The organism is Bacillus sp. AFS040349 (assembly GCF_002577655.1).
In the GTDB taxonomy this organism is placed as follows: domain Bacteria; phylum Bacillota; class Bacilli; order Bacillales; family Bacillaceae; genus Metabacillus.
In genome coordinates this window covers 1-46,366 of record NZ_NUMC01000083.1, presented here as the reverse complement: position 1 = coordinate 46,366, position 46,366 = coordinate 1, and the positions used below count along the sequence as shown (strand labels likewise).

The following is a 46,366-nucleotide window of genomic DNA, read 5'->3' as shown; positions in this document are numbered from 1 at the left end:
CCCACTTTCTCTACAAGCTGGGAATGGGAAGACCCATTCCTTTTACATATCATGCCCTTGATTATTCTTTTGACGAGTATGGTTTGCATTTTTTACCTTTTTAGAACCGTCTAATGGTTCAGGTTGGCCTGGATTGTTACCTTTTGGAGCATTTTTGCGAATATCTTTTCCTGTATTTTTGTTCGTCATCAATATCCCTCCTCTTGATATATATCATGAGTCAAATGTTGCAAAAAAATGCTGAACAAATATGAATAAATTCCAGTTAATATCACATCCTAATATATGGTTTAAATATGATAACTGAAAGGAATGTGAAATTATGCCATATAATAAGGATAAGCAACAATCGTTTCAAGCCGCGCAACAGGGAGCTGAGGAAGCTTTTGATGTTTATGATAATCTTGTAAAAGACGGTGCTGACTACGGACATCAATTGAAGCATTTAGCAGAAGAAGTAAACGAGGCTTATCAGCAAATAAATAATGCACTGGAAAATGCTTCGGAAACACAAAGAAATAGACTAGAACAATATCAGCGAGATCTTCAACAAATTGTTCAAGAAGTAAATCAAACAGAACATTAAAAAACGACGGTGATTCCGTCGTTTTTTGTTGTCGTATAAGAAAAATTATTGATTTTTCTTTCTCTTCTTATTGTTCTGTCTTTGTGCAGCAGTTAAAGGCTCATTTTGAAGTTCTTCATTGTATCCAGTGCCAACTCCTTGAGCGCTTGCATCATTCATACCCATTCTAACATGATTTGCTTTACGTTTAGCCATTACTTCCTTCACCTCCCGATAAAATTAGCTTGTCACATTTGATAAAATTGCATGCAAGGTCAGTGACAGGTAAAAAAATTACAGAAAAAATATTTAAAAAAATTTAAAGTTACTATACTATTTCCCTCAAAATTTGATATAGTAAAAAAGTAAAACTAGTACGCTTTCATAAGATTAACTTATACATATCAATAACATCATTGTTATTTACTTATGTTACTAGTTGTATTAATATTAAATTGTGAAAATTATTAAAAATGGGGTAACATCCTTCGACAAGAGTCGATCCTTGATCTTACTAAGGGGGAGAATTAATGACTTATCAAGTGACTACAAAAAACGATGTTTTCCAATCACGTAAAAATTTTACGGTTGATGGAAAGACCTACAACTACTATTCTTTACAAGCATTAGAAGATGCTGGAATTGGTAACGTTTCACGATTACCATATTCGGTTAAAGTTCTTTTAGAATCTGTGCTACGTCAAGTAGATGGAAGAGTGATTACAAAAGAACATGTTGAAAACTTAGCGAAGTGGGGAACAAGCGAACTTAAAGATATCGATGTTCCATTCAAGCCGTCTCGTGTTATCCTTCAAGATTTCACTGGTGTACCAGCAGTTGTTGACTTAGCTTCATTACGAAAAGCTATGGCTGATATGGGTGGAGATCCTGATAAGATTAATCCAGAGATTCCAGTAGACTTAGTAATTGACCACTCTGTACAGGTTGACCGCGCTGGAACTCCTGATGCACTTCAATTCAACATGGATCTTGAATTTGAACGTAATGCTGAGCGTTATAAGTTCTTAAGCTGGGCAAAAAAATCATTTGACAACTACCGTGCTGTACCTCCTGCTACAGGTATCGTACACCAAGTTAACTTAGAGTACTTAGCGAATGTTGTTCATGCTGTACAAAATGAAGATGGTGAATTTGAATCTTTCCCAGATTCATTAGTTGGTACTGACTCTCATACAACAATGATCAATGGTATCGGGGTTCTTGGATGGGGTGTTGGTGGTATCGAAGCGGAAGCTGGTATGCTAGGACAACCATCATATTTCCCAGTGCCTGAAGTAATTGGTGTTAAACTAACTGGTGAACTTCCAAACGGTACAACTGCTACTGACTTAGCGTTAAAAGTAACTCAAGTTTTACGTCAACAAGGTGTTGTTGGTAAATTCGTTGAGTTCTTTGGTCCTGGTGTAGCACAATTACCACTTGCAGATCGTGCAACAATTGCAAACATGGCCCCTGAATATGGCGCTACTTGTGGTTTCTTCCCAGTTGATGAGGAAGCTCTAAACTACATGCGTTTAACTGGTCGTGATGAAGAGCAGATTAAAGTAGTTGGCGAATACTGTAAAGCGAATGGATTATTCTTTACACCTGAAAATGAAGATCCAATCTTCACTAAGGTTGTTGAAATTGACCTTACTGAAATCGAAGCCAATCTTTCTGGTCCTAAGCGTCCACAAGATTTAATTCCACTTTCAGCGATGAAAGAAAAATTCCACGAGCATTTAGTAGCTCCAGCTGGAAACCAAGGATTCGGATTAGAAAAATCTGAACTTGACAAAGAAATCACTGTGAAATTCAAAAATGGTGATGAAACAAGCATGAAAACTGGTGCCATTGCAATTGCTGCGATCACTAGTTGTACAAATACATCAAACCCTTACGTACTAGTAGCTGCAGGTCTTGTTGCGAAAAAAGCAACAGAATTAGGCTTAGAAGTTCCTAAATATGTAAAAACATCATTAGCTCCAGGTTCTAAAGTTGTTACAGGTTACCTGGAAAATTCTGGATTACTTCCACACCTAGAGCAACTTGGTTTTAACACAGTTGGTTATGGTTGTACAACATGTATCGGTAACTCAGGTCCACTTGCTGATGAAATCGAAGAAGCTGTAGCTGCTAACGATTTATTAGTAACATCTGTACTATCTGGTAACCGTAACTTTGAAGGTCGTATTCACCCGCTAGTAAAAGGAAACTACCTTGCATCACCACCATTAGTTGTGGCTTATGCATTAGCAGGTACTGTTGATATCGATCTACAAAACGATTCACTAGGTAAAGACAAAGACGGTAAAGATGTATACTTTAACGACATCTGGCCAACTACAAATGAAATTAATGAAGTTGTTAATAAGACTGTAACTCCTGAACTATTTAGAAAAGAATATGATCAAGTATTCGATGATAACGAACGTTGGAATGCAATCGAAACAACTGACGAAGCTTTATATGTATGGGATGATTCATCAACATACATCCAAAACCCTCCATTCTTTGAAGGTTTAGAAGCTGAGGCAGGAAAAGTAGAAACGCTAAAAGGTTTACGTGTTGTTGCTAAATTTGGTGATTCTGTAACAACAGATCACATTTCTCCTGCTGGTTCTATCGGTAAAGATACACCTGCTGGTCGTTACCTACAAGAGAATGGTGTAACACCAAGAGAATTTAACTCTTATGGTTCACGTCGTGGTAACCACGAAGTTATGATGAGAGGTACATTTGCAAACATTCGTATTAAAAACCAAATCGCTCCTGGTACTGAAGGTGGATATACGACTTACTGGCCAACTGGCGAAGTTAAATCAATCTATGATGCATGCATGGATTACAAACAAGATGGTACAGGACTTGTTGTTTTAGCTGGTAATGATTACGGAATGGGAAGCTCACGTGACTGGGCAGCTAAAGGTACAAACCTTCTTGGAATTAAAACAGTTATTGCACAAAGCTTCGAGCGTATTCACCGTAGTAACCTAGTGCTAATGGGTGTTCTTCCTCTTCAATTCAAAGAAGGAGAAAGTGCTGAATCATTAGGCTTATCTGGTAAAGAAACAATTGAAGTTGAAATTGATGAAAATGTTAAACCACGTGATTTTGTTAAAGTTACTGCTACTGATGAAGCTGGTAATAAGAAGGAATTTGAAGTATTAGTTCGTTTCGATAGTGAAGTTGAAATTGACTACTATCGTCATGGCGGAATTCTTCAAATGGTATTACGTGATAAGTTGAAAGGCTAATTATGATTAGTAATGAAAAGGGAACGGTTATCCGTTCCCTTTTTGTATGTGCTCCCAAAATGGTGCTTAGACTACAAGCCCACGTTATTCATCGTTATCTTTGTCTAAAATCTGAAACTTGTCGATTATACATTGTCCTATAAGAAAATCCATGCTTAAATAAGAAGGGATATAGTCATTAAGGAGATCTTTATTCATGTATGATGCTTTACAGCTGGGTCCATTTACAATTCAACTTTTTTGGATCATCTCATTTTTTTCTTTTCTAGCTACTTACTTTATATTAGATGGGTTATTAAAGGAATCAACAATAAAGAAATTTATGAAACAATATTTTTGGACTGTAGTATTTATCATATTTATTACATATAAATTTAGTGTTGTCCTATTTCAACCTCATCTATTGTTAACATTTCGATGGTTTTTCCTTACTGGGGGAAAAAGTGGGATATATTTAGGTTTATGTCTATCACTAATATTTTTAGTATGGAATATGGTTAGAGAAAGAATAGTAATCAAACACTTTGTATTTGGACTTATTATACTGACAACGGTCTTTCTAGGGACCTTTTTACTAGTAAAATTAATTGTATTGTCTGTCATGTAGGAGGTTTTATCATCTTGAAAAAGATTTTAGCAGTATCCATTCTGGTTTTTCTTATCGGTTATGCCATATATTTTGCAATTAATCCTAATACGGCTAAAGAAGGTGTAACAGAAGGTAGTGCGGCACCTAACTTTGAATTATCTACCCTTAACGGTGAATCAATGAGCTTAGAGAGTTTAAAGGGAAAGAAAGTTATCCTTAATTTCTGGGCAACGTGGTGTCCTCCTTGTCGTTCAGAAATGCCGGACATGCAAAAAATACAGGATGAACACGATGGGGACGTCGTTGTCGTCGCAGTAAACTTAACTAGCTCAGAAAGCAGTGTCAAGACAGTCGAAGACTTTGTAAATGAATTAGAACTAACTTTTCCAGTTTTACTAGATGAAAAAGGAAAAATTAATAATCAATTTGAAGTTTTATCTTATCCAACATCTTATTTTCTTGATGAAGATGGCGTGATTAGAACAAAATTTGTTGGAGCAATGACGTACGACCAGATGAATGATTTATTAGATGATTTATAAACCGAGAATAGATCTCGGTTTTTTATTTTTCCTAAATTTTAAAATTATCATTATCATCGCACTTTCAAATATTTTCTAAATATTGTGTTAAAAAATCAGAAAATTGGGTAACCTTCTTATATACAATACGGAGGTGATTGGCAACATGAGGAAAAGTAAAAAGAAATCGTTTGAGGAATTAGTAAAAGAAAATAAACAGCAATTGTTAAAAGATCGTGAAGCGCTTGAATTATTAGAAGAACGCTGGGAGCAGAGGATGTTAAAGAAACTTGATTAAGTTATGTACAATAAAAGTGTTTTTTTCGTTCACTTTTAACAAGCTTTTCTAGTCATTAATTGTCACGACAAAGGGTAATCTACTCTTTGAGGAGGCGATAATAATGGGAAAAAATCAACAAGCACATCTTAATCCTTCACATATTGGAATGAAGTCTAGAGGATTTGGTAATAACAAAGGAAAACAAATGCAAGATAAATCCGGAGAACATGCCCAAGTTATCCAAACGAAGGGTGAATAAGAACAAAAACGTGTTTAAAAACTCCTTCAATAAAGCAGACTAACATTGTTTCTTTGCTTCAAGCATTGAATAACAACGATGAAAGGAAGGATACACGATGACAAAACATAACAAACCTAATCCAGATGACCGTTCTGATAACGTAGAGAAATTACAGAGCATGGTGCAAAACACAATTGAAAATATTGAGGAAGCACAAGATTCCATGCAATTTGCAAATCAAGAGGAACGTGAACGCATTGAAGCTAAGAATCATCGTCGTGAAGAAAGCATTAATGCAATGCGTAATGAAATTAAAGATGAAGCACAAGCACGTGAAAATGGATATCGCTACGATCAATAAATAAATCAGGCTTTATGCCTGGTTTATTTTTTACGTTTTTTTCTGTGTTTTGATAGTCTTTATTAGACATACTTTGTTGTTAAAGATATGATAATAATGGAAAACACTAATAAAATGGGCAATGGCGATAGCAAGGAGAGCGGATTAGATGCATGTAACAAAAGCGGAAATAGAAGTTAGATATGCAGAAACAGATCAAATGGGTGTAGTTTACCATGCAAATTATCTTATTTGGATGGAAGTGGGGAGAACAAAGTTAATTCAGGATTTAGGGTTTTCATACGCAGGTATGGAAGATCAAGGAATTATTTCACCAGTCATTGATCTAGACATTTCTTATAAAAAACCATTAAGATATGGTGAAACAGCTACAATACATACATGGATTGAAGAATATAATGGCATAAAAAGTGTATATGGATACGAAATATATACTCCATCAGGGGATCTAGCAGTTCAAGCAAAATCAAGCCATGTGTGTGTACAGAAGGACACCTTTAGACCAGTAAAGTTTCGTAAATTATTCCCAGAATGGCATGAAGCCTACGAAAAGGCAAAAAGATAATGGCTTTTGGTATTTCCCGTTCTGAATTAACGAGATGGAAAGAAGAGGTTGAAAAAGGGGAAATCTCATTTTTAACACACTTCTGGCTTGATGAACGATTTCCTACCATTCATTGCGTAACCAAAGTTGGATGTTCCGACATTAACAAGCTAAAAAATTGGGGAGCTTCTTTTGGATTAAAAAAGGAATGGATTCACTTTTATAAAGAATATCCTCATTTTGATATTATGGGGGAAACCCAATTAAGAATTTTAAAACATTATGGACTAAACGATCATATAGTGCGTTTTAAATTATCGTAAAACAAAGGGTCAAAGTATTTTTGACCCTTTGTCATTTTTTTAGCTATAGTGAAAAACAGGTTCATCAGCTTTTTCATCTAAAACAACATCTAAATCATGATCATCAAAATACCATAAATCTCTATTTTCAACATAAAACGTTATACCTTGACTCTCAACACTTGAACCAATTTCCTCAGGCTCTTGTTTGACGACTCCTAGTGAGAAGCCTTTCTGAACATTGCTACATCCGCCATATCGCACAAAAAAGTGAACTTTATCACCTTTTTGAAGTTGCAATTCATTTATATACCAGCTTACGGCTTTATCTTCTATTGTAATCTTCATCATCAACACTCCTTTTTCACCTACAAAATGCACTTATTATTATAAACTAGAAAAGATAATAGAGCTAATAATCGTGTTTAAGTTTACAAATAATCATGATTAAGTAAGAAAGACCAATCTAATATTAGGATTGGTCTTTCTTACTTTTAAAGCCATTTTACTTTTGGCTCAGTTTTGTTTAAAATCCTTTTAATATTCGCACGGTGACGATATACGACAAAGATCGTTAAAAGTGAAATAACGATAATAAGTGGAATATCCTTCGTGAAAATGCTGTATACGATTCCGTATACACCTGCAAGCATAGAGGAAAGCGACACATACTTAGAAATGTATAAAACAATAAAGAAGAATGCTAGCATCGTGATGAACATAAGTGGTACATAGCATAATAAAACACCACCTGAAGTAGCAACAGCTTTTCCACCTTTAAATTTCGCAAAAATGGGATATGTATGACCGATTACAGCAACTACACCTACTAGAAGTGGATGTAACCCATGTATATTAAATAAGTCTGGTAAAGCTGTAGCAAGCGTTCCCTTAAGGATATCAGCACTTGTCACAATGATTCCTGCTTTAATACCAAGTGTTCGAAATGTATTTGTACCACCGAGGTTTCCACTACCATGTTCACGAATATCAATACCATATCCGAGTTTTCCAACTATAAGACCGGACGGAATGGAACCAAGTAAATAAGCTAAAATAAATATTAGGACTTCAATCATATTTGTACTCCTTTACATAATCTTCTTATATTCTATCATGATAAAAGATAAAATCTCTATGAGAGAATAAAAAAACCAAAAAACTCTCATGTTAAAAATACGTAAATGACTACTATAGTATAAGAAATATGATTTGTTATCATTCAGTATTTATTATACATATCGTTTGTTAGAGGCGAATGAACTTGATATGATTAAGAAAAAAGGAGCTGGAAAAAATGACAATAGAATATCCAACAAGAGATGAGATTGGACAAATTTTAAAAAGTAGTAAAAAGATCGCAGTTGTCGGGTTGTCAGATAACCCAGAACGTACTTCATATATGGTTAGTAAGGCAATGCAGGATGCAGGTTATGAAATAATTCCCGTAAATCCAGCTGTAGATGAAGTTCTTGGACAAAAAGCAGTTGCAAACCTAACGGATATAAAAGAACATATCGATATTGTAAACGTTTTCAGGCGTTCAGAACACCTGCTTGATGTTGCAAAAGAATTTTTGCAAATTGATGCCGATGTTTATTGGGCACAATTAGGTCTTGAAAATGAGGAGGCTTATAATCTTCTAAAAGAAAACGATAAAACAGTTATCATGAATCGTTGTATTAAGGTTGAGCATGCTATGACAAAGTAATAGAAGAGTATTATTTGAAAAATCCTTGTAAAAACAAGGATTTTTTCCTTTATTACACGAATAATGTTTCCTAAAACCAAATTACCATATACAATAAAGCATGGATATAAGGTAATTTGTAGTAATAAACAGCATTAAAAACTTTTACTTGATTTTCTTTTGCTAAGTGGGGGTTGTCGATCTGCAAATTATTGTATAAAATACTAAAACATGCGTTCTAACTAAGAATAGGATTTATTGTGTGTCATTGAAAGGGGTTTAGTCGCTTGGGTAAGAAGCAACAGTTTGATTATAATGATGATGCTATTCAAGTCCTTGAAGGACTAGAGGCCGTTAGGAAACGTCCTGGAATGTACATCGGTAGTACAGATAGCAGAGGTTTGCATCATCTCGTATACGAAATCGTCGATAACTCTGTGGACGAAGCCCTGGCTGGTCACGGAGATCATATAATTGTCAAAATACATAAAGATAATAGTATTTCTGTACAAGATAAAGGTCGAGGTATGCCAATTGGTATGCACAAGCTTGGCAAACCAACTCCGGAGGTTATTTTAACCGTATTACATGCAGGAGGTAAGTTTGGCCAAGGTGGTTATAAAACAAGTGGTGGTTTACATGGTGTAGGTGCATCTGTAGTAAATGCACTTTCTGAATGGTTAGTCGTAACAATTCAGCGTGATGGATTTATTTATGAACAGCGTTTTGAAAATGGCGGCAAACCAGCTACCACCCTTGAAAAGAAAGGGAAAACAAATAAAACTGGAACACGAATTCATTTCAAACCTGATCCGGTAATGTTTAGTACAACTACGTATAACTTTGAGACTTTAAGTGAACGTTTACGTGAGTCGGCTTTCCTTTTGAAAGGGTTTAAAATAGAGTTAATTGATGAGCGCAATGACAACTCAGAGGTATATCATTATGAAACGGGTATTGAAGCGTTTGTCACTTATTTAAATGAGGAAAAAGATGCCCTACATCCAGTTGTCTCATTTGAAGGTGAACAAAACGGTATTGAAGTTGAGTTTGCATTCCAATTTAATGATGGATACTCTGAAAATATTTTGTCCTTCGTTAACAATGTTCGAACAAAAGATGGCGGAACACATGAGGCTGGTTCTAAAACAGCGATGACAAGAGCCTTTAATGAGTATGCGAGAAAAACTGGTCTGTTAAAAGAAAAAGATAAGAATTTAGAAGGATCTGATATCCGTGAAGGATTATCGGCTATCATCTCTGTTAGAATTCCAGAAGAGCTTCTTCAGTTTGAAGGTCAAACAAAAGGAAAGCTTGGTACTAGTGAAGCAAGATCTGCTGTAGATGCCATTGTGTCAGAAAATCTTTCATATTTTTTAGAAGAAAACCCTGATTCCGGTACTTTACTTGTTAAAAAAGCGATCAAAGCCTTTCAAGCAAGAGAGGCAGCTCGAAAGGCACGTGAAGAAGCACGGAGTGGTAAAAAAAGAAAGCGTTCAGAAACAACTCTTAGTGGCAAGCTAACACCCGCCCAATCACGAAATCCACAAAAAAATGAGCTGTACTTAGTTGAGGGTGATTCTGCTGGTGGATCAGCAAAACAAGGAAGAGACCGCCGCTTTCAAGCTGTACTTCCTTTACGTGGTAAGGTAATAAATACAGAAAAAGCAAAGCTTGCAGACATCTTCAAAAATGAAGAAATCAATACAATTATTCACGCAATTGGAGCGGGTGTAGGTGCTGACTTTACAATTGATGATGTGAATTATGATAAAGTTATTATTATGACAGATGCCGACACGGATGGAGCCCATATTCAGGTTCTTCTTTTAACATTCTTTTATCGATATATGAAGCCATTAATTGAGAATGGTAAAGTATTTATCGCATTACCACCTTTATATAAAGTAAGTAAAGGATCGGGCAAAAAAGAAATTGTAGAATATGCTTGGTCAGATGAAGAGTTAGACGGTGCAATGAAGAAAGTCGGAAAAGGATATATGATTCAGAGGTACAAAGGTCTTGGTGAGATGAATGCAGACCAATTGTGGGAAACAACAATGAACCCAGAGTCAAGAACGCTTATTCGAGTGAAAATTGACGATGCAGCACGTGCTGAGCGTCGAGTTACAACTTTAATGGGAGATAAAGTTGAACCTCGTAGAAAATGGATTGAAAGTAACGTGGCCTTTGGTCTTGATGAAGAAACAAATATACTAGAAAATGAGCACTTATCGGTCGCAGAGGAGGTATAGAATTTGGCAGATTCAGTAGAGATTTTTCGTGATTTACCTCTTGAAGATGTGCTTGGTGACCGTTTTGGGCGATATAGTAAGTACATTATTCAAGATCGAGCACTACCTGATGCACGTGATGGCTTAAAACCTGTACAACGAAGAATTTTATATGCTATGCATGTTGATGGGAATACAAATGATAAAAACTACCGTAAATCAGCAAAAACAGTCGGTAACGTAATTGGTAACTATCATCCTCATGGTGACACATCTGTTTATGATGCAATGGTTCGTATGAGTCAAGATTGGAAAGTTCGAAACCTTCTTATCCAGATGCATGGAAACAATGGAAGTATAGATGGTGACCCTCCAGCCGCAATGCGTTATACAGAAGCAAGATTATCAGCAATAGCTTCTGAACTTTTACGTGATATAGAAAAGGAAACTGTTGAGTTTGTTCCAAACTTTGATGACACAAGTAAGGAGCCTTTAGTGCTCCCAGCTATGTTTCCCAATCTTCTAGTTAATGGGTCGACTGGTATATCTGCAGGATACGCAACAGAAATTCCTCCACATCATCTTGGTGAAGTAATTGATGCTGTTATAAAACGAATGGAAAAACCAAATTGTACGGTTGAGGAATTAATGACCTTGATTAAAGGTCCTGATTTTCCAACAGGTGGAATCATTCAAGGTGTAGAAGGTATAAAAAAGGCATATGAAACAGGTAAAGGCAAGATTATTGTTCGTGGGAAGGCCGAAATTGAAGAAATTCGTGGTGGAAAACAGCAAATTTCCATTTCAGAAATTCCTTTCGAGGTTAATAAGGCGAATCTTGTTAAACGTATGGATGAATTTCGTATTGAACGCAAAGTTGAAGGAATTGCAGAAGTACGTGATGAGACAGATCGTACAGGACTTCGTATTGTAATTGAGCTGAAAAAGGATGCTAATGCAGAGGGCGTCTTAAACTATTTATACAAAAATAGTGACCTCCAAATAACGTATAACTTTAATATGGTGGCGATTCACAATCGTCGTCCGACGTTGATGAGTTTGCCTTCCATCTTAGATGCTTATATTGGTCATCAAAAAGAAGTAGTAACAAACCGTTCGAAATATGAACTTCGTAAAGCTCGCGAACGTCAGCATATTGTTGAAGGTTTAATCAAAGCATTATCGATTTTAGATGAAGTAATTGCAACAATTCGTGCTTCGAAAGATAAGCGTGATGCAAAGGATAACTTGATTCAAAAGTATGAATTTACTGAACCTCAAGCAGAAGCGATCGTTTCGTTACAACTTTATCGTTTAACGAATACAGATATAACGGCGTTAAGAAATGAATCAGAAGAATTAGCTTCAAAGATAGAAGAACTATCAAGCATTCTAAATGATGAAAATGTTTTATTAAAAGTGATAAAGACCGATTTGAAAAAAGTGAAAAAAACATATGCAGATGACCGTCGTTCAGTCATTGAAGCTGAAATTGAAGAAATTAAGATAAATCTTGAGGTGATGATTGCCTCTGAAGATGTAATTGTGACGGTTACAAAGGATGGCTATGTGAAGAGAACGAGTCAACGCTCATTTGCAGCATCGAACGGTCAGGATTTTGGAATGAAAGAAACCGACCGATTGCTTTCTAAACTTGACATTAATACAACAGAGGTTGTACTGTTGTTTACTAATAAAGGAAATTATCTGTACTGTCCTGTACATGAACTTCCAGACATCCGTTGGAAAGACCTTGGTCAACATATAGCTAATATCATTCCAATTGAACGGGATGAAGAAATTTTAAAGGCAATACCTGTTAAAAATTTTGATGAACCTCTCTTTGTTACATTCATTACAAAGCATGGTATGGTGAAAAAATCAGAGCTTAGTCAATATAAAGCGCAACGATACTCGAAGCCTTTAGTGGCTGTTAACTTAAAGGGTGATGACGCTGTTGTAAACGTTCATATCACTAGTGGGAAAGATGATTTATTCCTTGTGACTCATTTAGGTTATGGATTGTGGTTTTCTGAAGAAGAAGTGAATATTGTAGGTCCACGTGCTGCAGGAGTTAAGGGAATTAACTTAAAGCCGGAGGACTATGTTGTTAGCGGAAATGTATTAAAACCAGATCAAAAGGCATTTTTAGTCATTGCTACTCAAAGAGGAGCAGTTAAGAAGATGTCTATCAATGATTTTGAGAAGTCATCTCGTGCAAAACGAGGTCTCATTATGCTTCGAGAACTTAAAAACAATCCTCATCGAATAGTTGGGGGAGCAATTGTTTATACTAAAGAAGAGTTCTTTTTGGAATCACAACAGGGTGTAGTTGAAAGTATTAATGTGTCAACGCTACGGGCAAATGACCGTTATAGCAATGGCTCATTTATCTTAGATGAACAAGATGCTGGCTCTGTAACCGAAGTGTGGATTAAAGACGCTGAGGAAAAAGAGAGCTAATAAATAAAGAGGGCTGACCAAATTGGTCAGCCCTCTTTCATTAGGTTATTTTTTATTAAAATAGTCTGTAAAAGCATGTAGAATTTCAATACCTTGATATGTGAACAAACTAAGAGCAGTAATTGAAAACATAACAACAGGAATCATTCTTAACCAAAACATCATTTATAAAACCTCCAATTTTGATTTATGCATACAAGGTTGGTTTATATAAATGATTTTTTGAAAAGTACGAGGATTGGTAATAAACAGCGTATAAGAATGGTCTTAATTGCTGTGTATGTGTTGCCAATTGAGCAAATAAAAACATTGTAAGAGCAGTAACTAAAACAATGTAAGCTGTATCTAGTGAGCGAAATAAGTTAAAATGCTTTTGTTCATCCTCTTCAAATAACAGCACTCCGGAAGTTGCTTCATTCTCAACAGCAATCATTTTTCCTTGATTTGTAGGATGATGATAATTCGTAGACATTGAAACAAGTTGGAAGCCAGAAAGAAAGATTAATAGCAACATAAATAACTTTATCAGCAATAGATGTTTCAATTGTCTCACCCCTTTGCTGTTTGATAGATAATATCTTAAACCTTTTTTATTCACTTGAAAAGAGATATTTTTGTCTCAATAGACCAGATATTGACGATAAATAAATGTAAGGGTTACCAACTAGCTTTAAATAAGTATAAAAAAAAATAACTTTTTGCACATGCTATACCTTTGTTTAACAGACGAAGAGTTATCGAGATTACTTCCGAAGAAAGAAGGCGACAAGTGGTTACAAGAAACGGAAGCGAGGCACTTTTAAATCATTCTAAATGTATAATATTTCCTGAACTTAAAGGATTTTTTCTTTTTCTGTTGAATTAAGGTGTTTAATGCACTTATCAATTAAAAAAGAGGTTTATATAATGAATATGAAAAGCAAGTGGATTCGTATGTCAAAGGTTTTGTTATTATTTTTTTCAATTTTTATAAGGATTTATTGGTTCAAACTAAGAAAAAAAACTGAACAAGAATGGGAATTATTATGGGAAAAGATTGGGGCAGATTTTCGAAAAACACTTTTTGAATTAGAAGGTTTGCTTATTAAAGTTGGTCAGATATTAAGTATACGTGCCGATTTGCTTCCTCATTCCTTTATTAAGCAAATTCAGGATTTAACTGATAAAGTACCTCCTTCAGAATGGAAGGAGATTCAAGCTGTGATTGAAGCTGAATGGGGATGCGAACTTGATCAACACCTACGTTCAATTGAGAAAACCTCAATTGCATCTGCATCAATAGGGGAAGTATATCAAGGTATTTTAAAGAATGGTGCAAAAGTAGCTATAAAAGTACAAAGACCACAGATTCAATCTATTGTTTCAATTGATTTTCGAACGTTAGGAATCGTTATTTGGTTTGCAGATCGTTTTGTTCCGATTCCTAAGGAATTTATTAATTTTAAAGTGTTATACAAGGAATTAAAAAGTGTGATTGAGCAAGAACTCGATTTTCAAAAAGAAATGAAATCATTACTATTTTTTAAAGAAAGATTTAAAGAAGATGATGACGTGAAAATTCCACATGTTTATTCTGATCTTTGCACATCAAAAATTATCGTAATGGAATGGGTTGAAGGAATAAGGTTAACTAACGATAAAGCTCTTGAGTCGTTAGAGTTAAATCGTGAAGAGCTTGCACAACGACTTCTTAAGGTTTTTCTTCCTCAATGGCTCGAGCCTGGAATATTTCACGCCGATCCACATCCGGGAAATATCCTCATTACTAAGGATGGACAAGTAATTTTATTAGATTTTGGAATGGTGGGGGAAATAACTAAAAAAGATGCTTCATATTTTCAAAGTTTAATTGGAAGCTTACTTGCAAAGGATTACTCTAAAGCAGTAGAATGCTTATCACAATTAGGATTTCTACACCCTCAAGCTGACTTTAGAACAATGGAAAAACTACTTGCTGAATTAGTTTCCTTTGATACAGCTGCTTTAAAAGAAACAGATTTAATTCAATTGAAAATGGAAATGAATGATATGATTCAAGCACTACCTATTCAAGTTCCAACAAGGTTTGTTTTTCTCGGTCGATCAGTTGTAACAATTGAAGGAATTCTTCGTCAAGTTGCGCCTGAAGCAGAAATTTTAGAATTAGGAAGACCTGTTTTTATGAGGTGGCTACAAAAGCAAGGTAATTCTAAATGGACGTTTCTCTGGCAATGGGCTCAATCTCAGCCTGTTTTTAAGGTCGTCCATTCTGTAAATGAGTTTTTACGACTACCTCAGAAATTAGAGTCAATAAAGGAAACGGAGCAGAGAAGACATTTCCAGTTTGTTATATTTGAAAATAATAAAAAACGATTTTTTCAACTACTACTAATAGGACTAATCGGATTTTGTATGGGATTATATAGCGGACAATCTGTTCTTTGGCAATTATCTACAGCTATTGGGTTCATATCGATTATTGGGTACTTCATTTGTAGTTTTAAACAGAAAAAATGGATGAAATATATGCAGGAACGAAAATGAATGAAATGGACATGTTTAAAAGTAAGAGTATACATTCGTCTAGAGTGTATACTCTTTTTAATTCAAGGATATTAAAAGGTGTATATAGGATTCCTCTTAATGGTTAAACTGTTTATCTGGATATATCGGTAGCTTTAATTGAGGAGGAAAAGAATGTTTTCTGATTTCAATAAATATTTATCATGTAATCTATGGTCTGGTTTTTTATTTGGAATAGGTTTAGCAGCCTTTATCGATGAAACTGTGTTTCATCAACTTTTGCGTTGGCATCATTTTTATGATCGATCAACAACAGATGTTGGACTAATATCTGATGGACTTTTTCATGCATTTAGTTGGTTTGCTACAATTTGGGGGTTGTTTATACTTGCCGATCTTCGAAGAAAACAAGGATTTTGGTTTAAAAGGTGGTGGGGAGGTATGCTTGTAGGTTCCGGTGGATTTCAACTTTACGATGGGATTATTCAACACAAATTAATGAGAATTCATCAGATTCGCTATGTAGAAAATATCCTTCCTTATGATTTGATTTGGAACATAATAGCCGCAATCATGATTTTAGTTGGCTCTATTCTTTTGTTTCAAACCAAAAATCATGAGAAAAAAAGCAAGGGAATGGATGCTATATATGAACGATAATCATAATCACCATTTAACTGGTACCCTTGATCTATACTTTATAGTAGGATTTTGCTTGCTTCTTTTCATTTATGTGCATGCAGCTGTAATTGCAAATCATAAAAAAAGAAAGTGGCCTCTTTATCGAACAATATTTTGGATATTAGGTATTTTATGTGCTGCTATTTCATTGATCGGACCTATTGCTAATCGGGCACTTTTCGATTTTACATTTCATATGGTTGGTCATTTATTGCTTGGAATGCTTTCCCCGTTATTATTGGTCCTTGCAGCTCCAATATCTTTAATGATGAGGGCATTGAGTGTGACAGCATCCCGACGTTTGTCTCGTGTTTTAAGAAGCTGGCCAATTAGAATGATCAGTGATCCAATCGCTTCTTCTTTGCTTAATATAGGTGGGTTATGGATACTTTATTTAACTGACCTTTACTCACTCATGCATCAGAATGTGTTTTTGCATTTGATCATACATATTCATGTTTTTTTGGCAGGTTATCTGTTTACGTCTTCCATGATATCGTTTGACCCAAACCCTCATAAAGCAAGTTTTACATATCGTGCTTGTGTCTTAATCAGTGCTCTAGCTAGTCATGGTATATTATCAAAATTAATATATGTTTATCCACCAGCTTCTGTTTCAAAAGTTCAGGCAGAGGCTGGAGCAATGTTGATGTACTATGGTGGGGATCTCATAGACCTTGTTCTTATTTATTTTCTTTGTTTAGAATGGTATAAAGTAACTAGACCAAGGGCAATTACAATACCTACGTAATGAGAATTAGCTTTACGTAGGTTTTTTGATAATTTCTACTTTTGGACTGAAAAAAGAAAAATATTTTACAAATCTCTAAATTTAGTAGATTATAGGTTTTATGGAGGTAGTGCAATGTTTACATTACAAAATATTCGTTACAAAGAAATATTAAATATTGAATCACTTCATATACCAGCAAATAAAGTGACTTTTCTTGTCGGAGAAAGTGGTGCAGGAAAATCAACATTATTAAAAATGTTAAATATCATGTTGTCTCCAGACCATGGTCAGATTTTTTATAAGATAGAAAATATAGATGATCTTGATCCTATATATCATAGAAGAAATGTTATCATGCTATCACAACAACCGACGATATTTGAAGGAACAATTAGAGAAAACTTGAACAAAGGTCTTATTTTCGCAGGTGAAAAAGAAAAAGAAGATAAAGAGCTAAAGCAAGCACTAACTATTGTTTATTTAGAGAAAGATCTTGATGAAAAGGCTGATACCCTTTCAGGAGGGGAAAAACAAAGACTTGCGCTTGCACGAATTCTTTTGTTAGATGCGGAAGTTTATTTATTGGATGAACCGACTTCAGCCCTAGATGAGGTAACAGAAGAAATGGTCATGAAGAATTTTATCGAAATGATAAAGAAAAATAATAAAACAGCCATTCTTATTACACATTCTCAAAAGCTTGTTTCCACTTATGCTGAAAATGTTGTTACCTTAAAGAAAAGTGGGGGTGAGAGTTGATGGAGAATGTGATAAGAGATATTGAGCTGTGGAGGCTAGCTGCTGGATATTTATTTATTATATTATTGATTGCATTCGTTAGATGGAGAGGATTAAATAGAGAAATCCGCATTATTGTTTCTACAGCAAGAATGACGATTCAATTAGTGCTCGTTGGGTACATCCTGACGTACATTTTTGAGGATCCAAACCCTTATATCATCACCTTTATCGTGCTGTTTATGCTTACTTTTTCAATTTTTAATACATACAAGCAGGTGGCAAAACCATTATCTAGAAAACTAAAACAAATTATTGCTCTCTCAATGACGGCCGGTTCGCTTCTAACGTTGCTTTACTTTAATTTTGTTGTCATTCATTTTCAACCTTGGTATGAGCCTCATTATCTGATTCCAATAGCAGGAATGATTATAGGAAACTCAATGACAGGGATTACTCTTGGTGTGAAGAATTTAGTAGAAGGTATCGAAAAGGAAAAGCACTTAATTGAGGGTGCACTCATGTTAGGAGCTAAGCCTGAAGCCGCGACCAAGTCTGTTGTCAACTCTGCATTTGATTCAGCAATATTACCAACAATTAATAGTATGGTAGGTATGGGAATTGTTTTCTTACCAGGGATGATGACAGGTCAAATATTAGCCGGAATAAATCCAATCATAGCGATTGAATATCAAATTGCTGTTCTGCTCGGTATTGCTGGAAGTGTAGCTCTAACAGTCATGATATTCACATTATTTGGTTATAAAACTTTCTTTAATGATCGTCAACAGTTTATAAATAAGTAAAAGCTATTTTATGCAGCTTTGAGCACTGCGTAATTAGCTATTTTATTTTATTATTTCATATTTCAGGAATGTTATTGACAAATTTTACCTAAGAGGGTAAAGTATATATGAATATATGTGCATGTATTGCGTATGAGGTGTGGTTACGATGATATATGATGTTTTAATTATTGGTGCAGGTCAAGCGGGTCTTTCAATGGGGTATTTTCTTAAGCAAAGTCATTTATCCTTTTTAATTATAGATAAGGAGCAAGAAATTGGAAGTGTATGGAGGAAACGCTATGATTCTTTGGTTTTATTTACACCTAAAAGATACAGTTCTTTACCAGGTTTGATGATGGAAGGAAATGTAGATGAATTTCCCCCAAAAAACGAGATTGTTGCGTATCTTAAAAAATATGCAACTACCTTTTCTTTACCAATAAAACATGGTACCGAAGTGATTAGAGTAGAAAAAACTAAAAATATTTTTCATGTAGTAACAAATAGAGGAGAATTGTTAGCAAAACAAATAATAGTTGCTACAGGACCTTTTCAAACACCGAAAATACCTGAAATCTCTCAAAATCTAGATCACAGCATTAAACAACTTCACTCATCTCAATATAAAAATAGTACTCAACTACAGGATGGGGCTGTTTTAGTGATTGGGGGAGGAAACTCTGGGACACAAATAGCGGTTGAATTATCGAAATCAAAAGAAGTATATTTATCTATTAGTCAAAAGCTGACATTCTTACCGTTAACTTTTGCCTCTAAAAGTATATTTTGGTGGTTTGATAAATTAGGTATTTTACATGCGAACCGTGACTCTTTTATAGCTAAAAAGCTTCAACAACAAGGCGATCCTATTTTTGGATATGAATTAAAAGAATTAATTCGAAAAGGGAAAGTGATCTTAAAGACTAGAACAAAAAATGTTAAACATACGATCATATACTTTGAAGATGGAGATACATTAAAAGTGAAAAACATCATATGGGCAACAGGATTTTACTCAAATTATCATTGGCTTAAAATAAAAGAAGCTTTTGATAAACATGGAAATCCAAAGCATAAAAGAGGTGTTACTAGTGTTAGTGGATTGTACTTTTTAGGACTTCCATGGCAGCATAGAAGAGGCTCAGCACTATTGCTTGGGGTTGGAAATGATGCAAAATATCTATGTCAACAAATTATTAAAAATTTAAATAGTATGTAGGGAGATGACGTGGAGTGTTGTTAGTTAGCTCTTGTTTGGCCGGTTTGGAAGTAAGATACAATGGAACACACAGTCTACTTAAAGAAATAAGGGACTTAGTAAACGAAAACAAAGCTGTAACCGTTTGTCCTGAATTACTCGGAGGCTTCACCACACCAAGAGAGCCAGCAGAAATTGTTGGAGGAAATGGAGAAGATGTTTTAGATGGACATGCTAGAGTGGTGGAAAAGTCAGGAAAAGATGTAACGGAGCTATACATAAGAGGTGCATATTCAACATTAGAAAAAGCCATAGAGATGAAAGCAAAAGTAGTGATTTTAAAAGATTATAGTCCTTCATGCGGAAGTTCAATGATTTACAATGGTAGTTTTAAGGGGAAAAAAGTAATTGGAAACGGGGTAACAACAGCTTTATTGAAAAGAAATGGGATAATGGTATTTTCTGAAAGCAATCTGCCTGATAAATTGTTAAGATTCTCTTAGATTGGAATATCTCCAAGCGTAAAAAATAATTAAATCCCTCATTATTTGTTCATGAACTGTGATTGGGCCTATTATTGAGGGAGACTCAGATTATGGTACAATTACGTTATGTGAAAGGATGAAAATAATAAAATATTTAGAAAGTAGGAATAGAGATGGCCACTAAAAGTGTGATTTTTTTTGATATAGATGGAACTTTACTTACACATGATAAAGAATTACCATTTTCAACTAAAGAAGCTATTTTTAAACTGAAAGATGAAGGACATGTTGTTGCGATTGCAACAGGTCGAGCTCCTTTTATGTTTGAAGATTTACGTGAAGAATTAAATATAAATACATATGTTAGCTATAATGGTCAATATGTCGTATTAGATGGCGAAGTACTTTTTACAAATCCTTTAAAGATTTCATCACTCGAAAAATTAACAGAAAACGCTCTTCTGAATGAGCATCCTGTTGTCTTTATGGATCATGAAGATATGAAAGCAAATGTTCCCGAACACCACTATATTAACGAAAGCATTCAATCATTAAAAATCAAACATTTTCCTACACATGATCCGTACTACTATAAAGGTCGTGATTTGTATCAAACGCTTTTATTTTGCCCAGAAGGAGAAGAAAAGCAATACGAACAGAATTATCAGGATTTTGACTTTGTAAGGTGGCATCCTTTTTCAGTGGATGTTGTCCCAAGTGGCGGTTCAAAGGCAATTGGAATTAAGAAAATCGTTGAGAAGCTTGGATTTTCGGATGAACATCAATATGCTTTTGGCGATGGTTTAAATGACATTGAAATGCTTTCAACTATAAAGAATAGTGTAGCAATGGGAAATGCAGAAAATCGTGTGAAGGAAGTCGCAAAATACGTAACTAAATCAGTTGAGGAAAATGGTATACTTCATGGACTTCAACAGGTAGGGCTTTTATAATTTTTTTATGGTATAGAAATCAGGCGCTTAATATTCAGAGCGCCTGGTTTCTATTATTTAAATGATTGAGGGGCACCTGTTGAAGTATGTTCATTTACCCACTGAAGAGATACCTTAGAAACAGTTTCCCATCCCGGTATTTCAAGTTGATGTTGTTCAACCCAGCTCATGCAAAACTGTGAGTCAATATTATTTTGTTCACATTGATCAAGGAAATCCTGAATTGTTGTAACGGTACAGTTTTGCCATGAACCGCATGTATCCTGAAAAATATTCTTCATTTTATCCACTATTTCGTTGCTTCTATCCATATTTGAAAACTCCTTTCATTTATTCATCACAGCCCAATACAGTATGTCCCCTGATTGATTATTTATGATATAGTAGTTTTCTTCAATTTCATTTAGTTACAAAATATTCTACATCTTCCTTAAAATAACTTATAATAATAGATGAATAGTTTTTGATAAAGCGTTGAGCCTCACTATATTAGAAATCAGGTGATTAACAATCAAAAATATAAAAAATATAATGTTTGCTATTCTTGGATTTATTTCCCTTGGTGTTGGAGTTGCGGGAATTATTCTCCCTATTTTACCCGGAGGTCCATTTTTTCTCTTAGCATCATTCTGCTTTGCAAAAAGCTCTAAGAAATTTGAAAGATGGTTTCAAAGTACCTCATTCTATAATAAATACGTTGAAGGTTTCCGACAGAAAAAAGGCATGACACTTAAAGAAAAAATTCGTATCAACCTAATTGCAGATACGTTCATCCTTTTTTCGGTCTTTTACATAAACATCCTAGTGATAAAAGTTATTTTAGTGCTACTTGCAATATACAAGCACTATTATTTCTTAAAGAAAATTAAAACGATTAAACCAAAGCAAAAAGAAGCTGATAAAATTTTTTATAGGAAGTGATTATTTAGCGAATGATTAAGGGAAGTGGATAAGATAATACCTTTTGGGGATGATTCAGTTATATCAAATTATGACGGATTTTTATCACTCATTAATAATGTGCACATTTAATAAAAAAATACACAGCATGATTTTTTTATGAAGGACGAGACTACTTACAGTGAAAATACAAAACGTATTGAAGTTTCGATCAGTTCAAATAAAACAATGCTCAAAAGTTTTTTAGCATTATTTCACTAGGATACCTGTTGCTAGCTTGGAAAATCTATAGATATTGAAACATTTACATGAGAGGTTTAGTAATGGAAGGGAGAGAAATTAATGGAATCATTATGGTTAGAGTATGCCTGGGCATTGTTGATTTTAATTGGGTTGGAAGGACTGTTATCTGCTGATAATGCGTTAGTGCTGGCAGTTATAGCTAAACATTTACCTGAGGATCAGAAAAAAAGAGCTATAAATTATGGAATTATCATGGCTTTTGTATTCAGGTTTCTTGCACTTTTTGCTATATCATTTATTGCGAATGTCTGGCAAATTCAGGCGATAGGTGCAGCTTATCTTCTTTACTTAGGATTAAAGCATATTATTCAGGCACGTTTCGGTAAAGAAAATGAAAATATTCGTGAGGAAGAAGAAAAGGAAGCAGCTGGTAAAGGTTTTTGGCCAACTGTAGGTAAGATAGCATTGGCAGACCTTGCTTTTGCGATTGATTCAATTCTTGCAGCAGTAGCACTGGCGCTTGGACTTCCGGATTCACCACTAGGCAATTTCGGTGGTATGGATGGAGGAAAGTTTATAGTAGTTGTTTTAGGAGGTATTGCTGGTCTTATCTTAATCAAGTTTGCAGCAACATGGTTTGTTCAGTTACTTGCAAAACGTCCAGCTCTGGAAACAACAGCATATGCAATTGTTGCTTGGGTAGGTGTTAAACTTGCAGTCATTACTTTGGCTCATGAAGATATCGGTATCTTAGATCATCATTTTCCACACAGCACGGTCTGGACTTTGATCTTTTATGGAGTGTTAGTTGGAATAGCCTTACTTGGATGGTTTGCACCTGCTAACAAGTCTTTAGAAAAAGATTTAACATAAAGTAAGTTTTTTGAATAATTCAAGTGTGAGTTAATGACAAAATTGACTCACACTTGAAATTTCAAAAGAATGATAAAAAGATGACCAGCATTCACTTAGGTCATCTTTTAGCTTTTTAAAGTCAGTTTTTCCCTTTTATTATTCTTCTGTTTTATTTAAATGAAGAGGAGGTGGAATTAGCCAACCTTTTTCTTTATTTAGTCGTAACACTTTGCCACCAAGTGCTGCTTTTTGTGTATGGAATTGACCAAACATCATAGCGATGTCTTCTCTAATTGCTTGACCAATCATTTGACTACATGCTACCAATCCAGCAGCTATGCTTGCGGATAAAGCTGCTGCAATTTCTTGATCCATAAACTTTGCTCCTGCTGGAATATCCTCTAAACGAGCGTTTGGACGTTCAGGTGGTGTAGGAGGAAGAGCGACTCCATTGTCTTTTAAAATTGTCTCAATCTGTTTCATTTCTTGTTGACATTGATCTATTGCTTCCATTAGCAATTTACTAAGGTCCTCATCTCCAGCATGATTAACCTTTGTCTGATATCCGGCAACTGCTGCTTTTGAAGTTAAAAGAAAAGACCAAGCACCAAAAACTTCTCCATAATGTAATGGCTCGTTTTGAGGATTACCACTTAAAATGCCCATTAAAACACTCCCTATTGTTTTTTTCATATCCATATAAAAATTCTCCTAATATTACTTACTGTCTTTTAGACAAAAAATAGTATGTGTTAAAACTTTCTTATTTAATCTTAATAAGAAAAATGGGCTTCTTTTTAGGCTCCTAAATGAATCATTCTTAGGATTAGACGGGCTCCAAATTTCGATATACGTATATACTATATCGTCTAAGTAATTTAAAATCGACAATTGAAAGGAAGATGTTTAAATGTACGGTTACGAAAACAGCCCTCATATGGCTGGTGCAAACATGCCTCATGTTGCTGCAGAAAATGTTCCTCATCAGCCTATGGTAATGCCTTATTATGAAGCTCCTGCTTATGGATATTGTGCTCCTGCTTATAGACCGAATACGTTCGCGCTTATTGTTGTGCTATTCATTTTGTTAATTATTATAGGTGCAACGATCTACGGTAATAAGTGTTAACCACATACACCTTTAAAAAGACACTATTGTAGTGTCTTTTTTATTTTCTACCTAACAGAATAGGATAAAGATGCCAAAATCACAGGTTATTACCACTACACAGAAGTATTTTTCCGTGATATATTATGAATACACGATACGTCATACAAATTATCGTGCTAACTCAGATATTTAACAATCGGTTAAAACCGAATTGTTTTAAACTACTCTAATATGGGATCGTTTTGGTATCGACAGGGATGGTTAAGCTTATATGGCGAGTCGAGTTGACGAGCTCGTAAAAACGTCAAAGCCTACAACTGGCAAACAACAAAACAACTTCGCTTTCGCTGCCTAACAACAGTCGATAGCGGTTCCGCCCTCCATCGTCCATGTGGTAGGGATATGGGACTCAAACGTAGTGGACTACGCCTGATTCCACCGTCTGAGGAAGAAGGAAGAGAAGAAACAGACTAGCCACTTCAATGCCTGTCAGTGGGCTAAAGAAGAGGGCGAAACATAATTTTGCTGACTACACTCGTAGAAATATAAGTGGAAACACCTTTGCACACCGGTTCGAATCCGGTCGATTCCACCAAATTATGCCGATCATGCTCAAATTGGTAGAGTGACTTTTAGTTGAGGTTCGACTCCTCAGGGCGGCACCAAGAGGTATATTATTATTTTGCGATCGTGGCGGAATGGCAGACGCGCTAGGTTGAGGGCCTAGTGGGAGCGATCCCGTGGAGGTTCAAGTCCTCTCGGTTGCATTATTCATCCTGCAATGTTCGTTGCCCCTTCATGTTTTAAACCTTACTATTTATTAGGGATTCCTATATGATTAACCAATGTCACGCCTACCTTAGTAGGATTGCAGCAGGTTAATATGCGGAAACCCACCTGTTGAAAACAGGTTATCAAAACATATGGGGAAACGGCATAGGTGGGAATGATTTAAAAACAACATATATCATTTTCTTATACATACCGTTGATAGTCGGGGAGGTAGCGGTGCCCTGTAACTCGCAACCCGCTCTAGCGAGGATGAATTCCTTTTTAGCGGTATGATAATGGAAGGTTTGCCTTATATAAGCGGTGTTGACTTTCGGAGTCCTCGCAATAGAAACCCATGAATCTGGTCAGGACGGGAACGAAGCAGCCATAAGTGGGACAATCTATGTGTCGAAGGGTAGCTTTGAATGAGCTGGCTGTATAAGTAGCGCTTGTGTTGTCATATCAATAAAAGGTTCAACGGTGCTATATGGGGCCTTAGCTCAGCTGGGAGAGCTCCTGCTTTGCACGCAGGAGGTCAGCGGTTCGATCCCGCTAGGCTCCACCATTAATACGGTATGTGCAATGCGACATGCACAAGTTTAGTCATACATAACAAAAAGCTTTTGTACAAAGAGTACAAAAGCTTTTTCGTAATTATTTATAGTATTTACATATAATCGTAAACTGAATCTTCAAAATAGAGCCAGTGAAAATATTCAATTTGTGGATCTGACATCTCCGCGATTTCCTTTTCATTGAATTTGCGTTTGTCTAATAAATCCTTCACTTTGATTTCTCTTGCTAATTGGCTCATGGTATATCCTCCTTATTAATAAGAAGTAACGTTGTTGTTACAATCTTGTAAGCGTTTACTGTTATTTCTTATTTTCATTATATATCTCAAATCGATATGAAACAAATATCAATTTGAGATAAATATTTGAAAAATGATATAGAATTGTAATCTACAACAGCTACTCCCAAATCTTCTGGATTTTGTTACACATGAAAGTGAACGAGTACGGTGTCTCCCTCTTGAATTGAATGTTTCACCACGAGTGCTTTGTGTGGGATAATAAATTTCCTTAATAAAATCTTTTATATGTATAAAGAAATAAATATTATAAAGATAAGAAGTAGATTCACTGGATTTAGCTTGAAGTGTATAGAATGATAGGAAAAGCAGGATTTTTAACCTTTTATTATTTGAACAAAACAAAATACTTTTTTATTGAATAGAAAGATAAAATGATTTCTATTGATAAAATAATTTTAAGGAGATAATGAGCATGAGTATTCGTTTTGAATCGCAAAAAAATCTAAAAGTATCCAAACAAAAGGCATACACAGCTTTACTTGATCTTGACTCTGCCGAGAATTGGATGCAAGGCTTTGTAGGAATAGAGCGGCTCGATGAAGGACCATTGAAGGTAGGAAGTGAATGGAAGGAAACAAGAAAGATGTTTGGAAAGGAAGCTTCAGAGTACTTTGAAGTTGTGGAACTCAAAGAACCAGATAAAATTGTGCTTCGCTGTGATGGAACAAAAGGAACGACAGGAAAAGGCGAATTTTTGTTTACATACACCCTTTCTTCAATAAATGATCATACAGAGGTTAAATTGAATGGAGAAATAAATGGACTTTCCGGGTTATCGAAAATCTTTGGTAAATTGGTTGTCGGCTCATTTAAAAAAGCATGTGAAAAAGACTTAGATGCATTAAAAAAACATTTAGAGAATGAACAATAAAGGATAAACGAAAAACGATAAAGGAGTATCAATTATTAATTATCTTCAGCTAAGCAATAGAAGACCCGTGAAAAACGCAGAGGAGAAATGGTTGATATTTTATCTCAAGGCTATAAATCAGTTGATTTGTTTCGACAAAAGAAAAAATTATGATTTTGTATAAGGGGAGTTATCTGTTATGACAACATCTAAAAAACTTAAGTTCTGTGAAGAAGGGCACAAATACTTTAAAAGTAGCAATTGCCCAACTTGTCCGATTTGTGAGCAAGAAAGCAAACCAGAAAGGGCTTTCTCTCAAAGCTATCTGCACCAGCTAGACGAGCTTTAGAAAACAATGGAATTTATACATTGCAACAACTTTCTTCATATAGCGAAAAAGAAATTTTACGTTTTCACGGAATGGGACCAGCTTCATTACCAAAGCTTACGTCTGCTTTGAAGGAAGAGGGTTTAGCATTTAGACAGGATAACTTAATATAAGAAAAGAAAGAGCCTCTGATTAGTAATAGAGGCTCTTACTATGTCCCAAAACTAATCTTAGTTAACAGAAACAAATACTTCATCAACATTTTTGTTAGCTGCACGAACTTGATTCTCTATTTTCTGTTTAAGCTGACTTGAAACCTGTGTTGAGTGACCAGTACGAGTATTTCGATTATCAGTATCTACATTAGTAGTAAAATTTGTGTTATTTCCTAAGCCAGGTCTAGTTGTTGAGGGATTATTTGTACCCGGTGTTTCATTTATTCTTTCAGCCATCTCTGTACTATTGTTTCGATCAGCAGTATTTGCTGTTTTTGAATGACGGTTATTGAATCCCACATTATTATATTCATTTGCCATTCCACGTAAATTCGTGTTAGTTCCTGTTGTTCCAGAATTAGTAGCACTGTTATTACCAACAGTAGTTCCATTGTTATTATTCGTGTTTCCATTTTTGTTTAAACGAACCGTAACATAAGCATCGTTGCCTCTCATGATCACTCTTGCTTGAGATACTTCATCTAGACGCTCAACATTTTTTGTTGCACGTGTTTGGACAGTTGCATTTTGATTACTGTTAGTATCATTCTCGTTGTAGTTTACTCTTGTTATTGGAGCCTGATCATTTCTCAATCCCATATTTGTTGCGTTATCTGTTTGATTGCCTGCACAGCCTGTAACACTTAGAATGCAAGCTGCTGATAAGATCGTTACAAGTCCTTTTTTCATCACCATCATCCCCTAAATAGTAAAGTTCATTTTTAGAATATCTAAATAAGTACAAACTATCCGATGTGAACAAATCCATAATATGAAAAATAAGGCTATTGAAAGATGGGAGAGGATGAAGCTAGTCAAATTTGGAACAATAAAGATATAACTCAAGTCAAGGGAGGTTTCAATTATGAACAAACAGAATAAATTAAATCAACATAAGAATTTTAAGGAAAACTCATATGAGATTGAAAAAGAAACGAAAGGAACCATGCATCTAAAAAATGCTCCTACACCACATATTGAGGGACATCAAATTACTGAAGATATGGAGTAGGTAGATATAAAAAAGACAGAGGACTAGCCCCTGTCTTTTCGATTAGTTTTTCTTACTATTGCTCGGTACTTCACAACCATCGTCGGTACAAATAGCACCTTCACCACTGTCAAAGCGTAGCTCCTGAAACTTAGGTTTTGGTTTTTCTTCCTCCCAAAATTGTGTAAGTGCACGTGAAAATGTTTCTTGTGGTTGAGCACCTGATATGGAATACTTCTGATTCACAACAAAGAAAGGTACGCCTGTTACACCGATTTGTTGAGCTGTTCTTTCATCGCCTCTCACTTCATTTGCAAAGGCTGTTTCGTCATTTAACACTTCTAAAGCTTTACTGCGATCTATTCCTGCAGCCTCTGCAAGGTCAGCCAATGTATAGATGTCCCCGACATTTTTTGTATCTGTAAAATAAGCATGCAATAGTTTTTCAGTTAATTCTGTTTCTTTTCCAATTGTTTTGGCGAATTTATTTAAACGGTGAGCATTAAAGGTATTCGTTGGCTTCATATCTTCATAGTTAAATGTTATACCAAGGTCAGAAGCTTGTTGAATAAGACCTTTATTCATTTCTCTAACTTGTTGTTCACTTGCTCCAAATTTAGCTGCTAATGCCTGATAAATACCTTGTTCAGTTTGTATTGGAGCATTAGGGTCCAATTCAAAGCTTTTAAACTCAACCTCTACTTGGTCTTTATGTGGAAATTGATCTAGAGCCATTTCTAAACGGCGTTTACCTATATAACAAAACGGACAGACAAAATCTGACCATACTTCTATTTTCATACCTTACACCTCGTTGATTAATTTTTTACTAATTGTAGCATACGTCCCAGTAAAATCTAAAAATGATGCTTGGGATTAGATTATCGTTTTTAATATCTATAGAATTTATTGAATTTAAGGATTAAAAATGTAATGAGAACTATTACATAATAGTTAGTTTACATGCTGTCTGTCTCTAAGTTCTATCTACAGCTAATAATCATATAAATTAGTGGTTAATCAATTACGGAGGTGGTGATTATTTGGATAAGTCATCAAAGAACAACAAGAAAAATAAAAAGAATGAGCAACTTGATCAGTATCGTATTCAAAATACAGGTAAAAAAATAACAACAAATGAAGGGTTAAAGATTGCTAACAATCATGCAACCTTAAAGGCGGGCGATCGTGGTCCAGTATTAATGCAGGACTTTCATTTTTTTCAAAAACAGATGCATTTTGACCAGGAACGCATACCTGAAAGAGTTGTTCATGCTAGAGGAGCAGGTGCCCATGGTGAATTTGAACTATATAAGTCTATGAAACAATATACTAAAGCAGGCTTCTTACAAGAACCCGGGACCAAGACACCTGTATTTGCTCGGTTTTCAACAGTCCAAGGGGGTAGAGGTTCTAAGGATACTGCTCGAGATATTCGTGGTTTTGCAGTTAAGTTTTATACGGAAGAAGGGAATTATGATTTATTAGGACTTCAATTTCCTATATTCGTACTTCATGATGCCTTTAAGTTTGTGGATTCCCAGCATGCACTTAAACCTGAACCACATAACGAAATGCCAACTGCCTCTGCTGCACATGATAATTTTTGGGATTTTGTTGCGAATAATCAGGAGTCAGCACATTTTGTGATGTGGGCGATGTCAGATCGAGCCATTCCAAGAAGTTGGCGCATGATGGAAGGGTTTGCTATTAATACGTTCCGATTTGTAAATGATCAAGGAAAAGCAACATTCGTGAAGTTTCATTGGAAGCCAGTTCTGGGTGTTCACTCATTACTAATGGAAGAAGCACAAATTATTGGTGGTGTTGATCCAGATTATCATAGGCGGGATTTATATGAATGTATTAAAAAAGGAGCTTATCCGGAATTTGAATTGGGTGTTCAGATGATCCCTGAAGAAGATGAGCACAAGTTTGATTTTGATGTTTTAGATCCAACAAAGGTTTGGCCTGAGGAGATTATACCTGTAGACATTGTTGGTAAAATGACATTAAATAAAAATGTTGATAACTTCTTTGCTGAAACAGAACAAGTTGCATTTGATGTAACAAATCTTGTACCGGGAATTGACTTTACAGACGATCCTATTTTACAAGGAAGAACATTTACTTATAAAATCACTCAGTCACATCGTCTTGGTGGACCCAATTATCAGGAAATCCCCATTAACCAATCTCTTTGCCCATTCCATAATAACCAGCGTGAAGGCTTTAAAAGACATCGAATTGATGTTGATCAAGTAAACTATTATAAAAATTCAATTGCAAACAACACCCCAGGTCCTACAAGTCCCGAAGAAGGTGGATATCATCATTATCCAGAGAAAGTAGAAGGGCGTAAGGTAAAGGCTAGTAGTGATTCTTTCAAAGATTTCTTTTCACACGCAAGATTGTTTTGGAATAGTTTGTCACATGTAGAGAAGCAGCACGTTATTGAAGCTTTTAGCTTTGAACTTGGAAAAGTAGATAACCTGTCCGTTCGACAGCAAGTTGTCGATATGTTTGCAAATGTGGATAAAGAGATGGCAACCATCATTGCAAATCATATTGCAGCAGATCTTCCTAAAGGAAATCATGTTCCAGTTACAGCCTCATCACCAGCACTTAGCCAAGCAAATACAAAACACTACCCACACACATTAACGGTTGGTGTAATTATTGCAAACGGTTTTAATGGGAATGAGGTAAAGGAAACTTTGGATGCTCTTCGTCAACATGGTATTTTTGTTAAAGTAATAAGCGATAAGCTTGGTTATGTAACAGGAGCAAATGGTACAAAGATTAAGGTAGATCAGACATTCCTTACTACTCATAATGCTCTGCTTGACTCTCTCTATGTTGTGGGTGGACATTCTGATAATCAATCTATATTTAACATAAAAATGAGTGAGTTTATAAGTGGAGTATACAAACATTATAAGCCTATTGGTATTGCAACGACAGGTCAGTCTTTTTTTCAACCTTCTGAACTAAACAACATGGCTGGAGTGATTTTTGCAGAAAACAACCAGAACTTTGGGGAAGAATTTGTTTCGGCTATTACAACACAGAGGTTTTGGAATCGAACGTAAATATTAAAATCTGGAACATTTAGATAAAGCCATAATAAAAGAGTGATCAAATCAAGATCACTCTCCTTACATATTTAAATACCCACTTACTTCAAAACAGGATCATTATAATAAATCACTTCAGAAAGAATCTTATTCCCCTCGATATCCTTCAACAATTCTCTTGCTTCTTGCTCTGTGTTAAACTCATACATAAATATTTTTCCTTTTGCATAGCGCGTGATAACCCACATAAGCTATCCTCCATTTAAGGTATTTTTAGCTTTACTGTATTGTTTATGCTTTTATCATCATCTTTTGTAACGGTAGGAGCCTAAACAATCTGCAAAAATTGTTCCTTGTACTGGTAGTATCATGTTTATTAGTTAAATAGGATCATATCTTCACAGAATAACCCCCGATCTTGGTATAATAGATGTCGGGGATTTTTGTTTACAAAAAACAAATAGTTAATTGGATGGAGAAAAGAAAATGAAAAAGAAACTAATCATTACAGGCTCAATTTGTGCATTTTTACTAGTAGCTGCTTATTTCTTTGTAGGAAACTATTTTTACAATTTTGCGTTAAATGTTGATCGAGAGAAAGAATTTTTAGAAGATAATCCAAATTTACAGCAAAGTGATGCTGTTGTTGCATCTGTTGCCGAGGAAGCCGAGCTTGCTGACGATGAGTTTAAGCAAAAGTATAGTCCTTCCAAGCTAAGCGTTGTTTCGTCGGATAAAGAACAATTAAAGTTAAATGCGTATGTTTATGAAAATGAACAAGCTGGTCACAAGTGGGCAATCGTGGTTCATGGTTATAATGGTAAGGCGAAATCAATGACGAGATATATTAGGAATTTTCATGAAAAAGGCTACAATGTTCTTGCTCCTGATCTTCGCGGGCATGGGGAAAGTGAAGGAAATTATATTGGTATGGGCTGGCATGATCGTAAAGATATGTTACTGTGGATTGACCAAATACTAAAAAAAGATCATGAAGCAGAAATTGTTTTATTCGGTGTCTCAATGGGGGGAGCAACAGTCATGATGACATCTGGAGAAGAGTTACCATCAAACTTGAAAGTAATTGTAGAAGATTGTGGTTACTCGTCAGTAAGTGATGTGTTTGTGTATCAGCTTGACGATCTTTTCGGTTTACCTGAATTTCCTGTTATGAATGCAGCGAATACAGTGACGAACGTACGTGCTGGATATGATTTATATGAAGCATCCGCTATTGAGCAAGTTTCCAAAAGTGTAACACCAATGTTATTTATTCATGGTGATGCCGATACCTTTGTACCTTTTGAAATGTTAGATAAAGTCTATGAGGAAGCAAATGTGGAGAAAGAAAAGCTGGTTATCTCAGGCGCTAATCATGGAGATGCGGAGAAGGTGGATCCTGAGGCTTATTGGGGTACTGTATGGCGATTTGTTGATCGTTATATAAACTAATTGCAAATGAGGTGTAAGTTATATAGACTTACACCTTTTAATCATTAAATTATTTAATAACCGAATCATATACATCATCAACCACTTCTTCATCTTGAATATCAAATTCCATTCTCAGGTTATACCGAATGATTTCTTTGTTTACTGATCCTTCAATCACTTCTACTTTACTTGTTTTCAACCAATGGGCAATCAATTGAATTTGATCTTTATAATTTAAAACATTCACACTAAACGCTCCTTCAGGTAATAATCGTATTTATAAAGTTTGCTTATTGCTCCATTTATATACGTTGAACCTGAAAACCGCAAGAATGAAGTTTTTATGGTAAAATTATGTAAAGGACAGGTGATCATTTATGAAAAGCAATGCTACTGTTTTATTTCTCTTTTTATTTATTGCTTCAATAGCGGCCGGCTTAGCTTTAAAAGATGTGTTTCGTTATTCAATGAGCATTGGAGTAGGTTTGGGTATGATCTTCATCATATTAAGCTCTTTGTCACTTAGTAAAAGTAGAAAACACGAGTAAAGTCAATTCCGTGGAGGGTGAGTTAGATTCGGGTGGTCTTTTAACTCATGAATATTCTAGGAAGATAGATTATAATAATAACAGAATGAAAGAACTAGGAGCAAATACAAATGAACAAACATAACAGCAAGTACAGATGGGTCGTTTTTGCCTCCGTCCTATTCACCTATTTTCTCATAGTTAGTCAAAGAACGGCACCGGGCTTAATTACAGCTCAATTAATGAAGGATTTTCATGTAACAGCTGCAACAATTGGCATGATTGCAAGTATTCAGTTTGTCGCATATGCAGGTTTACAGGTTCCGATTGGAATTTTATCAGATCGGTTTGGACCTAATTTTTTCCTCATTGTTGGAACGTTTTTAGCTGGAATTGGAACTTTGATGTATAGTGTTGCACCCAATGAAATTGTGCTTCTTTTGGCAAGGTTAATTGTTGGAACTGGTGATTCAGCTATTTGGGTGAACTTAGTTTTAATTTTAAGTCAATGGTTCAAAGGAAATGAGTTTGTTAAATTAATTGGAATGGCTGGAATGGCGGGAAGTCTTGGCTTTTTTCTAGCATCGGTACCATTTTCTATATTCATAGGATTAACAGGTTGGAGAACTTCCTTTTTATCAATGGGTATCCTTTTATGTTTAAGTGGACTACTTCTTTATATAGTTCTGGTTCATCGTCCAAAAAAAACGATGAAAAATCATCATTCAACTCAACCTTCTGCAAAGAAAACCAGTTCCTCACCTGAAAAAACAATGGCGATATTAAAGCGTATTTTTTCAACTCGTCAAGCATGGGCAGCTTTCTTCTGTCACTTTGGTGCTGTTGGTACATATGTGGGGTTCATTGGTTCTTGGGCTGTACCATATGGAATGAACGTGTTTGATATGTCGCTTTCTAGTGCAAGTCAATTGATTATGTATGGTCTTGTTGGGGCGATCATTGGAGCACCTTTAACAACCTGGATTTCAAGTAGAATTCATTCTATAAAAAAACCTTATATGATTGTTCATTCCATTATTTTTCTTAGCTGGTCGTCATTTCTCTTATTTAGTGGAAAGCCACCATTTTTTATGATCGTTCTCTTGTTTTTCATGATTGGTTATGGAAACGGTGCAAGTACCTTAACCTTTGCCATTGTCCGCCAATCTTTTGATCCGAAAGAGGTAGGAGTTGCAACTGGTTTTGCTAATATGGGTGGTTTTTTAAGTGCTGTTTTATTACCAAGTATTTTTGGTAAAGTATTAGACTTTTTTCAAGTCTCTGAAAGCAATATAGGTTATTTCTATGGATTTATAATTCCTGTGGTTTTTTCGTTAATAGGTTTATTTGGTGGATATCTTATTAAAGAACAACGTCAGGAGGTTATGCAATCAAAGGGGTTAACCTATTGATTAGCATAAAAAGTTAATTAATCACGATTAAAAATCTCCCTAATTAGGAGATTTTTTTATGGTCTTAAATTTAAAGTTGGTCCTTTGGGAAATACAAAATAAAACAAGGAGTATCAAAACTAGTATAGAAGATACATAATGAACTAAGAAAGTACAAAATAGTAGGAGGAACTTATGAGCAGATTAGTTCATTTTGAAATTCATGTAGATAACATGGAGCGAGCTAAAAAATTTTATGGTGAGGTTTTTGGTTGGACATTCCAAGATTGGAGTGAATTTGCTGGGATGCCTTATTTCGGTGCGGTAACAGGTAGTGAGGATGAGCCCGGTATTAATGGCGCTTTAATGCAACGTCAAAGTTCTGCTCCAGAACAAAACCAGCCTCTAAACGGCTACGCATGTACAATGGGAGTAGAAGATTACGATTCCACGGAAGCTAAAATTTTGGAACAAGGTGGCAAGGTAGCGATGACTAAATATGCCCTCCCTGGTATGGCTTGGCAAGGATACTATATAGATACCGAAGGAAATATTTTTGGTTTACACCAACCTGATGTAAATGCAAAATAGAGATAAAAGGTAATTGAACCTGCACCTCTGGTGTAAAGGGCAAACTCCTTTTCCTTGTCCTTATCAAGAAATAAAAAGGAGAAAGATGTAATGATAAATAAAGTTGGAAAAGTAACGGTTTATGTACAAGATCAAGAACAGGCAAAAGAATTCTGGGTTAATAAACTCGGGTTTATCTTAAAGTTGGAACAACCAATGGGACCGAACGCTACATGGATTGAGGTTGGACCTAGTGATGATGAATTTACGACATTGGTTCTTTATTCAAAGTCAGCTATGGAGCAGCAACAACCTTCAAAAGTTGCTCATCCATCAATTCTATTTAGCACAACAGATGTTGAATCAGCGTATGAAGAAATGAAACAAAATGGTGTAAAAGTAGGGGACATGTTAAAAATGCAGTTCGGCACAATGTTTAGTTTCTATGATCAAGATGACAATGAATATTTATTAAGAGAAGATAAATAAAAAAAGGAGTTAACACTCATGAAAGATCCCATCCTATAAATAGACTTTAAGATGGGATATCTTCATGAAAGAGTAGAAAGCAGGGGAAGTTATGAATATTTTATATGTCGAAGACGAGGAAGAGTTAGGAGTATGGGTTTATCAGGATTTAACCAAGAGAGGCTATCAAGTAACATGGTTAAAAAGTGGAGAAGGTGCTCTAGAGCGAGCTGATGACTTAGATCTTGCTATCCTTGATGTTATGCTACCTGGATTAGACGGCTTTTCTATTGGAAAGAGATTAAAAAAGGCTTCACCTAAACTGCCAATCATCATGCTATCAGCGCGTTCACAAGTGGATGATAAGCTAGAAGGATTGCAATTTGCAGATGATTATATGACAAAACCGTTTCATCCAGATGAGCTTGCTGCAAGAATTAGTGTACTGTTACGTCGCTTTGATAAAATTATGCCAACTGTGGTAAAAATACAGCACTTGCAATATTATCCAAAGCAATATCAGTTGTTTGATGATGAACTTCAGGAAGAAATCATTTTAACATCAAAGCAGCTGCAAATTTTTGATTATCTATTAAAACATACCGGTCAAATTATGACTAAAGAACAAATCTATGAATCAATTTGGGGAGCGGACTTTTTTGAAGGTGACAAAACCCTGATGGTCCATATTCGTTATTTAAGAGAAAAAATCGAAAAAGATCCTGCTAAACCAACTATTATTGAAACAATTCGAGGAATTGGCTATAGGTTAAAGCAATGAAGAAATTAAGTCGTAGTTTGCAAACGAAATATTTAGTCTTAATTATTAGTGCTATGTTTATCTTGCCAATTGCCTTTCCTCTTGCATCATTTGTTGTTTACTTACCGGCATTATTAGTGAATTACAATAAAATGGAAGTTTATCAAAGCGACGAAATAGAATCAGAATGGCATGAAAAAGCTATGACTTTACAAAATCTAACTGATTCAGAAATTATTGATAGTTTAAAAGAAACAGTAAATGAACTTGAACACTCCTCTGTTTTTTGGGTGGATAACACTGGAAAAACACGATTTACTTCAAATGAAAAGGCCAGGGTTCCTGAAATTTGGAATGCAAGTGATATTGTGTTGTTTATGAAAGAAAGCTATGGAGGCGATCCGTTTACTGTTGTTTCTTTTATTGGTGAAGAGAAGAATGGCCTTATTGTCCTGCAAATTGATCGAAAGTACATGGATTATCCTATCCAGCAATTGGAGAATTACTTCGAAATCATCTATGCAATAGTTGTAGGACTATTATTGCTACTATTTATCATTCTTTTTTGGTTGTTTTTTCGAACCATTCAAAAAAGAATTGTGAGACTTCAGTCAACTATGGATATAGAAAATCAGAATATTCCTAGTAAGGTAAAAGTTGGAGAAATGGATGAGTTAGGTCAATTAGAAGATTCATTTAATAAAATGATTGAACGCTTAGAGGTTGGAAGATTGCGTGAACAAGAAGAAGAAAAGCTTCGAAAAGAGCTGATTGCGAATTTATCCCACGATCTTCGTACGCCATTAGCAACAATTCGTGCCCATGCATACTCGCTAAAAAATGAGGATATCTCTCCAGAAGGGCAAGAGTCAATCACGATCATAGATAAAAAAATTGATCATTTACATACTTTAATTGAAAATCTTCTTTCCTATACCTTATTAAGTTCAGGAAAATATTCGTATAAACCAAAGGATGTTGACGTAAATCGAGCAATTCGCCTTTCTCTTTCGGCCTGGTATCCAATTTTTGAAAAAGAAGGACTGGAAGTAGACGTTCAGTTGTTTGAAAAAACATTATCTTGGAGAATGGATCCAAATTGGTTTGAAAGAATATTGGATAATCTATTTCAAAACGTCGTAAGACATGCAAAGTCAGGTAAATATATTGGGATTCTTTGCGAGGAAGATAAGATCATTATTAAAGATCGAGGTCCTGGAATGAAAAAAAAATCGGAGCAATCAGGAGTTGGAATCGGATTATCAATCATTGAACTTATGACAAAGGAAATGGGCATGATTTGGACTATTGATTCTTCGAACGAAGGAACAACGATCACGATAACGAAACCTTAGTGAGTACGTTTGATTTTATCAACGTACTCTTTTTATTTTTAAACAAAATTTAACCTTCCTTACAACTCGATTTTAAGATTCATTGTTTATTCTGTATTCAGAGGTGATAAACATGAGTCAATTAATAGTAGAAACGAACAATTTAACAAAATCATTTAAAGGAGCACAAGCTGTTAATTCAGTGAATTTAAACATACCGAAAGGATCTATATATGGGTTCCTTGGACCAAATGGTGCAGGAAAAACAACCGCTATTAAGCTGCTTTTAGGTTTGATGAAAGAAACTTCAGGATCAATACAAATTTTTGGAAAAGACCTGAAAAAAGACAAACAAATGATTCTTAGAAGAATTGGATCTTTAGTAGAATCTCCTTCGTATTATGGTCATTTAACCGCTAGAGAAAATTTACAATTATTGCAAACAATATTACATGTTCCAAAAGAACGAATTGATGAAGTCCTTGCTATTGTCCGCTTAGAAAAAGATGATAATCGCCCAGTTAAAGGCTTTTCATTAGGAATGAAACAAAGACTTGGAATTGCATCAGCTCTTCTAGGAAATCCTGAACTTCTTATTCTAGACGAACCAACAAATGGACTTGATCCCTCTGGTATTATCGAGATTCGAGAATTAATTAAAAGTTTACCAGAAAAATATGGTGTAACTGTCCTCGTTTCAAGTCATCTTTTATCAGAGATTGATCAAATGGCAACCGAAGTAGGGATTATTTCAAAAGGATCACTCATATTTCAAGATTCTATTGAAGTTCTAAGAAAGAAATCGGTTAGCAAAATACGCATACAAACAAACAATTCCAAAGCTGCATGGAATATTTTAGTCAAAGAAGGATTAAAAGGGGAAATTGAAGGAAATTACCTTTCGTTTAAGCAAAACAAGAACAAAGAAGTCGCCGAAATGATTCGTATTCTTGTCCAACACAAGTTGGACGTTTATCGGGTAGAAGAAGTGAAAAGGTCATTAGAAAGCATTTTCTTAGACATGACGAAAGAGGAGAAAAGCTTATGATCTTAAGGTTGTTACGTAGTGATTTTAAAAAGCTAAAAGTTGGAATGTGGATTCTTGTTTTCTTAGGACCGATTGGAATTTTTGGATTAACGACTTTAAATTATATGCTTCGTTATGAATATCTTCTTCGGCAGTCAGATGATCGCTGGATGCAGCTATTACAGCAAATCAATCTTTTTCTAGCACCAGCTTTACTTTTAGGAGCAGCACTACTTGCCTCATTATCTGCAAATATTGAGCATGAAACAAATGCTTGGAAGCAGCTTCTAGCACTTCCGATTAGTAGAGTAAAGGTGTATTGTTCAAAGTTTATCATGATTAGTCTTCTATTGTTTATTCCTACAATTCTTATGTTTATAGGAACCTGGTTGTTCGGTAGTCTTTATGGTTGGGAGCAGAACATTCCGTTTCAAGAAATTGCGATTAACAGCTTTTATCCGTATTTTGCTGCAATGCCTATTTTAGCCATACAGCTTTGGTTTTCTGTCACATCAGCTAATCAAGGAACACCGCTAGCAGTCGGAATCGTTGGTGCTGTTGTGTCCATGTACTCATATGGAGGTCCTGAATGGCTCATTTGGAAATGGCCGTTGCTTAAAAATAAGTGGGATATACCTGAAATTAGTGTGTTATTAGGAATTATTGTTGGTGGTGTCATTTTTCTTATCAGTGTTATTCATTTTGAACGAAAGGATGTGAAGTAATTGCTAGGAAATTTATTATATACAGAATGGATCAAACTTAAAAAGTCAAAGGTCTTACAAATCTTATATATTAGTCCCATTCTATCCACTGTCGCCGCTTATTTTACTTTTACTGATTTTCCCGGTAATCAATGGATGAATTCATTTTTTGCCATGATTATGGTTCAAGCAATTTTGTTTTTACCATTAATTGCTGGTCTTTTTTCCGCTGCTGTCTGCAGGTACGAACACGCAGAAGGGGGATGGAAACAGTTATTAGCATTACCAGTTAATCGAACTCAGGTATATAGTGCTAAGTATATTATTGTTTGCTTATTTGTAGCCCTTACTCAGATACTATTATTAGTAGGCTTATTTCTCGCAGGATTCTTACATGGTTACAACGATACTTTTCCATGGAAGGATGTTCTTGTTCGATTGTTTATGGGCTGGTTAGGCTGTTTACCCATTATCGCTTTGCAATTGTGGGTATCTACAGCATGGTCCAGCTTTGCTGCACCTGTTGCTTTAAATGTCATTTTAACTCTACCTAACATATTAATAGCAAACTCAGAAAAATTTGGTCCATGGTACCCTTGGGCACAACCATTTTTAAGAATGGTGTTAGAGCAGCAATCAGGTTTTACCTTTTCGGTTGAAACCTTGGTGTTTGTTATTGTTGGAGGGTGTATGATTTTTACATTAGGAGGTTTGTTTTATTTTCAGAGGAAAGCGGTTTAGTGAAGAAGTGCCTGACTAATTTAACAGGCACTTCTTATTTTTATTGTTTAACTTGTCTAAACATCCAATTAATCATATCCTTGTTATCGTAGGCTGGTACCCAAGAAGCATGATTATAGCCTAATTCTGCAGGATACTCTGTATATATAGGATTTCCTCCAGCTTCTTTTATTGCCTTAATAGCATTTCTTGTATGTGAAACAGGAATTACTGCATCATCTTCCGCATGAAAAGCCCATATTGGTTTATCTTTTAAAACATGTACAGTCTCAGGATTTCCACCGCCTGCAATTGGGACCATAGCAGCAAAAAGATCAGGGTATGCAATATTCAAATTAAATGTTCCATATCCTCCTTGAGAAAGTCCTGTTGAATATAGTCGATTTTGGTCAATATTGTAATCCTCAATTACTTTTTGTAGGATTTTGTGGGCTTTTTCTAGGTCCTCTGAAAATTCAAATACTTTGGCCAAATCGACAATATTATCCGAATTTCGAGTAATTCCAAATCCACCGTCATGTTGATTTCTTGCTTGTGGTGCAAGAACAAAGGCTGGGTTTTTGGATTGATTTTCAGGTGCAGCCCATATAATAGCACCATCATTTGCAAGCAATTGCTTCTGATTATCACTTCCTCGTTCGCCACCTCCATGAAGAAAAAGAACAAGTGGGTAAGAAACAGAAGGATCATAGTTTTCTGGAATATAAAAACGATATGGCATGTTATTATATTCAAACTCTAGAAACTTATTAGCAATATCCTCTCTATTTACAAAATTGTAATTGAATGTGACCACCTCGCTTCTAGTATTTCCTTTATTTTTTGTAAGTGCTTTTTCGTTAACATGACCACGAATAGCAAAAGCCTTAATTGTTACATCTTCATCAATTGCAATAGGCTCTGAATACAAAGTACTGTTTTTAGTAGGTATACTACCATCTGTTGTGTAATAGATTTTAGTCCCCGGGGTACTAGTTGATAAGGTAACGAGCTGTTCCTTGTAATATTGACCAGAATTGTGCGAGGCAGATGGCGGCTGTACAGCATCATTAGTTGGATGGTTGCCTGCGAATGCTGAAAGAGAGAAAAAGCAGAACATAGAGAGTGTGGCTACAGTAGCGCTAATGAAAAATTTTAGTTTTCTTTTTAACACAAAATCCCCTCCCATTTTCTAAAATTAAGATTCAGAATCTTTTGTTAACGGTTACATCGTATTATGAAGAATTTTAAACTGTCAATAAAAATCTTTTTATCATGTTAGTGAAAAATGTGGATTTTTCTTGTTAGAATAAGGATTACACATACAAAAAAAAATTTATTGATAGAGATTGGATTTATTTTATTTGAGGAGGTTTGACATGTTATATGAAAACTTTAAGGAGTTTTCCTTAGAAGATCAATTAGACTGGTTTAAAGCTACGCTCCACTCCATTCATGATGGTGTTTTAGTAATAGATTGTAAAGAGATTGTTAAATTAATTAACCCTGAATATACGCGTATTACAGGAGTACAACCTAATGAAATTATTGGAAAACCTCTTCGGTTAGTTCGTCCAAAAGCACAATTAATTGAAACGTTAAAAGACGGAAAAGAACGAATTGGGGTTTATCGGAAAGAAGGAACTGTGGAATATGTTGTTGACATGGCCCCAATTATATTAAACAACGAAATAATTGGGGCTGTTTCGATTTGTAAAGGGTTAACAGAAGTTCATAAGCTTTCAAAAGAACTAGAGAAAAACAAACAAAAACTATCTCAATTAAAAGAAAGAATGGACACCTTATATCAAGCTAAATATACATTCGATCAAATAATCGGCTCTGAAAGTGGACTGAAAAGAGTTGTTCACTTAGGAAGAAAAGCAGCTGAATCTAATTTACCGGTTTTAATTATTGGTGAAAGTGGAACAGGAAAAGAACTATTCGCTCAAGCAATTCATAATGCAAGTTCTCGTGCAGAAAAGCCATTTATCCCAGTGAATTGTGCGTCTATTCCAGCATCGCTCATTGAAAGTGAGCTTTTTGGATATACGGAAGGTACTTTTACAAGTGCAAAAAAGGGAGGGAAGCTTGGTTTATTTGAAATAGCAAACTCAGGTACAATTTTTTTAGACGAAATAGGTGAATTATCTTATGATCTTCAAGCTAAACTTTTACGAGTTTTGCAGGAAAAAACACTTAGACGTGTAGGTGAAGCAGGAGAAAGACTAATAGATGTTCGTGTAATTGCTGCAACAAATCGTGATCTAAAACAGCTTATAGAAAAGAAACGATTTCGTGAAGATTTGTATTTTCGGCTGAATGTATTGCACCTTGATATTCCGCCACTTCGTAAAAGGAAGCAGGATATTCCCGACATTATTGATTTCATTTTACACAAGCACAACCTACATTCTGAAAGTGAACGGTATTATCGATTACACCAATCAACCCTTGCCATTCTAAAAGCTTACGATTGGATCGGAAATGTACGAGAATTGAAAAATACAATTGATTATGCTGTATGCATGGCAGACGAAAGAGATATTTTACCTGAACATTTACCTAGTAGCTTTCATGGAGAAATTATTAGTATCTCAAAAAGAAATTCTAACTATCTTTTAAAAGCAGCTGTTGAGGAGACAGAGAAAAATATCATTACAGATGTTTTGCAAAAACATGGTTCTGAACTGGAGGATAAGAAAAAAGCAGCTAAGGAACTTGGGGTGTCTTTAGCAACACTTTATAACAAAATGAAAAAGTATCAACTATATGATTTCTAAAAAATTAGAAAAGAACTTGTGTTTATTCTAAGGATTTAGAATAACAGTCTTCACAACTGATTGACGATCAAAAGAGGTTTATTGGTTATTTTAAATTCTAAAAATTTAGAAACCCACTTTTTAAAACGCTTTCATTAAGCGTTTTTTATTTTGGCATGGAAGTTGCATAAGTAATGATGTAACTGAATTTACAGGAAGGATCTGGTCTAATATTTCAAGATTAATAAATTGCATCAAGAATAATTAATTAAAAGGACTAAAAAACAATTTTTTGAGTACTTTTAGTCTTTATTGGGGTGAAATAAATGTTAAAGATCGGAAGTGGAGCTGGATTTTCAGGTGATCGGCTTGAACCCGCTGTTGAACTGGCTCAAAAAGTAAAACTGGATTATTTAGTATTAGAGTGTTTAGCTGAAAGAACAATCGCCATTGCCCAGAAAGAAAAGAGGAAAGATAAAAATAAGGGTTACGATCCTCTACTTGTTGATCGAATATCTGCCTTATTACCAGTATTGGATAAAAAACGATTCCGAATCGTAACAAATATGGGAGCGGCCAATCCAATGGCTGGTGCTAAAAAGATTATTAAGATTGCAAATGAAATGAATATTTCTTGTAAGGTTGCAGTTGTATCAGGTGATGATGTGATACAAGAGCTAGATAGTGAAAATGAAGTCCTTGAAAACACAAATAAGGTTAGAGATTATCAAGTAATCTCAGCTAATGCTTATTTAGGAGCCAAGGCACTTTTACCAGCTTTACAAACTAAAGCAGATATTATTATTACAGGACGTGTTGCTGATCCATCATTATTTCTTGCGCCGATGATCGATTACTATGGTTGGTCACTAAATGATTATGAAACATTAGGGCAAGGTACTGTGATTGGACATTTACTTGAATGCGCTGGTCAAATTACAGGTGGCTATTTTGCGGATATAGGAGAAAAAGAAGTTGATAGGTTAGCAGACATAGGTTTTCCATTTGCAAGTATTGAGAGGGATGGAACAGCCATTATTTCAAAGACTCCTGACTCAGGTGGTGTAGTAAACTTACGAACAGTTAAAGAGCAACTACTATACGAGGTCCATGATCCAACTCAATACCTAACACCAGATGTAACAGCAGATTTTTCTAATGTTAAGCTGACTCAGCTAGCTGAAAATGAAGTAAGGGTAGAGGGGGGAAAAGGTACGAAAAAGCCTAGTGCTTATAAAGTATCTATTGGTTATGATGCAGGTTATCTTGGTGAAGGAGAAATTTCTTATGCAGGTTCAACCGCTGTTCAAAGAGCCAAGATGGCGGAGTGTATATTAAATAAAAGACTTTGTCAAAAGATACAAGACTTAAGGATTGATCTGATTGGTCTTTCCTCCGTTCATCGTACAAACTTAGGAAATGATCAACCTTATGAAGTAAGACTACGAGCAGCTGCTCTTTGTAAAGATATAAAAGAAGCTCACAGTATTGGAAATGAAGTAGAAGCACTATACACTAATGGACCGTATGGAGGCGGTGGTGCAAGAAAAAGAGCAATAGAATGTTTAGGTGTTGTTTCAACTTTTATAGAAAGAAATTTAGTTGATAAAAAGATACAAGTGGAGGTTATAACGCATGAAAGGAAAGCGAATCAAACTATATGAGGTAGCACATAGCAGAGCAGGTGATAAGGGGAATACCTCTAATCTTTCACTTATCCCATTTAAGGAAAGTGATTTTGATTGGATAGGTCAGGTCGTAACTGTAGAACGAGTAAAGGAGCATTTTAAGGACATTTTTGATGGTGAAGTAATTCGTTATGACATACCATCTATTAAATCCTATAATTTTGTTTGTAAAAATAGTTTACTAGGAGGGGTAACGACCTCTCTTGCACTAGATACACATGGGAAAAGTTTGAGTAGCGCTTTATTGGAAATGGAAATTCCTTTATTGAATGAGTAGAAAGTAATTAGCAGCTTGTAAGCGCTTAAATTACGTTAGGAGGAATCATATGTTAGCGACCTTAGGATTTTTAACGATCGGCGTTTTCTTATTATTGATTTTAACGAAAAGAGTATCCGTTATTGTCGCGTTAATTGTTGTTCCACTTGTATTTTCTTTAATAGGAGGATTTAGTTCCGATATTGGAACTCTTATGTTAGAAGGAATTCAAAGCGTAGCTCCAACAGGAATTATGTTAGGATTTGCCATTTTATTTTTTGGTGTAATGAATAATGCTGGATTATTTGACCCTATTATTTCAAGAGTATTAAAGTTGGTAAAAGGAGATCCATTAAAAATTGTTATTGGAACAGCGGTTATTTCTATGGTTACTCATCTTGATGGATCTGGGGCTTCCACATTTTTAATTACAATACCAGCTCTTTTGCCTTTATATGATAAATTAAAAATGAATCGACTTGTTCTAGCAGGTGTTGTTGCATTAGGTGCTGGAGTAATGAATATTATGCCATGGGGCGGGCCAACAGCAAGAGCTGGCAGTGCATTAGAATTAGATCCTGGGGCTATTTTTTCACCGCTTATACCAGCAATGATAGCAGGAATAATTTGGGTACTTTTTGTTGCTTATATTCTTGGTAAAAAAGAGAGAAAACGATTAGGTGTTACAGATATGGAATATGATTATGATCAAGAGCTTTCAGAAGAAGAAAGAAAAATGAGAAGGCCTAAATTATTTTGGATTAACCTAGTTATTACCATCCTAACAATTGTCGCACTTGTAAAAGTTTGGCTTCCTCTACCAATAGTGTTTATGGTTGCATTTGCTATTGTTTTACTTATAAATTATCCTAAACCAAATGACCAACAAGAACAAGTCAAGAGTCAAGCACTTGGAATGGTAACTGTTGTATCAATTATATTTTCAGCTGGAATTTTTACTGGCATTCTAAGTGGAACAGGCATGATCGAAGCAATGGCATTAGCTATGGTTAATATTATTCCTGAGGGGATTGGGGGATCAATGGCTATAGTTATTGCAGTTATTAGCATGCCAATCAGCCTTCTTTTTACACCTGATGCGTATTATTTTGGTGTTTTGCCAGTATTAAGTCAATCAGCTGAAATATATGGAGTTGCACCGATCGAAATGGCCAGAGCTTCCATCTTAGGTCAAATGACAACTGGTTTCCCACTAAGTCCTTTAACGGCTTCAACCTTTTTATTAATTGGTTTAGCAGGAGTTGAATTAGGGGATCATCAGCGCTTTATTTTTAAATGGGCATTTGGCACAACAATTGTGATGGCCATTGTCGCCCTTATTATTGGTGCGATCTAAGAACTAAAAAGGGGCTGACCCAAAA

52 protein-coding genes, 2 tRNA genes, 3 other RNA genes and 2 pseudogenes are annotated in these 46,366 nt (G+C 35.2%); 46 read left to right on the top strand and 13 right to left on the bottom strand.

Going from position 1 to position 46,366, the window contains the following annotated elements:
- Positions 1–42: 42 nt before the first annotated feature.
- Positions 43–189 (bottom strand): small acid-soluble spore protein P, encoded by a 147-nt coding sequence (locus COD11_RS18035; protein WP_098798285.1) that lies wholly within the window; start codon positions 187–189, stop codon positions 43–45.
- Positions 190–322: 133 nt separating this feature from the next.
- Here COD11_RS18035 and COD11_RS18030 point away from each other — a divergent pair, with 133 nt between their 5' ends.
- On the top strand, positions 323–586 hold the full coding sequence (locus COD11_RS18030) for a hypothetical protein (protein WP_098798284.1): 264 nt from the start codon (positions 323–325) through the stop codon (positions 584–586).
- Between the two features lie 45 nt (positions 587–631).
- Here the strand turns inward: COD11_RS18030 and sspO are convergent, their stop codons facing one another.
- Complete coding sequence (gene sspO / locus COD11_RS18025) at positions 632–781, bottom strand: small acid-soluble spore protein O (protein ID WP_098798283.1); 150 nt, start codon at positions 779–781, stop codon at positions 632–634.
- A gap of 314 nt (positions 782–1,095) precedes the next feature.
- Between sspO and acnA the strand changes: the two genes are divergently transcribed.
- The 7 genes from acnA (at position 1,096) to COD11_RS17985 (ending at position 6,681) form a co-directional block, all read left to right on the top strand.
- Positions 1,096–3,822, top strand: coding sequence for an aconitate hydratase AcnA (gene acnA / locus COD11_RS18020; protein ID WP_098798282.1), 2,727 nt, complete (start codon positions 1,096–1,098; stop codon positions 3,820–3,822).
- A gap of 618 nt (positions 3,823–4,440) precedes the next feature.
- Positions 4,441–4,953: a TlpA family protein disulfide reductase gene (locus tag COD11_RS18010; protein WP_098798280.1), complete on the top strand. Its 513-nt coding sequence runs from the start codon at positions 4,441–4,443 to the stop codon at positions 4,951–4,953.
- Positions 4,954–5,098: 145 nt separating this feature from the next.
- The gene (locus COD11_RS18005) at positions 5,099–5,230 is read left to right on the top strand and encodes an FbpB family small basic protein (protein ID WP_098798279.1); all 132 of its coding nucleotides are present in this window, start codon (positions 5,099–5,101) and stop codon (positions 5,228–5,230) included.
- 103 nt (positions 5,231–5,333) lie between these two features.
- Positions 5,334–5,471 (top strand): acid-soluble spore protein N, encoded by a 138-nt coding sequence (locus COD11_RS18000; RefSeq protein ID WP_098798278.1) that lies wholly within the window; start codon positions 5,334–5,336, stop codon positions 5,469–5,471.
- Positions 5,472–5,568: 97 nt separating this feature from the next.
- On the top strand, positions 5,569–5,814 hold the full coding sequence (tlp, locus tag COD11_RS17995; protein ID WP_098798277.1) for a small acid-soluble spore protein Tlp: 246 nt from the start codon (positions 5,569–5,571) through the stop codon (positions 5,812–5,814).
- 148 nt (positions 5,815–5,962) lie between these two features.
- Positions 5,963–6,379, top strand: coding sequence for a YbgC/FadM family acyl-CoA thioesterase (locus tag COD11_RS17990; RefSeq protein ID WP_098798276.1), 417 nt, complete (start codon positions 5,963–5,965; stop codon positions 6,377–6,379).
- A complete protein-coding gene (locus COD11_RS17985; RefSeq protein WP_098798275.1) occupies positions 6,379–6,681 on the top strand; it encodes a hypothetical protein in 303 nt (100 codons plus the stop codon). The genes COD11_RS17990 and COD11_RS17985 overlap by 1 nt, the downstream gene beginning before the upstream one ends.
- A gap of 39 nt (positions 6,682–6,720) precedes the next feature.
- Here COD11_RS17985 and COD11_RS17980 read toward each other — a convergent pair whose 3' ends face one another.
- Positions 6,721–7,008, bottom strand: coding sequence for a HesB/YadR/YfhF family protein (locus COD11_RS17980; RefSeq protein ID WP_098798274.1), 288 nt, complete (start codon positions 7,006–7,008; stop codon positions 6,721–6,723).
- Between the two features lie 146 nt (positions 7,009–7,154).
- Positions 7,155–7,739, bottom strand: a complete 585-nt coding sequence (gene plsY / locus COD11_RS17975) for a glycerol-3-phosphate 1-O-acyltransferase PlsY (protein WP_098798273.1) — start codon at positions 7,737–7,739, stop codon at positions 7,155–7,157.
- 218 nt (positions 7,740–7,957) lie between these two features.
- Here plsY and COD11_RS17970 point away from each other — a divergent pair, with 218 nt between their 5' ends.
- The 3 genes from COD11_RS17970 (at position 7,958) to parC (ending at position 13,047) form a co-directional block, all read left to right on the top strand.
- Complete coding sequence (locus COD11_RS17970; protein ID WP_098798272.1) at positions 7,958–8,371, top strand: CoA-binding protein; 414 nt, start codon at positions 7,958–7,960, stop codon at positions 8,369–8,371.
- 266 nt (positions 8,372–8,637) lie between these two features.
- Complete coding sequence (gene parE, locus COD11_RS17965) at positions 8,638–10,605, top strand: DNA topoisomerase IV subunit B (RefSeq protein ID WP_098798271.1); 1,968 nt, start codon at positions 8,638–8,640, stop codon at positions 10,603–10,605.
- Positions 10,606–10,608: 3 nt separating this feature from the next.
- Positions 10,609–13,047 carry a DNA topoisomerase IV subunit A gene (parC, locus tag COD11_RS17960; RefSeq protein ID WP_098798270.1) on the top strand — a complete coding sequence of 813 codons (2,439 nt, stop codon included), beginning with the start codon at positions 10,609–10,611 and terminating at the stop codon, positions 13,045–13,047.
- A gap of 187 nt (positions 13,048–13,234) precedes the next feature.
- Here parC and COD11_RS17955 read toward each other — a convergent pair whose 3' ends face one another.
- Positions 13,235–13,591 carry a hypothetical protein gene (locus COD11_RS17955; protein WP_098798269.1) on the bottom strand — a complete coding sequence of 119 codons (357 nt, stop codon included), beginning with the start codon at positions 13,589–13,591 and terminating at the stop codon, positions 13,235–13,237.
- A gap of 362 nt (positions 13,592–13,953) precedes the next feature.
- Between COD11_RS17955 and COD11_RS17950 the strand changes: the two genes are divergently transcribed.
- The 8 genes from COD11_RS17950 to COD11_RS17915 all read left to right on the top strand — a co-directional run bounded on the left by COD11_RS17950 (position 13,954) and on the right by COD11_RS17915 (position 21,125).
- Entirely contained in the window at positions 13,954–15,570 is a 1,617-nt protein-coding gene (locus tag COD11_RS17950; protein ID WP_098798268.1) for an ABC1 kinase family protein, read from the top strand.
- Positions 15,571–15,723: 153 nt separating this feature from the next.
- Entirely contained in the window at positions 15,724–16,209 is a 486-nt protein-coding gene (locus tag COD11_RS17945; RefSeq protein ID WP_098798267.1) for a DUF2243 domain-containing protein, read from the top strand.
- Positions 16,199–16,981, top strand: a complete 783-nt coding sequence (locus COD11_RS17940; RefSeq protein WP_098798266.1) for a cytochrome c oxidase assembly protein — start codon at positions 16,199–16,201, stop codon at positions 16,979–16,981. Before COD11_RS17945 ends, COD11_RS17940 begins: the two co-directional genes overlap by 11 nt.
- 114 nt (positions 16,982–17,095) lie before the next feature.
- A complete protein-coding gene (locus COD11_RS17935; protein WP_098798265.1) occupies positions 17,096–17,722 on the top strand; it encodes an ABC transporter ATP-binding protein in 627 nt (208 codons plus the stop codon).
- A complete protein-coding gene (locus tag COD11_RS17930) occupies positions 17,722–18,507 on the top strand; it encodes an ABC transporter permease (protein WP_098798264.1) in 786 nt (261 codons plus the stop codon). Before COD11_RS17935 ends, COD11_RS17930 begins: the two co-directional genes overlap by 1 nt.
- Positions 18,508–18,655: 148 nt before the next feature.
- Positions 18,656–19,708 (top strand): flavin-containing monooxygenase, encoded by a 1,053-nt coding sequence (locus COD11_RS17925; RefSeq protein ID WP_483296301.1) that lies wholly within the window; start codon positions 18,656–18,658, stop codon positions 19,706–19,708.
- A gap of 14 nt (positions 19,709–19,722) precedes the next feature.
- Complete coding sequence (locus COD11_RS17920; RefSeq protein WP_098798263.1) at positions 19,723–20,190, top strand: 2-thiouracil desulfurase family protein; 468 nt, start codon at positions 19,723–19,725, stop codon at positions 20,188–20,190.
- 155 nt (positions 20,191–20,345) lie between these two features.
- Entirely contained in the window at positions 20,346–21,125 is a 780-nt protein-coding gene (locus tag COD11_RS17915) for a Cof-type HAD-IIB family hydrolase (RefSeq protein WP_098798262.1), read from the top strand.
- Positions 21,126–21,178: 53 nt separating this feature from the next.
- On the opposite strand, the gene COD11_RS17910 is transcribed toward COD11_RS17915, so the two are convergent.
- Positions 21,179–21,436 (bottom strand): hypothetical protein, encoded by a 258-nt coding sequence (locus tag COD11_RS17910; protein WP_098798261.1) that lies wholly within the window; start codon positions 21,434–21,436, stop codon positions 21,179–21,181.
- A 220-nt stretch (positions 21,437–21,656) separates the two neighbouring features.
- On the opposite strand from COD11_RS17910, the gene COD11_RS17905 reads away from it, so the two are divergent.
- Both COD11_RS17905 and COD11_RS17900 read left to right on the top strand, forming a co-directional pair.
- A complete protein-coding gene (locus COD11_RS17905; protein WP_231309511.1) occupies positions 21,657–22,046 on the top strand; it encodes a YbaN family protein in 390 nt (129 codons plus the stop codon).
- 321 nt (positions 22,047–22,367) lie between these two features.
- Positions 22,368–23,141: a TerC family protein gene (locus tag COD11_RS17900; RefSeq protein WP_098798259.1), complete on the top strand. Its 774-nt coding sequence runs from the start codon at positions 22,368–22,370 to the stop codon at positions 23,139–23,141.
- Between the two features lie 138 nt (positions 23,142–23,279).
- Here COD11_RS17900 and COD11_RS17895 read toward each other — a convergent pair whose 3' ends face one another.
- The gene (locus COD11_RS17895) at positions 23,280–23,789 is read right to left on the bottom strand and encodes a DUF3231 family protein (RefSeq protein WP_098798287.1); all 510 of its coding nucleotides are present in this window, start codon (positions 23,787–23,789) and stop codon (positions 23,280–23,282) included.
- Between the two features lie 331 nt (positions 23,790–24,120).
- On the opposite strand from COD11_RS17895, the gene COD11_RS28225 reads away from it, so the two are divergent.
- From COD11_RS28225 to COD11_RS17865, 6 genes are all read left to right on the top strand, one after another.
- On the top strand, positions 24,121–24,252 hold the full coding sequence (locus tag COD11_RS28225) for a YjcZ family sporulation protein (protein WP_141549706.1): 132 nt from the start codon (positions 24,121–24,123) through the stop codon (positions 24,250–24,252).
- A gap of 215 nt (positions 24,253–24,467) precedes the next feature.
- Positions 24,468–24,829, top strand: a transfer-messenger RNA (tmRNA) gene (gene ssrA, locus COD11_RS17885).
- Positions 24,830–24,918: 89 nt separating this feature from the next.
- Positions 24,919–25,001: transfer RNA gene (locus COD11_RS17880), tRNA-Leu, on the top strand.
- Between the two features lie 3 nt (positions 25,002–25,004).
- Positions 25,005–25,185, top strand: a non-coding RNA gene (ssrS, locus tag COD11_RS17875) — 6S RNA.
- A 34-nt stretch (positions 25,186–25,219) separates the two neighbouring features.
- An RNA gene (gene ffs, locus COD11_RS17870) (signal recognition particle sRNA large type) lies at positions 25,220–25,485 on the top strand.
- A 9-nt stretch (positions 25,486–25,494) separates the two neighbouring features.
- Positions 25,495–25,570: transfer RNA gene (locus COD11_RS17865), tRNA-Ala, on the top strand.
- 102 nt (positions 25,571–25,672) lie between these two features.
- Here the strand turns inward: COD11_RS17865 and COD11_RS27000 are convergent.
- Complete coding sequence (locus COD11_RS27000) at positions 25,673–25,819, bottom strand: hypothetical protein (protein ID WP_162987302.1); 147 nt, start codon at positions 25,817–25,819, stop codon at positions 25,673–25,675.
- A gap of 475 nt (positions 25,820–26,294) precedes the next feature.
- On the opposite strand from COD11_RS27000, the gene COD11_RS17860 reads away from it, so the two are divergent.
- The 3 genes and pseudogenes from COD11_RS17860 to COD11_RS17850 all read left to right on the top strand — a co-directional run bounded on the left by COD11_RS17860 (position 26,295) and on the right by COD11_RS17850 (position 27,233).
- Positions 26,295–26,753, top strand: coding sequence for an SRPBCC family protein (locus COD11_RS17860; protein WP_098798257.1), 459 nt, complete (start codon positions 26,295–26,297; stop codon positions 26,751–26,753).
- Between the two features lie 60 nt (positions 26,754–26,813).
- Positions 26,814–26,906 (top strand): annotated as a pseudogene (locus COD11_RS28220) (YdeI/OmpD-associated family protein); the annotation flags it as partial.
- 25 nt (positions 26,907–26,931) lie between these two features.
- Positions 26,932–27,233 (top strand): annotated as a pseudogene (locus tag COD11_RS17850) (RNA polymerase alpha subunit C-terminal domain-containing protein).
- A 57-nt stretch (positions 27,234–27,290) separates the two neighbouring features.
- On the opposite strand, the gene COD11_RS17845 reads toward COD11_RS17850, so the two are convergent.
- On the bottom strand, positions 27,291–27,965 hold the full coding sequence (locus COD11_RS17845; protein WP_098798256.1) for a hypothetical protein: 675 nt from the start codon (positions 27,963–27,965) through the stop codon (positions 27,291–27,293).
- A gap of 175 nt (positions 27,966–28,140) precedes the next feature.
- Between COD11_RS17845 and COD11_RS26995 the strand changes: the two genes are divergently transcribed.
- Entirely contained in the window at positions 28,141–28,287 is a 147-nt protein-coding gene (locus COD11_RS26995) for a hypothetical protein (RefSeq protein WP_176551137.1), read from the top strand.
- Positions 28,288–28,329: 42 nt separating this feature from the next.
- On the opposite strand, the gene COD11_RS17840 is transcribed toward COD11_RS26995, so the two are convergent.
- Positions 28,330–29,067, bottom strand: a complete 738-nt coding sequence (locus COD11_RS17840) for a DsbA family oxidoreductase (protein WP_098798255.1) — start codon at positions 29,065–29,067, stop codon at positions 28,330–28,332.
- Positions 29,068–29,309: 242 nt separating this feature from the next.
- Between COD11_RS17840 and COD11_RS17835 the strand changes: the two genes are divergently transcribed.
- Positions 29,310–31,358 carry a catalase gene (locus tag COD11_RS17835; RefSeq protein ID WP_098798254.1) on the top strand — a complete coding sequence of 683 codons (2,049 nt, stop codon included), beginning with the start codon at positions 29,310–29,312 and terminating at the stop codon, positions 31,356–31,358.
- An 86-nt stretch (positions 31,359–31,444) separates the two neighbouring features.
- On the opposite strand, the gene COD11_RS26990 is transcribed toward COD11_RS17835, so the two are convergent.
- Positions 31,445–31,591 (bottom strand): hypothetical protein, encoded by a 147-nt coding sequence (locus COD11_RS26990; RefSeq protein ID WP_176551136.1) that lies wholly within the window; start codon positions 31,589–31,591, stop codon positions 31,445–31,447.
- Positions 31,592–31,829: 238 nt separating this feature from the next.
- On the opposite strand from COD11_RS26990, the gene COD11_RS17830 reads away from it, so the two are divergent.
- Positions 31,830–32,795, top strand: a complete 966-nt coding sequence (locus tag COD11_RS17830) for an alpha/beta hydrolase (protein WP_098798253.1) — start codon at positions 31,830–31,832, stop codon at positions 32,793–32,795.
- A 49-nt stretch (positions 32,796–32,844) separates the two neighbouring features.
- Here the strand turns inward: COD11_RS17830 and COD11_RS17825 are convergent, their stop codons facing one another.
- Positions 32,845–33,024 (bottom strand): hypothetical protein, encoded by a 180-nt coding sequence (locus COD11_RS17825; protein ID WP_098798252.1) that lies wholly within the window; start codon positions 33,022–33,024, stop codon positions 32,845–32,847.
- A gap of 130 nt (positions 33,025–33,154) precedes the next feature.
- Here COD11_RS17825 and COD11_RS26985 point away from each other — a divergent pair, with 130 nt between their 5' ends.
- The 9 genes from COD11_RS26985 to COD11_RS17780 all read left to right on the top strand — a co-directional run bounded on the left by COD11_RS26985 (position 33,155) and on the right by COD11_RS17780 (position 40,299).
- Positions 33,155–33,325: a hypothetical protein gene (locus COD11_RS26985; protein WP_098798251.1), complete on the top strand. Its 171-nt coding sequence runs from the start codon at positions 33,155–33,157 to the stop codon at positions 33,323–33,325.
- A gap of 110 nt (positions 33,326–33,435) precedes the next feature.
- Positions 33,436–34,716 carry an MFS transporter gene (locus COD11_RS17815; RefSeq protein ID WP_098798250.1) on the top strand — a complete coding sequence of 427 codons (1,281 nt, stop codon included), beginning with the start codon at positions 33,436–33,438 and terminating at the stop codon, positions 34,714–34,716.
- A 174-nt stretch (positions 34,717–34,890) separates the two neighbouring features.
- Positions 34,891–35,286: a VOC family protein gene (locus COD11_RS17810; RefSeq protein ID WP_098798249.1), complete on the top strand. Its 396-nt coding sequence runs from the start codon at positions 34,891–34,893 to the stop codon at positions 35,284–35,286.
- A gap of 90 nt (positions 35,287–35,376) precedes the next feature.
- Positions 35,377–35,754 (top strand): VOC family protein, encoded by a 378-nt coding sequence (locus COD11_RS17805; protein WP_098798248.1) that lies wholly within the window; start codon positions 35,377–35,379, stop codon positions 35,752–35,754.
- Between the two features lie 91 nt (positions 35,755–35,845).
- A complete protein-coding gene (locus tag COD11_RS17800; RefSeq protein ID WP_098798247.1) occupies positions 35,846–36,514 on the top strand; it encodes a response regulator transcription factor in 669 nt (222 codons plus the stop codon).
- Complete coding sequence (locus tag COD11_RS17795) at positions 36,511–37,848, top strand: HAMP domain-containing sensor histidine kinase (protein WP_098798246.1); 1,338 nt, start codon at positions 36,511–36,513, stop codon at positions 37,846–37,848. The genes COD11_RS17800 and COD11_RS17795 overlap by 4 nt, the downstream gene beginning before the upstream one ends.
- A 112-nt stretch (positions 37,849–37,960) precedes the next feature.
- Complete coding sequence (locus COD11_RS17790) at positions 37,961–38,875, top strand: ABC transporter ATP-binding protein (RefSeq protein ID WP_098798245.1); 915 nt, start codon at positions 37,961–37,963, stop codon at positions 38,873–38,875.
- Positions 38,872–39,579 carry an ABC transporter permease gene (locus COD11_RS17785; protein WP_098798244.1) on the top strand — a complete coding sequence of 236 codons (708 nt, stop codon included), beginning with the start codon at positions 38,872–38,874 and terminating at the stop codon, positions 39,577–39,579. The genes COD11_RS17790 and COD11_RS17785 overlap by 4 nt, the downstream gene beginning before the upstream one ends.
- A complete protein-coding gene (locus tag COD11_RS17780) occupies positions 39,580–40,299 on the top strand; it encodes an ABC transporter permease (protein ID WP_098798243.1) in 720 nt (239 codons plus the stop codon).
- Between the two features lie 40 nt (positions 40,300–40,339).
- Here COD11_RS17780 and COD11_RS17775 read toward each other — a convergent pair whose 3' ends face one another.
- Complete coding sequence (locus COD11_RS17775) at positions 40,340–41,452, bottom strand: chitobiase/beta-hexosaminidase C-terminal domain-containing protein (RefSeq protein ID WP_231309513.1); 1,113 nt, start codon at positions 41,450–41,452, stop codon at positions 40,340–40,342.
- A gap of 205 nt (positions 41,453–41,657) precedes the next feature.
- On the opposite strand from COD11_RS17775, the gene COD11_RS17770 reads away from it, so the two are divergent.
- The 4 genes from COD11_RS17770 (at position 41,658) to COD11_RS17755 (ending at position 46,341) form a co-directional block, all read left to right on the top strand.
- On the top strand, positions 41,658–43,061 hold the full coding sequence (locus COD11_RS17770) for a sigma-54 interaction domain-containing protein (protein ID WP_098798242.1): 1,404 nt from the start codon (positions 41,658–41,660) through the stop codon (positions 43,059–43,061).
- A 305-nt stretch (positions 43,062–43,366) separates the two neighbouring features.
- Positions 43,367–44,704, top strand: coding sequence for an acyclic terpene utilization AtuA family protein (locus tag COD11_RS17765; RefSeq protein WP_098798241.1), 1,338 nt, complete (start codon positions 43,367–43,369; stop codon positions 44,702–44,704).
- Positions 44,676–45,005, top strand: a complete 330-nt coding sequence (locus tag COD11_RS17760; RefSeq protein ID WP_098798240.1) for an AtuA-related protein — start codon at positions 44,676–44,678, stop codon at positions 45,003–45,005. Before COD11_RS17765 ends, COD11_RS17760 begins: the two co-directional genes overlap by 29 nt.
- 49 nt (positions 45,006–45,054) lie before the next feature.
- Positions 45,055–46,341 (top strand): CitMHS family transporter, encoded by a 1,287-nt coding sequence (locus COD11_RS17755; RefSeq protein WP_098798239.1) that lies wholly within the window; start codon positions 45,055–45,057, stop codon positions 46,339–46,341.
- The last annotated feature ends 25 nt before the right edge of the window (positions 46,342–46,366 follow it).

Bases quoted from the DNA above. Each gene is read 5' to 3' on its own strand.
- COD11_RS17790 (WP_098798245.1), top strand. From the start codon at position 37,961: ATGAGTCAATTAATAGTAGAAACGAACAATTTAACAAAATCATTTAAA.
- COD11_RS17805 (WP_098798248.1), top strand. From the start codon at position 35,377: ATGATAAATAAAGTTGGAAAAGTAACGGTTTATGTACAAGATCAAGAA.
- COD11_RS17755 (WP_098798239.1), top strand. From the start codon at position 45,055: ATGTTAGCGACCTTAGGATTTTTAACGATCGGCGTTTTCTTATTATTG.
- COD11_RS17860 (WP_098798257.1), top strand. From the start codon at position 26,295: ATGAGTATTCGTTTTGAATCGCAAAAAAATCTAAAAGTATCCAAACAA.
- COD11_RS18035 (WP_098798285.1), bottom strand. From the start codon at position 189: ATGACGAACAAAAATACAGGAAAAGATATTCGCAAAAATGCTCCAAAA.
- COD11_RS17840 (WP_098798255.1), bottom strand. From the start codon at position 29,067: ATGAAAATAGAAGTATGGTCAGATTTTGTCTGTCCGTTTTGTTATATA.
- COD11_RS17895 (WP_098798287.1), bottom strand. From the start codon at position 23,789: ATGGGCATTTTAAGTGGTAATCCTCAAAACGAGCCATTACATTATGGA.
- COD11_RS17915 (WP_098798262.1), top strand. From the start codon at position 20,346: ATGGCCACTAAAAGTGTGATTTTTTTTGATATAGATGGAACTTTACTT.
- COD11_RS17935 (WP_098798265.1), top strand. From the start codon at position 17,096: ATGTTTACATTACAAAATATTCGTTACAAAGAAATATTAAATATTGAA.
- plsY (WP_098798273.1), bottom strand. From the start codon at position 7,739: ATGATTGAAGTCCTAATATTTATTTTAGCTTATTTACTTGGTTCCATT.
- COD11_RS28225 (WP_141549706.1), top strand. From the start codon at position 24,121: ATGCCTTATTATGAAGCTCCTGCTTATGGATATTGTGCTCCTGCTTAT.
- COD11_RS17800 (WP_098798247.1), top strand. From the start codon at position 35,846: ATGAATATTTTATATGTCGAAGACGAGGAAGAGTTAGGAGTATGGGTT.
- COD11_RS17990 (WP_098798276.1), top strand. From the start codon at position 5,963: ATGCATGTAACAAAAGCGGAAATAGAAGTTAGATATGCAGAAACAGAT.
- COD11_RS17970 (WP_098798272.1), top strand. From the start codon at position 7,958: ATGACAATAGAATATCCAACAAGAGATGAGATTGGACAAATTTTAAAA.
- COD11_RS17785 (WP_098798244.1), top strand. From the start codon at position 38,872: ATGATCTTAAGGTTGTTACGTAGTGATTTTAAAAAGCTAAAAGTTGGA.
- COD11_RS17900 (WP_098798259.1), top strand. From the start codon at position 22,368: ATGGAATCATTATGGTTAGAGTATGCCTGGGCATTGTTGATTTTAATT.
- COD11_RS18030 (WP_098798284.1), top strand. From the start codon at position 323: ATGCCATATAATAAGGATAAGCAACAATCGTTTCAAGCCGCGCAACAG.
- COD11_RS17985 (WP_098798275.1), top strand. From the start codon at position 6,379: ATGGCTTTTGGTATTTCCCGTTCTGAATTAACGAGATGGAAAGAAGAG.
- COD11_RS17980 (WP_098798274.1), bottom strand. From the start codon at position 7,008: ATGAAGATTACAATAGAAGATAAAGCCGTAAGCTGGTATATAAATGAA.
- COD11_RS26990 (WP_176551136.1), bottom strand. From the start codon at position 31,591: ATGTGGGTTATCACGCGCTATGCAAAAGGAAAAATATTTATGTATGAG.
- COD11_RS17810 (WP_098798249.1), top strand. From the start codon at position 34,891: ATGAGCAGATTAGTTCATTTTGAAATTCATGTAGATAACATGGAGCGA.
- sspO (WP_098798283.1), bottom strand. From the start codon at position 781: ATGGCTAAACGTAAAGCAAATCATGTTAGAATGGGTATGAATGATGCA.
- COD11_RS17940 (WP_098798266.1), top strand. From the start codon at position 16,199: ATGAACGATAATCATAATCACCATTTAACTGGTACCCTTGATCTATAC.
- COD11_RS17845 (WP_098798256.1), bottom strand. From the start codon at position 27,965: ATGAAAAAAGGACTTGTAACGATCTTATCAGCAGCTTGCATTCTAAGT.
- COD11_RS17760 (WP_098798240.1), top strand. From the start codon at position 44,676: ATGAAAGGAAAGCGAATCAAACTATATGAGGTAGCACATAGCAGAGCA.
- COD11_RS17815 (WP_098798250.1), top strand. From the start codon at position 33,436: ATGAACAAACATAACAGCAAGTACAGATGGGTCGTTTTTGCCTCCGTC.
- COD11_RS17905 (WP_231309511.1), top strand. From the start codon at position 21,657: ATGTTTGCTATTCTTGGATTTATTTCCCTTGGTGTTGGAGTTGCGGGA.
- COD11_RS17910 (WP_098798261.1), bottom strand. From the start codon at position 21,436: ATGGATAGAAGCAACGAAATAGTGGATAAAATGAAGAATATTTTTCAG.
- COD11_RS17765 (WP_098798241.1), top strand. From the start codon at position 43,367: ATGTTAAAGATCGGAAGTGGAGCTGGATTTTCAGGTGATCGGCTTGAA.
- COD11_RS17770 (WP_098798242.1), top strand. From the start codon at position 41,658: ATGTTATATGAAAACTTTAAGGAGTTTTCCTTAGAAGATCAATTAGAC.
- COD11_RS17950 (WP_098798268.1), top strand. From the start codon at position 13,954: ATGAATATGAAAAGCAAGTGGATTCGTATGTCAAAGGTTTTGTTATTA.
- tlp (WP_098798277.1), top strand. From the start codon at position 5,569: ATGACAAAACATAACAAACCTAATCCAGATGACCGTTCTGATAACGTA.
- COD11_RS17830 (WP_098798253.1), top strand. From the start codon at position 31,830: ATGAAAAAGAAACTAATCATTACAGGCTCAATTTGTGCATTTTTACTA.
- COD11_RS17925 (WP_483296301.1), top strand. From the start codon at position 18,656: ATGATATATGATGTTTTAATTATTGGTGCAGGTCAAGCGGGTCTTTCA.
- COD11_RS17930 (WP_098798264.1), top strand. From the start codon at position 17,722: ATGGAGAATGTGATAAGAGATATTGAGCTGTGGAGGCTAGCTGCTGGA.
- acnA (WP_098798282.1), top strand. From the start codon at position 1,096: ATGACTTATCAAGTGACTACAAAAAACGATGTTTTCCAATCACGTAAA.
- COD11_RS18005 (WP_098798279.1), top strand. From the start codon at position 5,099: ATGAGGAAAAGTAAAAAGAAATCGTTTGAGGAATTAGTAAAAGAAAAT.
- COD11_RS27000 (WP_162987302.1), bottom strand. From the start codon at position 25,819: ATGAGCCAATTAGCAAGAGAAATCAAAGTGAAGGATTTATTAGACAAA.
- COD11_RS18000 (WP_098798278.1), top strand. From the start codon at position 5,334: ATGGGAAAAAATCAACAAGCACATCTTAATCCTTCACATATTGGAATG.
- COD11_RS26985 (WP_098798251.1), top strand. From the start codon at position 33,155: ATGAAAAGCAATGCTACTGTTTTATTTCTCTTTTTATTTATTGCTTCA.
- COD11_RS17945 (WP_098798267.1), top strand. From the start codon at position 15,724: ATGTTTTCTGATTTCAATAAATATTTATCATGTAATCTATGGTCTGGT.
- COD11_RS17795 (WP_098798246.1), top strand. From the start codon at position 36,511: ATGAAGAAATTAAGTCGTAGTTTGCAAACGAAATATTTAGTCTTAATT.
- COD11_RS26995 (WP_176551137.1), top strand. From the start codon at position 28,141: ATGAACAAACAGAATAAATTAAATCAACATAAGAATTTTAAGGAAAAC.